The sequence below is a fragment of the Gelidibacter salicanalis genome (assembly GCF_007997285.1).
Lineage (GTDB): Bacteria > Bacteroidota > Bacteroidia > Flavobacteriales > Flavobacteriaceae > Gelidibacter > Gelidibacter salicanalis.
Genome location: NZ_VORX01000001.1, coordinates 519,044 through 576,714, shown reverse-complemented (window position 1 = coordinate 576,714; position 57,671 = coordinate 519,044). Strand labels below are relative to the sequence as shown.

The following is a 57,671-nucleotide window of genomic DNA, read 5'->3' as shown; positions in this document are numbered from 1 at the left end:
TTGCGCCAACAGTTACCGATACTGATTTAGCATCAAAACTACTTCGTAATGAGAAAATGACTGAGACCATGGCCGATCGTCATCCGCTTAAAAAGTTTCTGAAACCGGGCGAAGTTGCAGACATGGCAGAATTTTTACTGTCGGAAAAATCGGCGTCAATTTCAGGACAAATTTTTGAGCTCGATTGTGGCATCGTCACCTTTAAAATCTAATTATGCTACCAAAATCCATACAAAAAAGCAAATTGTCCACTTCGCGAAACGAACACTTAAAATCTTTACCCACCTTATATGCTGTTTCTATAAACACAATCACTCAAAAGGCGATTGATTTAAATAATTTTAAGGGGAAACATGTTTTAATTGTCAATGTAGCTTCCAAATGTGGTTTTACCCCACAGTATAAAGATTTACAGGCGTTGTATGAGCAATATAAAGAAAAATTAGTCATCATAGGAGTTCCCTGTAATCAGTTTGGTGGTCAAGAATCTGGCACTCCTGAAGACATTAATGCCTTTTGTGAATTAAATTATGGTGTCACTTTTTTAGTGACGGAAAAAATTGATGTGAAAGGTAAAAACCAGCATCCGCTTTACCAATGGTTGACCAACAAAGAAGAAAACGGGGTAAAAAGTTCGTCGGTAAAATGGAATTTTCAGAAGTATTTAATTGACCCCGAGGGACAGTTGATTGACTATTTTTATACACTCACCAAGCCATCAAGTTCCAAAATTACCAAGTACCTCAAATAAGTTTAGCATGAAATTTGTAAAGTTACTGCTCGTTTTTCTTGTAATCAATTTCAGCGCCTTAGGCTTGGGGATAGTATTAATGGGAGATGGTCCCACAAGCGATTGGTACACCTCCCTGCAACAAGCGCCCTGGACTCCTGCAAATTGGGTTTTTGGAGCAGCGTGGACGGTCGTAATGCTCTGTTTTTCCATTTATATGACGCTCCTGTATCTCAAAGAGCCCAGTAAAAAAATCATTACGTTATTTATAATTCAATTTTTATTGAATGTGGCTTGGAATTTTGTGTTTTTCAATCAACAACATTTGGCATTGGGCATGGTGGTAATTACTGCCTTAACCCTCATCATAACCGCTTTTTTAGTGACGTATTTTCAACTCATGAAATTGAAAAATATACTCCTTCTCCCCTATGTGGTTTGGATTGGTATCGCTACCTCACTTAATCTCTATATTTTAATATATAATTAAAATTCCACAGCCTTTTAGCAAGGCTTAAGTCCTGTTTTATGAAAATCTATACCCTGCGCCAAACCCAAAAGCTTCCCATTAGCATTGAAACCGCATGGAATTTTTTATCAGATCCGAAAAACTTAAAGACCATAACGCCTGATTATATGGGCTTCCATATTTTATCTGGTGCGGACAGACCGATGTTTGCCGGTCAAATGATCCAGTATATCGTCACCCCCGTTTTAGGAATTAAAACCAAATGGGTCACTGAAATCACCCACAGCGTCCATAACGCGTATTTTGTAGACGAGCAACGTTTTGGGCCTTACGCCTTGTGGCACCACAAGCATTTTATCAAAGCCATTGATGGTGGGGTAGAAATGGAAGATATTATCGATTACAAACTGCCTTTCGGTATCTTAGGACAGATGGTTCATCCATTTTTGGTGAAGCCTAAATTGGATGAGATTTTCAGCTACCGTAGCGCAAAGCTAGAAGCATTATTTGGTGTTTATCATCCAAAAAAATCACACTAAAAATGACTAAACCACTCACCATTTTTTGGTTCCGCCGCGATTTACGCTTGGATGACAATGTCGGATTTTATCACGCTTTAAAAAATGAGCATCCCGTTCTTCCTATTTTTATTTTTGATCCTGAAATTTTAGACGAACTTCCTAAAAATGATGCCAGGGTCACTTTTATTCACGACTCCTTGCAAACCATGCGTGACACCCTGCAAGATAAGCACGGGAGCAGTCTGGCCATCTATCACGGGAAGCCTCTGGAAATTTATAAACAACTCGTAAAATCTTACGACATTTCCGCAGTGTATACCAATCGGGATTACGAACCCTATGCTTCCAAACGCGATGCGAAACTTTCAGCATTTTTGTCAGAACATGATATCACCTTTAAAACTTTTAAAGACCAGGTTATTTTTGAAAAAGATGAAGTAGTTAAAAAAGATGGCGATCCGTATATGGTGTATACCCCGTATATGAACGTTTGGAAGGAAAAGTTTAAGAGTATTGATTTAGAGATTTATAATACCAATGCCTATCTCAATAATCTGGTTAAAAATACGCGCTTACCCAATTTAAGTCTGTCTGAGATAGGTTTTAAAAAGTCCACGCAGAACATTGCAGATTATGAGGTGACCCCAACCCTGATTCAGGACTACGAAAACACCAGAAATTATCCAGCCAAAGACAGCACCTCACGATTGGGGCCTCATCTGCGTTTTGGCACGGTTAGTATTCGCAAAATGATTAAAAAAGCCATTGCAGAAAACAATGAGATCTTTTGGCAAGAACTGATTTGGCGTGAATTTTTTATGCAGATTTTATGGCATTTCCCGCGTACGGTGGAAGAAAGTTTCAAACGCAAGTACGACCGGATTGAGTGGCGGAATAATGAAGTTGAATTTAAAAAATGGTGCGAAGGCACTACTGGCTACCCTCTTGTAGATGCAGGCATGCGACAATTAAATACTACTGGGTTTATGCACAACCGCGTGCGGATGTTGGTGGGCAGTTTTTTATGCAAGCATTTGCTCATCGATTGGCGTTGGGGTGAAGCCTATTTTGCTGAGAAATTGCACGATTATGAAATGTCCAGCAATATTGGCAACTGGCAATGGGTGGCTGGATCAGGGGTTGATGCCTCACCTTATTTTAGAATCTTCAATCCTACCACCCAAATTGATAAGTTTGACAAGGATTTAAAATACATCAAACGTTGGGTCCCGGAGTTTGACTCCGCATCTTATCCTGAACCTATGGTCGATCATAAAGAAGCACGGGAACGCTGCCTGGAAACTTATAAACGTGCTTTGAATTGACGCTTTATTTTCAAGTGCTACTCACTACGTAATCACGTTGTTGGTGGGAAACACTAACAACGGCGGATTTCAGTGCTCTTTTTGGTGAGTGCTACACTTACTTACTTACTTACTTACTTACTTACTTACTTACTTACTTACTTACTTACTTACTTACTTACTTACTTACTTACTTACTTACTTACTTACTTACTTACTTACTTACTTACTTACTTACTTACTTACTTACTTACTTACTTATTTGTCTTTGCATTGTTGGTGGAAAACACCAACAACGGCATAAGCGCGAAACAAACCTTGTGCTCATTTCTTGTTCTAGATTTCCTTACAAACTTCCTCTGAATTACATACGTATTCTGTCCTAGGACACCGGACGTCTCAACAGAAAACCCCTTAAAAGCTTACCGATGTGCTTACCAAAACACACTTTACTAAAAAATGCCTCAATCACTTGAAGCATTTTTTTATATAGTCGTAAATATTTCTTAGTTCACTCGAGTAATTTTCGCACCGATGGCTCTTAGTCGCTCATCAATTCGCTCATACCCCCGATCAATTTGTTCAATGTTATGAATGGTTGACGATCCTTTGGCTGACAACGCAGCAATTAACAGGGACACCCCAGCTCTAATATCTGGAGAGGTCATGGTAGTCGCTTTTAAACTCGATTTAAAATCGTGCCCGATTACGGTTGCACGGTGCGGATCGCAAAGTATGATTTTTGCCCCCATATCGATTAACTTATCCACGAAAAACAATCGGCTCTCAAACATTTTTTGGTGTACTAACACAGCACCTCTAGCCTGTGTCGCGATAACTAAGACAATACTGAGCAAGTCTGGCGTAAATCCTGGCCAAGGTGCATCAGCAACCGTTAAGATAGAGCCGTCAATATAATTCTGTATCTCGTAACCATCTTTATGTGCCGGAATATAAATATCCTCGCCTTTACGTTCGATGGTGATTCCTAATTTCCGGAAGACATCTGGAATTTGTCCCAAATCATCCCAGCTCACATTTTTAATGGTCAGTTCACTTTTGGTCATGGCCGCCAATCCTATCCAGCTTCCAATCTCAATCATGTCCGGAAGCATTTTATGCTCGGTTCCTCCTAACGTATCGACACCCTCTATAGTCAGCATGTTCGATCCGACACCGCTTATTTTCGCACCCATTCTGTTCAGCATTTTACATAACTGTTGCAAATAGGGCTCACATGCGGCATTATAAATTGTGGTCGTTCCTTCAGCTAGAACGGCCGCCATCACGATGTTAGCCGTACCAGTTACGGAGGCTTCATCCAAAAGCATATACGCGCCTTTCAATCGGTCAGCTTCTACGCCATAAAAATGGTCTTCGCGGTTGTAACGGAATTTTGCGCCTAGATTGATAAAGCCTTCAAAATGGGTATCCAAGCGTCGACGTCCAATTTTATCACCGCCAGGTTTCGGAATATAGCCTTTGCCAAAACGTGCTAAAAGTGGGCCAACAATCATGATGGAGCCTCTTAAACCTTTTCCGTCTTCTTTAAATTCGGCCGATTCAAGGTACTTCATATTTACTTCATCCGCTTTAAAGGTATAAGAGCCGGCACCAATTTTATTGATTTTGACCCCTAATTTTTCTAAAAGGGAAATAAGTTTATTGACATCAATAATGTCAGGAATATTGTGGATGGTGACGGTTTCTGGCGTTAATAAAACTGCACACAAAATTTGTAATGCTTCGTTTTTTGCACCTTGAGGTTGGATACTTCCTTTTAATTGATGACCTCCTTCAATTATAAATGTTGCCATGTATGGTTAGTAGCGTTTTCTGTTGCGGTTGGTATTGCTTTTTTTGCTGTGTACCTTTTTGTTACTGCTGGTACTGGTGTATTTTTTCTTGTTTCGCATTAAGGTAGAAGCATCAGATAAATCTTCATTTTCTACTTTTAAATTGATTTTCCCTCCGGACAATTCATACAAATGATTAAAAATAACATCGTCTTCCACAGTGTCTTTGTTCCAGTTTAAGAAACATTTTTTCATATGGTTGGCAATGGTATAAATCAAGGCTTCCTTTAAATCGCCATCTTCCCAAGTGTTGGCAACATCAATCATTGTTTTGATATTGTTACCATAAAAACGGTATTTTGGAAAATTTTGAGGGTATTCCAAAGGATCTGGGTGCGCCTGCAATTCTTCTTTAGAAGGTTGCGGATAAGGAGAATTCACATCCAAATCAAAATCGGCCATAATAAATAACTGATCCCAAAGCTTGTGTTGAAAATCTGGCACGTCTCTAAGGTGCGGTTGTAAGTTGCCCATTACAGAGATAATGGCGTGTGCAACTTCATTGCGTTCCTCAATGGTAGGACGTTCTTTGGCGTAATGGATCATTTTTTGTAGATGTCTTCCGTATTCAGGAATGATCAAATGTTCACGCTCAGTATTGTATTCTAAATTGTCTATCAAAATATAAATGGTGTAGTATTAATTGTTTTGCAGCGGAGTCTATTGTGCAAGCCTGCAAAATACGAAAAAAAATAAAGAAACTTTAATTGTGATTTAAAAGTTTCGTTAAAAGATGAAATGTGAGTGGTTGTTCATTACAATGACTATGCTCCTCTTGCATCAGAAGGATCCACTTTAAAATCGAAGTTAAACCGTTACTAATCAGAAATGAAATTTTCTAGACACAACACTTAGTATACAGCTTATAAGGTGATGACGCCGTCCACTTTAGAGGCAACTTCTTTATATTTTTCAATGACCACCTCAGGAGTTGGCAACAGGACATTGATAGATACGCTGGTGTAATTCCCGTTTTTGGAAGGATTGGTTTTGATGACGGCGCCCATGTTATTAAAAATAGATTCTATAATCCCTATTTTTTCTCCGTCCGTTTTAATGATAAATTTATAAAGATATTCTGAAGGCCAACTTGAGGTTTCATATAGTTGAGACCTTAATTTATCGTAAAATTCTTCTTGTGTTTTGTCTGTGCTCATAATGGTTTTAATTCAGTTGCAAAGATACATTTTACTTTACATTTTTTAATTCCTATTATAATTACGATTTTTGTTGCCAAAACCTTGCCAAATTGAATACGAAGAAGATTGTTATTACTGGTGGCCCAGGAACTGGAAAATCATCCATTATAGACGAATTAAAGCAACGGGGACACCTTTGTTTTGAGGAAATATCGAGACAGGTAACCCTTGAGGCTAGGAAAAGCGGGGTAGATCAGTTGTTTTTAACCCAACCTCTACTCTTCAGTCAGATGTTATTGGAAGGCCGCGCCAAACAGTTTATGGAGGCCAATACCCATACTAATAGTACGGTTTTTTTAGATAGAGGTTTGCCTGATGTTTTGGCATATATGGACTTTTTTGGCAGTGATTATCCAGAAGACTTTGTCAACGTGTGCCAAAACAACACCTACGATGCGGTTTTTATTTTGGCACCTTGGAAAGAAATTTTTAAAAGTGATAGCGTCCGCTATGAAACTTTTGAGCAGTCTGAGCTCATCCACGATCACCTTCAGAACACCTATAGCCGTTTTAATTACAATTTAATTGACATTCCTTTTGATACGGTTCAAAAACGCACTGATTTTATTATAGATTCCTTAAATTTATAGTGATGTCACACCCGATCACTATTTTAGAACGCTATTGGAATCATACGTCCTTCCGGCCATTGCAAGAAGAGATTATCGATGCCGTTTTAAATAATGAGGATACTTTTGCGCTATTGCCCACCGGTGGCGGAAAATCGATCTGTTTTCAGGTGCCGGCGTTAGTAAAAGACGGGATCTGTATTGTGGTGTCTCCCCTGATCGCCTTGATGAAAGATCAGGTAGATCAATTAAAGGCCAAGGGCATTAAGGCCATGGCGATTACCAGTGGTATTCCCTACAAAACCCTAGACACCTTATTGGACAATTGCATTTATGGCAATTATAAATTTCTCTACCTTTCTCCAGAACGCTTACAACAGACCTTGGTGCAGGACCGCATTCAGCAAATGCCGGTTAATTTAATTGCGGTAGATGAAGCCCACTGTATTAGTCAATGGGGAAACGACTTTCGCCCCGCCTATAAAAATATTGCGGTGTTACGCCAGTTGCATCCCTCCGTAAACGTGATTGCCCTTACCGCCACGGCAAAACCTAAAGTGGTGCAGGAAATCATGACCGAATTGGACTTTATGGCACCAAAAGTATTTCAAGCGTCATTTAAAAGACCAAATATTGCTTATATGGTGTTAGACACCCACGATAAGCATTATAAAATTGGGCAGATTTTGAACAAATACCCCGGTCCCTCCATCATTTATGCCAGAACCCGGCGGGCCACTTTAGAATTGCATGCGTATTTAGAATCCAAAGGTATTTCCGCCACCTACTATCATGGAGGCATCAGTAACAAAGAAAAGAATGACCATTTGGAACATTGGTCCAACAACCAAAAAACGGTGATGGTAGCCACTACGGCGTTTGGGATGGGCATTGATAAACCTGACGTCAAAACGGTCATTCACGTCAATTTACCTGAAAGTTTGGAAAGCTATTATCAGGAAGCTGGGCGCGGGGGACGAAATGGTGACAAAGCCTTTGCGGTTATTTTAAAGAATGCCACGGACGAGCAGCAGCTAAAGCATCAATATTTGAGCAGCTTGCCTTCTGTCGATTTTATCAAGAAGGTGTATCGCAAACTCTGCAATTATTTTCAAATTTCTTACGGTGAAGGTTTTTTAACCCAGCATCAGTTCAATTTTAATGTGTTTTGTAAAACTTACGATTTCCCTACAAGCACGGCATATAATGCTGTTCAAATTTTAGACCGGAACAGCATCATCAGTTTGTCCCAACAGTTTAATTATCAAACCAAACTCCAATTTTTAATCAGCAGTCAAGCCTTATTTGGATATTTGAACACCCACAAACCCTTTGAACCCATCATTAAGGCGATATTGAGAACTTACGGCGGTATTTTTGATCAGAATATGAAAATCAATCTGACTTTAGTGTCCGAAAAATCACAGGTTCCGGAGCATAAGATCATCCAAGTGTTGCAACAATTGGAAAAGGATGGGGTGGTCAATTTTCACCATTCTAACACCGATTCTGAATTAACCTTTTTACAACCTCGAGAAGATGATAAAACCATCAACAGGATTGCCAACATTATTGAACAGCAGCAGCGCCTCAAAGAAAGCCAGATTGATGCGGTAATTACATATATTACGGATGATGAGCTGTGTAAGAGCATGCAACTTTTGGATTATTTTGGAGAAAAAAGAAGTACGCCCTGTGGCATTTGTACGGTCTGCCTTTCCAAAGCAAAACAAGTAAAACGTGCCACCCCCAAAAACATCTCTTATGACATTATTTTGTTATTGGAAACCCAACCCCTTACCTCAAGAGCGCTGGTGGAACAGTTAGACTATTCAGAAAAAGAAATATTAGACACCTTACAGTTGATGCTCTCCAACGCTATTTTGGAGGTCACCAACACCAATGTCTATAAAATAAAACACACATGAAAAAGAACGCGTTACGAATTGTATTTATGGGCACCCCGGAGTTTGCGGTAGGCACCCTGAAATTATTGGTAGAACGAGAGTATACTATTGTCGGGGTCATTACGGCGCCAGATAAACCTGCGGGACGAGGTCAAAAACTGCACCAGTCAGATGTCAAAAGATATGCGCTCTCCCAAAATTTACGTCTTTTACAACCGACCAATTTAAAAGATGGGGAATTTTTAGCCGAATTAAAATCTTTAGACGCCAATGTACAGATTGTGGTAGCGTTCAGAATGCTGCCCGAAGCCGTTTGGAAGCTACCCGAATTTGGCACCTTTAACTTGCACGCCTCCCTTCTCCCCGATTACCGAGGCGCTGCCCCAATACATTGGGCGGTGATCAATGGCGAAACAAAAACCGGCGTGACCACATTTTTTATTGATGAAAAAATTGACACCGGAGCTATCATTCTTCAAAAGGAAGTAAATATCGCGACAGACGAAACCGTGGGTACGCTGCACGACACCTTACAACAGCTGGGCAGCGAACTGGTTATTGACACCCTAAAACTCCTAGAAGCTGGCACGGTCACCACCAGCATTCAGCCCAAAGTAGAACAACCTAAAACGGCCTATAAGCTCGATAAGGACAATTGTAAAATTGATTGGAATGAACCGATAGATCAGATCTACAATAAAATTAGAGGTTTAAATCCCTTTCCGGCGGCGTGGAGTGATTTAAAAACGGGTGAAGACACACTGATGGTTAAATTATTTACAGTTGAAAAGGAATTAACGGCACCTTCTGAACCGATAGGCAGCTTAGTCGCCTCCAAAAATGAGTTGAAAGTAGCGGTTAAAAATGGGTATATACATATTAAAGAAATGCAATTACCCGGAAAGAAAAAAATGGATATAAAGTCACTTCTGAACGGTTATACATTTTCTGAAGGAGCCAAAATGCTCTAAACCCTTGTGTACACTGATATTACAAATAATATGTTAATCCAAGTCAACTTTATTAACAATTGGCTGAAGTTATTAACATTATTTTGGATTTCCCTTGCTATTACTTGCGTAGATGAATAATCCGTATAAATTTGTAGAAGGATTTAACAAAATGTTTAACCTTACTATTAATAATAATTAAAATTTTAATTTTATGAACAAAACAGATTTAATCAATGGAATGGCTGAAAACGCTGGAATTACCAAAGCAGCAGCAAAAAAAGCATTGGATTCTTTATTAACTGATATTGAAGGTTCTTTAAAGAAAGGTGATAGAGTATCTTTAGTAGGATTTGGATCTTGGTCAGTTTCTAAAAGATCAGCAAGAGAAGGAAGAAACCCACAAACAGGAAAAACGATTAACATCAAAGCTAAAAACGTAGTGAAGTTTAAAGCTGGTTCTGATTTAAGTGGTGCTGTAAACTAATAAGTTACTGTATATATTTAAAAGTCTGCTCTTTTGGGCGGACTTTTTTTTTTACTTTTTTTTAACAATTTTATTGGTTTTTTGCTAAATATGTTTTAGATTTATTTTCAAATCATGATTTATGATTACGATTAAACCTAAAAAAGGCCACCTATTAATAGCCGAACCTTCCATTATCGGCGATACTTCCTTTAACCGTTCCGTTGTTTTATTAGCAGACCATACCACTGAAGGTTCCATCGGATTTATCTTGAATAAACCTCTGGAATACACCTTGAGAGACTTGGTTCCTGATACGCTAGTAACGTTTAAAGTGTACAACGGCGGCCCAGTGGAGCAAGACAACCTGTACTTTATTCATAAGGTTCCTGATTTGATACCCGAAAGTATCGAAATTTCTTTGGGAATTTATTGGGGAGGTGATTTTGACATGGTCTTAAGCCTCATCAACCAAGGTATCATTAAATCTTCAGACATTCGATTCTTCCTGGGCTATTCCGGATGGGAACCGTTTCAACTTGAGGAAGAACTCGAAACCAACTCTTGGATTGTTACTGAAAATGTGTATAAAAAGTCCATCATTGAGAAAAAAGACAGCAGTTTCTGGAAAGAGAAAATGTTAGAATTAGGCGGTGAGTACAGCATCTGGTCGAACGCCCCCGAAAATCCGAGTTACAACTAACCCAATCTTATCTTCGTATTCAATTTTTCTAATAATAAAGTCGCAACTTTATTTGAGAAGGCTTTTTTCCTGTAATTCGTTATGGGTTGAATGCCGGTTATCACGTTGGTAATAAACAATTCGTCAGCCTTTTGCAATTCGAAGGGCGAAATTGGCGCTTCCTCCAAGGTATAACCTTCCAATTTTTCTATAAGTTCCATCAGTTGCTTGCGCATAATTCCTTTAAGACAACCTTCAGATAACGGGGGTGTTTTTATCACTTGGTCCTTCACCAAAAACAAGTTACCGTTTAATGCTTCCACCACGGTTTTGTCAGTGTTTAACAGCAGACAATTATCGAACGCATTTTCTTTCGTAAAAATACTCCCTAAGACATTAATGCTTCTCGCATTGGATTTTAAGGTGGATAACAGCCCAGGCCCCACATAAAAATCCTTATACAGTTCCACCGTGTAAGACGCCTCATTTAAGCGGTAAAAATCGGACTCTAAACGCTCCGCCACCATGTTATAGGCAATATCGTTAGAGGTTGGCCCGTACTTGCCGCCTTCCAAACGGTGCACATTAATGCGCACCCTGGCCGTGGCTTTGGTCCATTGATTGGCTTCCACAGTCTTTAAAATCTCAGATTCCAAAAACTCCATGGTAAAGTTCATCGGGATTTCCATACGCATGATGCGCATAGAAGCCATCAAGCGGAAATAATGATCCTCCCAAAATAAAATCTTGGCATGCACCACTTTTAGGGTTTCAAAAAGGGCATCGCCATAAGCGTAGCCTCTGTTTTCTAATGACAATAAATTGGATGATGTGTCGTGAAGGGTACCGTTAAAATTAACCATAAAAAAAGTCTCGAAGTTTTAGAAAAATCGAGACAAATATACCATTTAAAAAAGAGTCTTCCTAGGCAGATCCTAAAACCTGTTTCAAATCTGAAATTTGATTTTCCCAAAGCATTTTCGCTTCTTCCACTTCGTCCTTATCAATAAAATCCGTTACAATAATAGACACATCTTTGGTAATCTCATCTACCTGAATTCTGATTTCAAAGTAATAGGATTGCCCATCTTCGTCATCATTAAGCCATCTGAACTTAACGCGTTCGCCACTTTTTTTACTAAGTAATTTGGCCTTTTCTTCACTGTCATTCCAAATAAAGGTAAACAGCTCGCCACGAGAGTTTACATTGTCCGCAAACCACTCTGATAAGCCTGACGGTGTCGAGATATATTGGTATAAAAGCTGGGGAGATGAATGGATCGGAAATTCCAATTCAAATTTAATTTTTTCTTCCATAGATATTTTTGTTAACCTGCTCAATATATAATTAATTGTTTAGTATAAAAACAAATTGATAGAAAATAATTAAATCTGGTTTTTAATGGTCGTAATGTTTGCGCACATTAATTTTGTTTTTATCTTTGCAGCCTCAAATAATGGCGAGGTAGCCCGCCTGAACGAATTTATTCGGGCAGGCTTAGTGGGTTACCTGCTTGCACCGAAACCAGCCCGACAAAACGCTCTGGCGGAAGGCACGTTCGGGCGGGGAGCGTCGGATTCAGTTCTGACATCCCTGACAGTTTATTTTATGGCGAGGTAGCTCAGTTGGTTAGAGCGTCGGATTCATAACCCGGAGGTCAGGGGATCGTGCCCCCTTCTCGCTACTTGATTACAAGGCAGTTACAAAGATTTGTAACTGCCTTTTTTAATTAGAGGTCCAACATAGGTAAGTACGAACCAATGTATCCAAGGCGTTCCAAATTTTTTAATTCAAATTAACTTGTATTGTAAATTTGGTCCAGGACCAGCTATAAATATATTATTTGCATGAAAGTTATTATAAAAACCTCTACCCACTCTAATATCCTATAGAATATTTTTAGTTTTAGTAAGCGCATTTATAAAATCATAAAATACATTGATAGGCAATTCTATTTAAGAACTTCTTTCTTTAAGATATAATTCTTGTACCAAAACAATCAGAATTACCATTATCGGCGTGGCTAAAACCAATCCCCACCCTCCTGTCAAAACCCCCATTAATAATTGGGCAATTATAATAAGAGCTGGAGGCATGTTAATTAATTTTTTTTGAATAAATGTTGTTATGAAGTTGCTTTCGATCACTTGAATTAGAATATAAAGTCCAACCACTAAAGCAGCCATCGTAGGACTTTGCAGGAGTGCTACCAACACGGCAGGTATCAGTGCAATGATAGGCCCGAAATTCGGAATAAAACTAACTAAACCTGCTAACAGTGCCAATACAAGCCAGAGCGGCATTCCTAAAATGGCAAGACCTATTGCGGTCATAATAAACACAACAAACATAGAAAATAACTTTCCTTTTAACCAGTTACGCAGTTGTTCACCTAACTTCCTTATGACGTGATTTGCTTTTTGTTGTCCTTTTTCTGGTATGAGCTGAATCATGCCTTTCGTATATATTTGAGGGGAAACGGTAAAAAATAAACCAATAAACAATACCACGTAAATATCGCCGAATACCCCGAAAGTTGATTGAAAAAACTTTCCAGCAAATATTTGGACTTTATCCATGGAACTTTTTGATGTTAATTTATCAATAGCGTTTTCACCTATTGTAGTTTTATTTAATCTCTCCTTTACATTCTCAATTGTTCTAGGCAAAGTCTCTGTTAGCTCAGCCATTTGTGCACTGACCTTTGCTCCAATCAGCCAAAATATCCCAGCCATTACTATTAAGGTACCAATAACGGAGATAGCCACGCAAATGCCCTCTTTCCAATTTGTTTTTCGCTGAATAAACCCACTCAAACCCCTAAAAAACACAGCTATGAGCGTACCTGCGAGTACCAACAAAAAAATGCGAAATGTTGCTTCTAAAAGCAATAATAAAATAATGGTAAAAGCAACAACTTTAGTAATAAAAAATACCTTTTTTTTGAAGACACGATCGATTTCCGAATTTGTTTCAGATTCTTTTTTTTGGTTCATGAGAAGATATTTTTGAGTTTTATATTCTGTGTTTTAAGTTTTTGCAAGAATTAACTAGAATTATGTCGTCAATAGCAATTATAAATATATTCAATTTATTGAAACTATAAAATAATGCAAAAATGGATTTTACTACTTTAAAAATTCGTTCAAAATTAGCCGACACATCGGCATTGGTATATTTTTTTGCGTCTATAAGTCGTCTCCTTTCGATCCGTTGTAACTTAAATTGAATCTTCTTGTCCTTAACATCCGCATAGGTCACAAACTCTCCTTGCTTCAATTTTAAGAAAACATCTGCCCTTATTTTTAAAATTTCTTTTCCCTTCGTAAACCGAGTATCAAAATCATGTCTTCCCTGTAAATTCCGCGTATCCCTGAATAATATGATAAAGGCTTCACTAATCTAGGTAAAGAGCGGCCAGTGATCTTATTGACGCATGTAGGTTTCCATTGGTTGAATATTTCACAACCAAAGTAAGTTTTATCCATTGCTTGGTTATAATTTTCCTCATGAATTGAAATGGAATGTGCCTCCTGAGATACGATAGGGGATTGATATTTTCTAGCCTGTGTTAAGCGAACGTGACTTCAAATTCGTAGCTATAAATATCGTTTGGCCGCTTCCCGACTTTTTTTGAGAATGAGCGGGCAAGTGGAATGGAAATCGGAAATTTTGGAGTTTTGGAGTTTGGTCCAAGACCTTTAACTCCTTTTTTTTATCAAGATGTATGCAGTCGAAATAAATCTCATAAGCAACAGTATACAAAAACAAAGATTTCAAATCAATCCTTCTTTACTATGGTTTTGTCAAAATTGTTTCGTTCATTGAAGACAAACTTGCTTGAAATTACAATGCCTAAATAGACTGATAATACTGTGCCCGAAAAAATGGCTAACATAATCATGATCTGATATTTTATTGCGATAAAAGGAGAACTTCCACTTAATATCTGCCCAGTCATCATGCCCGGTAAAGACACCAGCCCAATTGTAGCCATGGAAGCCAAAGTGGGATTTGCAGATTTTTTTAATGCGTTGCGAAAAAATGGGAACAAGGCTTCTTCTTGTGTTGAACCATTCGCAATAAAAAATCGATAGCGTTCCTGATGCTGGTCTATACTATAATAAAATGTATTAATGCCGATTACATTACTCTGTAAACAATTACCCAACACCATTCCTGTAATTGGAATGGCATATTGAGCGGTCATTATATTTGGTAGTTGAATCACAAATTTTAAAAAGAACACATCGATCACCAAAACACCTAAAAAGGTTGCTATAAAAATACTGAAAATTAGATACCTATTGCGTTTCAGTTCACTACGGTCTATGGTTGCAAAATCTGCAACGATGACCATAACCAATATCCAGCCTAAGTTGAGCCACGTATTATCATATCTGAAGAGATACTCAAGATAATAGCCTACGAATAGCAATTGGATGGTCATCCTCACCACTGCAATACCCATCTTTGTGAGCAATCCAGTTTTGAACTTCCATAATATAAGTGCTGGAATAATCAAGATTACAAATGCTATGGACAGTTGCCCCCAAGTAAAATTCATGATATCCATAAGTTACAACTATTTTAGCTCGATTATTTTTGAACAGCGGTCTAACCACCAAGGGTCATGAGAAGTTGATAGGATGATGCGTTTACCATCAAAAAGAAGGTTTCTAATCTTTTCTTTTGAGGCTTCATCTAATGCGGAAGTAGGTTCATCTAAAAGCATGATATTTTTGTCCATTAAATAAGCAATGGCAAGACCAACGCGTTGGCGTTGTCCCGTAGAAAGATTAGTGAACTCTTCTTGCCAAACACTTTTAGGCAATCCAAGGGCCTCGAATGTAGATAATACTTTCATCTCATCTGGACTTTTAGATCTATTGGCAGCAAATGTAAATGGAAAGTAAAATACCTCGCTTAATTTGCCTTCTCCCAAATCAAGATCCTGTGGAACCCAAGTCGTTTCTTTTCGCAAAAGCTGTAATTGAAAGGGTTCCAACGGTTTATCGTTAAATAAAATCGTTCCACTATCCGGAATTTCAAAACCCAATAGTAATCGGAACAAAGTAGTTTTTCCTGCCCCAGAAGGCCCTTTAATCCCAATGAGGTCACCATCTTTTACCTTTAATGAAAATTTTTTAAGTAAAGGTTTCGCGGCCTTATCATACGCAAAGTCAACATTGGAAAATGTTATTTCCATTTATGGAGAGAATTAAAATTATGAATCTGTAGTTTAGCTAGCCAAGTTAAGGTAATAAATAGTATCTAACAACTCTAAATGAGGTACCTCACCATAGCAAATGAAGGGCATATATCAACCAAATCCGATATAATTACTAATTAATAAGGTATTCTTAGCTGACACTCCTAATGGATATTTATTTCAGAAATATGGCCTGTGATAATCTGAGTGATAACCGGAAATTGAACGTATGTTTAAGTGTGCTAGACCTGAGGTTTCTGCCAACTCAGCTATTCTGCACTATTCCACAATTCAAAAATCCCAGATTATCTAAATATAACATTTTTCCATTTTAAAATAAGTCGGGTAAAAAATCAAGACCGCTTTACTGTTAGAACCAAGAAATGAGATTTCAACCGTTAAGCCCTGAAAATATAAACATTAAGATTTTTAATTATCAGGAAATATAATCTTTGTTCACATTCTCATAGAAATTGAGGACATTAACAAAACGGACATGGAAAATCCTTTATCAGCCTATCATGTTAGAAGGTGGATGCTATTTGAATCGGACAACAATTTTTTAAACATATTCCATTCGTTATAATTTCGTCGCATTTAAATTAGTATCTATTAATTTCATCCATCGCCTGATAAAAATGACTTTTTTAATAAAAAAGTTTTTACATTCCTATTTAATCCGTAATTTGTAGTCTAATCATAAAATTTATCTGTTATGTTTAAATTGTTCATCGGCTGTGTTATAATTGCAATTATTGCAGCGATTTTTGGTTTTGGAGGTGTGTCTGAAGCCTTTGCAGGCATTGCAAAAGTGATATTTTTTATATTTATCGTAGGTGCTATTATCGCATTTTTATTGTTTAAGAAGATTTTCTAATCTGATTTGCGATATTGCAGTGCACCTCTAAAGTATAATCAGATTGTGTTTGCCTGTGCCATTAAAAACTTTTTTAAGACACTGATGGACATGGTAGTCGTCATACTCTAAACTTCCTAAATCAGGTATCCAAATATCACTTTACAGAAAAATCGTGAGTCCTTAACGTTGTATATGGGTTTTGCGCAAATACTTTGGATACAGCAATTGATGGCTTCTAGGAACCAAATGCGTTTATAATCTAATCCGTAAATGAATATAAGGGCTATTTTGACGAGGTCAAAACAAAATTTGCAGTAGTAGATTCAAAATCACATGACAATCTCAGAACTTTAAATTGCTAACTTTATAAAGATTGACCTACGCCGTTCTGGTAATCAATGGAGGTGAATTTAATTAGACCGAGATCATCGATATTCAATATAAATTTGACATCGACCCAATTCCATATGTTGTCTTTACGATCAAACTTTGTGCAGCACCTTATTCCAGCGCTCATACTTTCACTCATTTTTATAATCAAGAATCTCATTATACTTTTATTGTGAGAAAGTTAAGAAGCTGTATTTACGCAGAAGTTCTTGTACGTAGTCAAATTGAAAATAACTCTCAGTTTTCTTTATTGAATGCTTTTCGGAAAAAGGCGGTCGCTAGTGGTAGTCAATTCGGTTTTAGAAACTTAATTGTAGTGGTTTTACAGAAACAAATCTGAAGCCATTTATAAAGTAATGGTGCCCTCTAAATAATAGAAAGCATTATTGCTTTTTTTTTTGACCGGAAGCACCGTAAACTGTTCGATCAGGTTGTGTAGGCAGTCCAAATCTGGTAGACTTTTGAGCCGTTGGTACAAGTTATGCTCAGGAACTCGTTCACCCAGCAGAGACTGAGAGAATAAGTTTTCTTGATATGTCTTTATGCCTTCTATTTAAACAAATTAAGATTTTATTTGCCCGATATTTCATTATTTTATTAACTTTTTTCAACAGAATTGTGCAACTGGCACAATATGTAAAAATAATTTTTAGTTCTCCCCTACTTGGAGATTCCTGCGGAATTACCACAAGCTCGGTCAATTTTAATTGTTTTAGGTATTAGTCCCACGCAACTGGTCTTAATGCACCAGTAAATAGTCAAGGCATTATACTGGTTGCATGCTCTAATTGAGATGAGGTTAGGCCCATCAGGGTCGTAGTATAGGCGATGGCTGTAAACCGCCTAAAAGTGCCGTTATAAATAGCAATGGTGCTGTACGTTTAGTAGAATCCAATTTATCAGGTTGGAAGTTAGGGATATAGGACTTGAACGACAGTGAATCACAGATGAGGTGTCGAGAAGCTGCTCTTCCCAGTCAAAAGCTGCGAAGTAGGATCCGAAGTGAAACGTAATTTTAGTCATAGCATTAATTTAAGAGAGAGCTTATTTTTTTTATGTAAGGCTGGCGTCATTCAGGTGGCAAGAACTTTATTCGAGTTGAGTTACGGAACTTGGAAACCTGTTTATAATTGCAAAAGGAAATACCCCATAGGCACCACCTAGAGATAGTAAACTAATGTTGCATTTAGAGGCGGACCCATTTATAGTACTATTGAAGAATTTAAATTGGCACTGGAGCAAAGGGATGAGCTAATTTTATTTACGATTTGCCTACTTGCAAAAGGATGAGATTATATTTGTGAATAAAGTTAGAAGAGCCATGTGAGATGAGACTTTCCTGTACGGTTCTGTAGAGGCTTGGAGTGAAACTCCTCTTGTCTACTCCACCATCACATGTTAGCAACACTATGACAAAAAACACCAATACTCATAATATTAACACAAAATCCGATATGATTTTGTCCAAATCCATATCTTTAATAAAAATAAAAATAAAAAAATGTCACAAAATAATAAAAAGCAATTTGGTATTTGGATGGATTCGCACAACGCGACAATAGTTGGAAAAAAACAAGTTGATCATGGCGAATTCATAGTCATTGGACACGCTAAAAACCCAGGTCCCGATAATAACTCTAACGAAAACGCAGCCAACAACCAAGAAATCACTTTAACGCATAAATTTTTCAAGGACATAGCCAGCACAATGCCCAATGTTGACGAAATCCATATTACTGGAACTGGACAAATACAAGAACAATTCATGAAATTTCTAGCAGATACACCACAATATAAAAATGCTAAAACAAGTGAATGTACTTCAAATGCAATGAGCGATGACAATTTTGTTGCATTTGTAGAGAAGCATTTTAATTAAACTAAAATTTTATTCATAAAAAACCGTTTCGAAATTCGAGACGGTTTTTTTGTTTTGGTAAAAAAGTATAAATTTTAGTTTTTTTTTAAGCTCTGAAGTTTTAAACTTAAATAATCGGAATCGAAAAAATCATAAAAAGAGGACTTTATCAACGATACAAGAGCCCACTTAAAATAATTATATATCTCAAAAAACACATATCTTATTTTAGTTACTGTGTTCGATTTCTGAAATCTTTATCTTCAAATTCATAATAGGGCTGTGTAGCTACGGAAAACTACCCCATGTCATTTGTTTTTTTTGATTTCTACCATAATCATTCAGCTTTTGTGAAATAATAGTTTCGTTAAAATTAGAGTATGACGACACAATTCATTTGTTTAAAAACATCCAAATAGTGCCCTAAAGTTTCCAAACTATTTTTACTGATAGTGTTTCGCCCCATATATTCTAGTATTCACAAATTTAATAAACTTGATAAAAAATTACACTTTTAAAAGCGTTAATGAAGCATTACCAAATGAAAATGATGTTTATCCGGACATCATTAAAACCTTTAATCCTAACACTTATGAAACGGAGGCCAAATGGGAAAAAGGGAAAGGTTTTGAAGTATTTAATGAGAAATTTGACACCAATAGATATGTGGTATCATGATAGATAGAGGACAACAAAAGATAGTCAGTAAAACCATCATCGCTATTTTTTACTGAACTTAAACATTTAATTTCTTTTTTAATAGCATCAATTTATATCTGATTACGGCACTATTTTTCTTATCGAAATCCATAATTTTTATTATTCAAAATAAAATCAACAAAATTTAAGATTATGGCAGAAATTAAAATTAAGAAAAAACAACCGATTTGGCCTTGGATTTTACTGATTGTGGCTATCCTGGCACTACTTTATTTTCTCTTTCTTCGGAATGATGATGATGATACGATAGATGATGCCGCAATCGAAATGACAACATCTCATGAGGTCGATACTGGTGACGATTCAGTGACACTATCCGCTGCAGCAGAATCAGAGATGGCATCCTATATATCTTATATCAATGATGATGCAAAAATGGGAATAGACCATGTTTACACCAATAATGCATTAAATAAACTTATTGATGCAACTCAAGCCTTGGCAAAAACCTTGGATGTGGATGTAAATGTAGATTTAACTACTGCAAAAGAAAATACGGCATCCATTACGGAAGACCCTTATGAAGTTGACCACGCTGATAAAATTCAGAATGCCGGAACACTTATAGTTAAAGCATTGAAAACTATTCAGTCGCAAAAATTTCCTGATTTGAACGAAAATTCAAATGACTTGGAAAACGCATTAATTGCAATCAAGCCCTCCACGAAAACTTTAGAACAGAAGGATGCTGTCAAAAATTTCTTTGAGCAGGCAGGTGAATTGTTAACCAAAATGAAAAATAGATAACATTATGAACACAGAAAAAAACAAAAATTTATATTATTTAGATGACCTTTCCAATTATGAAGTTGCTAATGAGGATAAAGATGTTCGCGGATGGAACGTGAAAGATAATGACGGACGAATTATTGGTAAAGTTGATAATTTACTTGTAAACAAAGCTACTGAACGCGTAGTCTATCTTGATGTCGAAGTAGATAAATCCATCATTGACGCTAATCACAAACCTTACTCGCAAAGTGCCAAAGATGGTATACACGAAATTTTAAATGAGGATGGTGATAACCATTTGATTATTCCCATCGGTCTTGCACAATTAAATCTGGATAGCGAATTGGTTTTTATCAATGAAATTAATCATCAAACTTTTGCAGAAACTAAACGTGTCAAAAAAGGCTCTCCAATTTACCGAGACTACGAGATTATTATTTTGGACAGTTACAACCGAGATAAGCAAGCACAAGAATATGAAAAGGATAACGCTTTTTACGATAGAAAAGAGTTTAAAAGAAAGACCTAAACTTATGAACATTCAAGCATATTTAGCCTTTCTTAATCAAGAAACACTTAATTTTTATGCTGAACTTTTTGACGAAAATTTATAATCGTCAAACTTACGAAGACCAAAAAATTGATATTTCATCATCTTAACGTGAGAAACTGCAACACGTAGAACTAAAATTAAAGGTGCCCATTTTGAGACTTACAGCGCATCGCCTGATAGCCTTTCAACTATGGCAGTCAAGTCTATATGAGTATCGAGATCAATGACCAAAACAAGGCGTCCCACCTGTTTGATAAACTCTCCAAAAGGGACAGGTCCACCAAAATTTCTGGGAACGCTTATAGGGATATTTTGGTAAGGTGTACCGACAAATTAGGAATAAATTAGAGGCTAAACGGCATTAATTAACGGAAAAACCTTTATGAGTTTTTTTAATTTTAAAAAATATATGATACCAACAATTGTTTTAAGTACAGCTTCGATCTTAGTGCGAAGCAAAAAAATCAAAGTTATACTTGCAGGTTTGCAATTTGGATATTTAGCATATTGTATGCTTAATTCTAAAAATAAAAATAAATCGAAGGTATAAATAGTTACCATTTAGTCATAAAAATAAATCACGTGTTTTTTAAGACACATGATATTTATCTTTTCAATTATACTTACATTCAAATTGAAAATAATCACAAGGGGAACACTAATGGATGGCACTAAAGAAGAGCAAGAAAAGGCTAGTCTTAATTAGAATAAATTGTCTTTTGTTTATGACTTTCTCTCGAATTGGTATTATCGGAAATCGAGGAATTATGCAATTAAAGCACTTAAAATAAAAAAGGACAGACAATCTTATATTTAACGTGCGGAACAGGCGTGATTTTAAATATGTTCAACAAGAATTTCAAAATATAGGATTGTTTACCGTCATAGCGATCGGGTAAAACATTCGCCGATTCGGCTTGTTCTTTAAAACCGTTTGAATTGATGCCATAAAATAAATATCAGTCATTGAAGGTACTAAATTTTAGCTAAAACAAATGGCCATGTTCTTAGATATCAGTTCATGTTATTTCATATGAAAATTCATGTAACTAACTGTATTTTTGAGCTTTGAATTTGATATAGTTTACGATTTTGAATTTTCAAAACCTAGCGATCAAGGGATCGTGTCCCTTCTTACTACTTGATGTAAAATGTATCCAAAATTAACGGTTTTAGTTCACTCTAAACCGTTTTTCTTATGCAAACCATTAATGAATTGGTCATCATGAACTTTTAAAATGATGATTTGGAACACGATTTTAAACACCATCCATTTTTTAAACTATAAATTTATAATGGTGCTGACGACCTAAAAAAACGTGGTAAGGTCTACTTTTTCTATGATACCTCCGAGGCAATAACATCGTAGTGCTTGTAGAGTTGTTATGGCAAAATGCACGGTATCATTTGGCTAAAAATTTACCAACTAGATATGTCCGGGTCTTGCCATATTATGATCTAGATCCTGAGATGATTGTTTATTTTCATCAAGAAGCAATACTTAGTTACATACGGTTCCTGCTTGGTTTATCCTGAGCTTGTCGAAGGGTCAGTACCGAGTTTTGTAGTTTCGCTTTCTTCAGATGCAACCTCGCGGTTACCACCCCTTGCGACTTACTAATGCTTCAAGACGTTACTCCAGCGCATAAGGGACTTGCACCCTCTAAATTAATATCTTACTTTGCAGTAAGGTAAAGATGCCCCTACTGGGCACACACACCGTGTATAAGTTATGGCTAGGTCTGTGCCTATTTGGAAAATCCTGCGGATTTTCCAATGAAAAGCACCTGTTTGCAATTGTCCGTGACGAACCACGCCACTGCTCATACACGAAACGTTAGGCAACATTTGAAAAAAGAATTCTGCAAACATTAAAAAATATACTTACCTTTGACGTTAGTAACGTAAAATGATATGATATTATCCTTTGGTTCAAAAGAAACCGAACAAATTTGGAACGGAATCCGAGTTAAGAAAATGCCGATTAAAATTCAAAATTTAGGACGTCGGAAATTAAGAATGTTGAACAACTCACTAGATATTTCCGATTTGCGAATTCCACCATCAAACCGACTTGAAAAACTGACCGGAAAATTAAGCGAATTTTACAGTATTCGGATTAACAAACAATGGAGGATTATATTCATTTGGAATAAAGGAAACGCACGTGAAGTGGAAATAATTGATTATCACTAAAAAATAAAAAAATGGAGAAGTTAGCAAATGTTCATCCTGGAGAAATATTGAATTATGAATTTCTTGAGCCATTGGAAATTACGGCCTATCGACTTTCCAAGGACTTGAAAATACCTCAAACCAGAATTTCGGAAATTATTAAAGGAAACCGTAGAATTACGGCTGACACAGCTTTACGATTAAGCAAATATTTTGGAAATTCTGCCAAATTCTGGCTTGGTCTTCAAAATGATTTTGATATCGAAGAAGAAAAAGAAAATAAGGAAAAAGAACTGAGCAAAATAAAGCAACACGTGGATAAAAACGTTGCCTAATCGAGTGGATGGCTCCCCCATCAAATGACTGAGTGCACCCCTCACACCACCGCACCCTTCGACAAGCTCAGGATAAACCAAGCGGGTCTCGTACCCGCCTGCCGGCGGGCAGGTACGGCGGTTCGCAAACCATCTTCCCAATCGCTCTTTACACCGATTGAAACTATTTTTTACTTTATGAAAAGGCTACAGATATTTCCGTTCCTTATCTAATTTCCAAAAGGATTGCGTTCAGTCTTTCTCCAAATGTGAGACCTATGCAATTTTCTGCACCTCGTTGCTTTTAGGTACTATGACCTCCCCGCCTGAATGACGCAGTCGGTCAGGTGCTGACTTCTCTATTATACCAACTCGTAGTTATAGAGACCTCCCCAGGTAAGAACATCTTCTCCGCCTGAACGGACGGGCAGGTTTCACTCAATCCCTGCCGTATCTACATATTTACCTTTTTGATAATCGTTGGGCGTGACAATGATGTGCTTGCTTACCCGAGTAAATATGCCTCTATATACGGTTCCTGCTTGGTTTATCCTGAGCTTGTCGAAGGGTCAGTACCGAGTTTTGTAGTTTCGCTTACTTCAGATATAACCTCACGGTTACCACCCTTGCGACTTACTAATGCTTCCAGACGTTACTCCAGCGCATAAGGGACTTGCTCCCTCTAGATTAAATATTTACCTTTCCGTAAATAAAGGATGCCCATGCTGGGCACACACACCGTATCCTATGAATTAATGGCTGGTTCTCGCCTACTTGGAAAATCCTGCGGATTTTCCAATGGCAAGTATCGGTTTGCAATTGTCCGTACCGTACTACGCCACTGCTCATACACTAAACGTTGCAAGTAATTGCACCCCAGAATAAACAGATTAAAATTATTTAATATTAAATATTTTACTTAATTTAATATCTTAAAAATCAAGACGATGAAAACTACAAAAAAAATTCACTACAAAAAAAACATGATTTCGCTTGCCTTTGTTTTTTTAACAATCGGCTTGAATGCACAGAGCAATGACCTTTCTGACGCAGAAACTTCTTTTGCTACATCCATTGATAATAAAGATTTAAAATGGTTACCTGCTCCAGATTTCTTTCCTGGTTGCTCCTTTACTATACTTCACGGCGATATATCTAAACCCAATTTGGATTTTTTCTTTAAAATAGAAGCTAATACCGAAGTTGTGAATCATACACATAATTCACCTGAACGAATGATTTTAATGTCGGGAGATTTGGAGGTTGAATACGAAAATGAAAAACCCGTGGTATTAAAAGCAGGCTCTTATGCTTATGGCCCTGCAGGAAAGCCACATAAAGCAAAATGCCTAAATAATGGACCTTGTGTTTTATTTGTCGCTATGGTAGACCCTTTTGATGCAGTGCCAGTTATAAAAAAAGATTAAGGTCGTTTGTAAAATCCGTACAATAAAAAAGCAACTACTTGCAATCGAGAAGACGGGTGACGACTTAAAAATCGCCACTACGCCTCTCACACCACCGTACCCTTTGACAAGCTCAGGATAAACCAAGCGGGTCTCGTACCCGCCTGCCGGCGGGCAGGTACGGCGCTTCGCAAACCATCTTCCCAATCGCTCTTTACACCAATTGAAACTATTTCGTACTTTATGAAAAGGCTACAGATATTTCCGTTCCTTATCTAATTTCCATAAAGATTGCGTTCAGTCCTTCCCCAAATGTGAGACCTATGCAATTTTCTGCACCTCGTTGCTTTTGGGTACTATGACCTCCCCGCCTGAATGACGCAGTCGTGCAGGTGCTGACTTCTCTATTATACCAACTCGTAGTTATAGAGACCTCCCCAGGTAATAGCATCTTCCCCGCCTGAACGGACGGGCAGGTTTCACTCAATCCCTGCGGTATCTACACACTTACTTTTTTGACAATCGTTGGGCGTTACAATGATGTACTTGCTTACCCAAGTAAATATGCATCTATATACGGTTCCTGCTTGGTTTATCCTGAGCTTGTCGAAGGGTCAGTACCGAGTTTTGTAGTCTCGCTTTCTTCAGATATGACCTCACGGTCAACACCCTTGCGACTTACTAATGCTTCCAGACGTTACTCCAGCGCATAAGGGACTTGCACCCTCTAAATTAATATCTTACTTTGCAGTAAGATAAAGATGCCCATACTGGGCACACACAATGTGTATAAGCAATGGCTTGTCCTTACCTACTTGGAAAATCCTTCGGATTTTCCAATGGCAAGTACCTGTTTACAATTGTCCGTGACGAACCACGCCACTGCTCATACACGTAACGTTGGCATTCATTTGACCAAACCAACCAAAACCCGAACTAACCACATATGAAAAACTACTATTTGATTTTAATCGAGAATTTTATCGGCATTGGATATCTGATTTTATTCGTGTTAGGATTTTTTACCGACAATCTGAATTTTTATCACATTGGTGGAATTGGAATGCTGATTTTTATGTTTATTATGATAAAAGGACAACCGAAAAACTTGTTCTCATTTCTGTTTATGTGCGGAATTGGATGTGTAGTTGCATATTTTATTTCTAAATGGTGGTTGGGACTTTTTTGGGTTAGTGCTTTTTATACTGTTGGACAGTTATTTGGAATCAGAGCATTGTTAAAAAACAAAGAGCAGATTAAGAATATGAACCTTGCAAATTTTGCAACGTCTGGAATGAAATCCGGCCATGATAAAATAGGATTAATTGAAATTCTGTTTTTTATTGGACTTCTAATCGGACCATATTTGTTCGCTGACAATTTAATGGAAAATACTGTTGACACAAAAAGTAATTCTCTTGAAAAGGAAATTAAAGAGCAAGTAATGCATATGGAGAAATCCAAAGAATACAGTAATCAAGGAATTCAAATAATGAACTTGAGTGATTCACAAGTAGTAAGTCAAAACAAAATAGATTCATATAAAGAGTTCTTAAAAAAATCAATTGAGGAAGCTAAAAAAGTTGATACAACTGTTCTTAACAAGATTAAGGATGGATATGGAACCATATATTATGAAAAGTATTTAAGAGCTAAAGAATTAGAATTCCAAGGTTACGAAACGGGAAATGCTTCTTCATTAACAAAAGGACAAATATTATATGATGAATTTGTAGATTGGATGAATGAAAATATGACCAATCCAAAATAAAAAAACGAAATGCCAACAAAGTACTGTATTAAAATACTGATAAAAACTCATTAACTTTCACTTAAGGATATCTGTGAGCGACATGATACATTAGTTCTGTTCTCATAATTGCAAAAGTCAATTTCAAAATCTCATTCCCATCAATTATTCCTAGGATCCGGAAGTATCGCCGCCTTACGACTCCATACCACACTCATACTATAAAAATCAAACCGATCTGTTATTCTGCCATAACAGGCATACACACCCAATCCGTTTACGGGATATTTCTCGACCACATCCGTAAAATGGACCGCATCAAAATAATTGCCTTGATGGTCTATAAATGTACTCAGCCGCATTAATTTTCCTTGAGAGGTGTAGTTGAACCTGGTGGTGACCAAACTACCATAAATCAATACTTCTTTGTTGATATGATCTTTCATCTGACTGGCCAAAATGCCATTAGCCATGTCACCATTCACCAAATTAAAATAATTACACAACGGAAAACCCAACAGCTCCATTTCATCATAGGCATTTTCAATCCAATTCGAATTTAGCTTGGGCAACGTGAATTCCTTATGCTGAATTTTAAACAATTTTGATTGCTGACTCTTAGCACCATCAGCGTTCAATTTAAAAATGGCCTGCCACAGCAATTCGGTTTTTGATTGTTGCGTGAACCGAAAGGCGTCAATCCGTATTAAAATAGTCAGCTGTTCAATACTTATGGTGACGCGATCAATAAAATCATCCAAAGAACTATAGGTGCCATTCAGCTGTCGTTCTGTAAGCATTCTTTGCACGGTAAAGGTTTCTAAATTTTTAAGATACCCAAAACCGAGATAGATGGACGTCCCGATTAAACGGTTGGGGTGATCGCTATTATTAATACAGGGTGCACAAATGGTAGCGCCCTGTTTTTGAGCTTCGTGCAAATAATGTTCGACGCTATAAAATCCTCCGCCATTATTTAAAACAGCGGTCATAAACTCTAAAGGATAGTAACATTTTAAATACAAACTCTGATAACTCTCCACGGCGTAAGAAGCGGAGTGTCCTTTGGCAAAGGCGTAGCCCGCAAAACTTTTGATCTGATTCCAGACTTCAAAAATCAAGTCGTCTTGATAGCCTTTTTTTCTACAATTCGCGATAAACTTTTCTTCTACGGCCGTAAATTCTTTGCGCGATCGGAATTTACCACTCATCCCCCGTCTTAAAATATCGGCTTCACCCAGTGATAAATCGGCAAACTGGTTAGCCACTTTTAAGACATCTTCTTGGTAAACCATCACGCCATAGGTTTCAGGCATGATTTCCAACAATACAGGATGGGCGTTTTTCCGGAGTTCAGGATAGCGGTGCCGTTTGATAAACTCTTCTTTCATGCCTGATCCAGAAACGCCAGGTCTGATAATTGAACTGGCCGCCACCAATCCGATATAATCTTGGGTCTGCAATTGCTGCATTAAGCCGCGCATGGCTGGCGATTCCACATAATAAGCACCAATAGCCCCACCCGATTTTAAAAGATTATTGATGTTCTTATCATTTTTAAAGGCTTCCACATTGGTGATGTCAATGGGTGGAACCTCTGGTCTATTTTCTGCGATGATGTCTAAGGCATCTTTAATTTTTGCCAATCCACGTTGTCCTAAAATATCAAACTTAAAGACCCCAACATCTTCTGCGATGATCATATCAAATTGCACCGTTGGGAAGCCTTTTGGCGGCATATCCGTGGCCGAGTAATAATGCACAGATTGGTCTAAAATAAGAACACCAGCGGAGTGGACACTCAAATGATTGGGAAAGCCTTCAATCAATTTGCCATAGCGTAAAACGAGCTGCGCAATCTCATCCAATTGAGACACCACATAATTCCCCTTACTCAGTTTATCAATCTCTTCTTTGGGCAAGCCAAACACTTTTCCCAATTCTCGGACTACAGCTCTATACTTAAACGTATTGTAGGTGGCCATTAATGCTGTATGCGGAAAACGTCTGAAAATATACGCCGTCACATCATCTCTATCCTTCCAGGAAAAATCAATATCAAAATCGGGCGGGGACGCTCTAAACGGATTGATAAAACGCTCAAAATACAAATCCAACTCTATCGGATCAACATCGGTAATTCCGATAATATACGCGACAATACTATTGGCACCACTCCCCCGCCCCACGTGGAAATAGCCTTTACTGTTGGCATAGGACACGATGTCATAATTGATCAGAAAAAAAGCCACAAAATCTAAAGATTTGATGGTATCCAATTCGGTTTTTAATCGGGCTAAAACCTTCTCGTCAGGATTGGAATACCGTTTATATAAGTTATCCTGACACAGTTTTTCTAAAAGTTGATAATCGTTTTCAGCGGAATCCGTATATAATTTTAAGTTTTGTGAGATGCGCTGCTCTCCAAACCCAAATTCAATATGACAGCTGCTCAAAATCCGATTGGTATTCTCAATGATATGCGGAAAATCAGCAAAGGCTTCATTGATTTCCTTTAAGGAACACATCTTATCCGTAAGCTTGCACTCTTCCGATTTCTCAAGTTTGCTCAACAAGGTATTTTTGTCAATAGCTCTCAATAAGCGGTGGGCGTTAAAATCCTTTTTGTCTCTAATGGTTACCGTTTGTAGCACCACTAATTTATCTTCAAGATTTTTAAGCTTTGAAAACCTCAGTTTACGTAACTCTTCAATGGACACCCCTATAAACTCGTGGTCATAAAAATGCGATTTCTCCAATTGCAATACCCGCTCAAAAGGATAAATGATCACGCAATGATCAAAATGAGGAGCACGCCCTGGCAATTCGATTTTGTTCTCGGAATGCTGGGATAGAAATTGGTTGAGCTCTTTAAATCCCTCATTGTTATTGGCAAGCCCAACATATAGTTGTTGGGCACCAGTTCTAAAGTCAATACCTATTACTGGTTTGATATTGAAATCCTTGGCTTTTCTGATAAAATTTAAACAGGCCGAGGTATTATTAATATCCGTCAGTGCTAAAGTCTGGACATCATTTTTTTTGGCAAGTTCTAAAAGTTCAATTTCAGAAAACGTGCCGTAGCGTAGGGAATAATAAGAGTGACAATTGAGATACATTACTGTGTTCTATGGGCTAATACTGTTGGGGGTTCACCATTAAAAGGGTTTCGGAATCGGCCAATGGTTTTCGCACCCATGGAGGAGGCTCGCATAATACTCATCTCGCCGTAGCGCCCTCTAATATGATCCATAGCATTATAAAGGCTGAGCATTTCTTCAGTATCATCAAACAAATTAATCTGATAATGCCCGCTTACAATATCGTTGATTTTCACGCCCACCAAACGCACCAACAGCCGGCGTTGGTACAACTGATCAAACAGTTCCATCACTTTCGGAATGATGATATGGTCTGCGCTCGAATAGGGAATTTTGACTTGCTTGCTATAGGTATTAAAATCAGAGTAGCGAATTTTGACACTGATCACCCCCGCTATTTTATCGCCTCTACGTAATTGAAAGGCCAAGTTTTCCGCCATTGCAAAAATGGTGGTTCGCAACTTCTGTACATCAATAGTGTCTTTATTAAAGGTACGCTCAGTGGAGATGGATTTGCGTTCGTGAAACGGTATTAATGGCGGGTTGTCTATCCCGTGTGCCCTTTTCCAAATGGTGGCGCCATTGGCACCTAAAGCACTGGTCATCATTTCTATGGGCATCTGTTGCACCACACCCACTTTATCAACCCCTAGATTCCGCAGAATCTGATAGGTTTTTTCGCCCACTGACGGTATTTTTCGGATGGACAACGGCGCCAAAAATGATTTTTCAAAACCCGAATCAATCTTGAGCTGATTATTAGGTTTCGCTTCACCAGTGGCCACCTTGGAAACAATTTTATTGACGGACAAGCCGAATGAAATCGGCAAGCCGCTATTCTTAATCACGTTTTGCCTCAGCTCAGACGCATATTTATAACAGCCGTGAAATTTATCCATCCCGGTCAAATCGGCATAGAATTCATCAACACTCGCTTTTTCAAAAACAGGCACTTTTTCCTTAATAATCTCAGTAACCAGATGTGAATATTTGGTATAAATGGAAGCATCCCCACGTATCACCACCGCTTCAGGACATAAATTCCGCGCTACCTTCATGGACATTCCAGAATGCACCCCAAATAAACGCGTTTCATAACTACATGCTGCTACAACACCTCTATCTCCTGTGCCACCAACCAATAAGGGCCGATTCACCAGTCGGCTATCAATTAAGCGTTCACACGACACGAAGAAGGTATCCAAATCGAGATGCAAAATGTTTTTTTCCATACTACAAAATTACTCATATATGTAGCTAAACCTTGCTATTATTTGTAGTATGTGGATAACTTGTTAGTCTGTTTGGTGTCAGGCGGATAGAATCTGGTTGAAAATTTTTGCAGTAAAACTGCGTAGAAATTACTGAAATATGGAGGAAATTCACAGCGCCACGACATCTCGGAAAGTCAAAAAAAAGGGTCCTGCCGATATAAAACCCAGCCGTTTTCCTCAATCAATTTTTCTAATCTATTTTCAAAAAAAGAGAGTTAACATATAAACAACGTCTATCCTAAGTGTGGGTTTTAATTTATGTCGTAATGAGACAGTACCGATACATGCGCAGTCGTATTCCCGCAACCTGACCATAACCGTCAGCGTTTCTATACTTATTTTCAAATCCTAAGGTCATTACGGATTCCCATAAGGTTAATTGCTACAATCGCTTTTAATTTGACCTCCTCATAAGGGATCTAAATACACCATCTTCATCATTCGCTAATTCAGATACAATAGTCCTTGGGCAAAAATTACAAATTGAAAACGCATTCTTATATAATGTTTGAGTTTAGAAGCATAAAATGTAGATGAGCTATAATTTTGAACAAGAGGGATAGTACGTTCTCTTTTTAACGTCCCCCAAACGTTATATAGAAATAGTGCTATCCTGTTCAAAATAATTTCGTATTTCTTCTTTAATGAAAAATTAATTATGAGATCAGGGACTGTGGTAATTTCTTACCTACACATGTATTTTTTAATCATATATGGCGTCATTGGCTTTAGGGTCTTGCCTATTTCTGGATGAAGCCCGATATCCGTAAAACAATCCAAGTTGCCATCATTATTTTTTCCGTACCAAACCCTAACACTACCATCCTCATTAAAAAAATCATAGGTACAGTCGGGATTCTTTAGTTTCTTAAAACGTTCAATCCTTTCCTCTTTGTAAACTTTTAAGGCACCAATTCTTAATTGTTCCTCATCAAATTCAACTTCTTCATAATGATCGCCTTTCCAAACCATCCATCGTTGGCTGTTTATGGAAATAGTCGCGACAATTCCAAACATCAATAAAACACCTAATACACTCCATATTAAAAAACTTCGCTTCGATTTACGCGGATTAGGTTTTAGATGTATGCCTTCATAAAAATTCAATTGTACAAGCCTGTTGAGGTAATGCTGACGACATCACACCGCCACCTAGCACAGGGCGTTAGAAAGAGTTTATTTAGAAAGTCAAAATTAATAGTATTTTAGAGGAATGAAAATTATAAAATCTTCATTCCTCTATGTCTATTTGGTGCTCATCAGCGTCCTATTTCTGAGTGTACCCGCCTGTTTTTCACAACAATCCCAAGATAGTTTAATTTATTATGACCGGTTGGTCAGTCATCCTCATGATGTTGATGACCTTGTCAAATCTCACGATTTTTTCAGTATCGCCAAGGCAGATGCCTTAAAAGCGAAGGATAGCGTTAAGATTATTTATCACATATTCCAATTGGCGCGCATTGAACATAAAGGCGGTTTCTATAGTAAAAGTGAAGCGTCCTCAGTGCAAGCCCTTCAAATTTTAGATAAACTTAAAGACACACCCTACAACATCCACCTAAGAACCTCCATCTACACGCACTTGGGAATTCTGTATCGGGAACAAAAAAACAAACCAAAAGCACTGGAATTATATGAAAAAGCACTTGAAATAGCAAAATCTCCAGAGGACAGTGTAAAGCTCTACAACAACAAATCCAACATTTATAAAGATGTCAACGATTACCCCTCTGCAAAAACAGAATTACTGCTAGCCCACCAACTAATTCCCAGAATCAAGGATACCTTAACAACGGCTTTGGTGTTAGACAATCTAGGGTATGTTAATTACAAATTGAAAGCACCGGATGCATTGCCACTGATGTTACAGGCTTTAGACTTAAGAGTCAACTCCAAAAACGATACAAAGGCGTACCCGAGTTATAAAAATTTAGCCCATTATTATTACGATACAGAGCCAATAAAAGCGAAAGCTTATGCACTTAAAGCCTATGAGATTGCCACACGGCTTAACAGCGCCTCTTACAAAATGGATGCGTTGTCCTTACTGATGGAATTCAGTACTGATGACTATGCCAAAGCTTATAAACACATCAGTGATAGTGTCACTACCACCAGACAATTACAAGAAAACAAATTCGCTTTAATGAAATACGATTTGTCTGAAAAAGTACGGGAAGCGCAAGAAAGCGAACTGATTTCACAAAGGGCAAAAATCGTTAAACAACGGTATCAGTTTATGGCCTTATCATTAATTCTGATCTCCATCGGGCTGTACTGGGTTTTAAAATCTAAACACAAAAAAGATAGCCTTCAAAAGGTGTATGAAACGGAATCGAGCATATCAAAAAAGATTCATGATGACGTGGCAAATAATGTGTTTCAGGTCATGACCAAACTACAACACCAAAACACCAATGAAGATATTTTGGATGCCCTAGAGCTGATTTACGCAAAAACCAGAGATATCTCAAAAGAACACAGTGTGCTTGACTTAGACGATAGCTTTGACGCTATTTTAAGTGATTTGATCATCAGCTATAAAAGTAAATTTATTAATATTATAGTCAAGGATATTTCAAAAATCAAGTGGGATGCCATGTCAACTATTAAAAAGGAAACGATTTATAAAGTACTACAAGAGCTTTTAATTAATATGACCAAACACAGCCAAGCTAGCTTAGCGGTAATTTCATTCCAAGACACGCCACATCAAACGGTCATCACCTATACTGATAATGGCGTTGGTTGCACCCTTATTACAAATACAGGTCTCCAAAATGTGGAAAACCGTATAAAAGCAATCGATGGAACCGTTATTTTTGAACCTGTTATTAACAAAGGCTTTAAAGCCACACTAAACGTGTAATGATGTTCAAAAAGGTTTTAATTGTTGACGATCATGATGATATCAACAGCGGTGTCAGGACTGTTTTAAATAACATGGGCATTTTAAAAATAGATAAAGCACAATATTGTGATGATGCGTATTTAAAGATCAAAAAGGCTCATTTGGAGGATGATCACTATGATCTAATCATTACTGATTTATCGTTCAAAAAAGATTATCGTGACTGCAGCATTCAATCAGGAGAGCAATTAATTGCTGCGGTAAAAACAGAACAGCCTCAACTTCCCGTCATTGTCTATTCCATGGATAATCGTTTGCAAAAAGTACGTGGCCTCATCAGCAAGCATCACATCAATGCCTATGTCTGTAAGGACAGAAAAGGATCTGCTGAATTAGCCCAAGCGATCACAGCGGTATACAACAACACCATTTACCTTTCACCCCAAGTGTCCAACGCCTTGAGTGACAAAGCCGATTTAGAAATTGAGGATTATGATATTGAGCTCATCAAACAACTTGCTAACGGGCGCTCACAAGAGGAAATTAGCGACTACTTTAAACAAAACAATAAGACGCCCAACAGTTTAAGTTCTATTGAAAAAAAACTCAACAAGCTGCGTATCCAATTTAAAGCCAATAACGCCATTCACCTTGTGGCCATTGTAAAAGATCTGGGCCTTATATAAAATCACACATTGCGGAAAACCGTAATGAGCTTTAATGGTTAGGGCTTAATTTTATCAGATTATCTATTAGTTTATATATATTATTAGGGAAAAGTGAGAGGCATGTGTAATAGCATGCCTTTTGCTGTCTGAATATGGTTTTCCGTAAGATTTTATAGGTATCCATATTTAAGTTTGAACTATAAATCTTAAAAGTTAAAATTATGGCAAAAGAACCAATTGGAACCACAGCAAGCACAGCTGAAAACTGTCCAGAATCTGGGGTGTGGAAAGTAGAAGGATTATCTTTTACAGCGGCTCCAATCTCTAAAGGTAACAGAATGCCTCCCTATCAAGGAAAGTCGGTTACTTGGAAATTACTTCAATATGTCTAATCTCTATCTTCTTTTGTTGAATTTAAAACCATACGGAAACCCGTAAGGTTTGGACTTTTAATGAGCCTATGTTCGAAGTGTACAATTTTAATATGAACGTTAGTGGGCCAGATCGAAATGTGGCACAAATCGAACCGCTATAGACTTTTACCATATAGGCAAAAGTGGCACAGTTTGAACCGAAATGCCTGGCACTATGAAACCGAAATCACTGGCACAAATCGAACCGAAGTAACCAATAGCATGCCTTTTGTTGTTAGTAGTATAAAATATCTGTGCCGTTAGGGTGTTATAGGTAGAAAACACACCCCGCGTTTCATAACTACACGCCGCCACCACTCCCCGATCTCCAGTGGCACCAACCAATATGGGGCTATTCATCAGTTGGCTATCAATTAATCGTTTACACCACACGAAGTGGTATCGAGATTGAGATGCGAGATGTTTTTTTCCATACCAAAAAATCATTCACTTACATGTAGCTGAACCTTGCTATTAGTTGCAGTAGGAGGATATGTGTTGTTGGTTTGTTTGGTGTGAGGCCAATAATAAATTGGACACCATTCTCATATAGAATATCAAGAGCTTCCATCCATTAATCTTCCGTCCACTTCTCATAAATACTTAGATAATCAGTATTTAAAAGTATGATTTCAATTACAACTATATCTAGAAGAAATCTTCTGTAAGTTAAAGTGTACATAATTTAATTAAATAATTATATTTGAATCTTCCGCTCTAAAACACTTGTGTTTTTAATAGCAAATCCAGAAACATCAACTAAACATTAAATGTCATTCGACTTTTTAGCAATAGCTCGGAGAATAAATTTATATCATAGTATGCAGTTAATAAATACAGAACACACATTTTCCTTCTACAAAAATCTACACTCTGCACAAGAACCTGACAACGAATTTGATATTAATCAACTGATAGAAGTTATTAGGTATGGCTATATTAAAAACGACATCAAAACTTTGAGAGCTCTAGAATGTAAGAAACAGCGTGGAAAATTTAAACAATCCAAATTACCCTGCGTCACCCTGTCTGGTACATTTGAAAAACGTAATAACGCCCATCTGTTGGAGCATTCAGGTTTAATTCAAATCGATATCGATGGTTTAGAAAAGAAGGATTATGATTTGCAATTTAAAAAATTAGTTTCAGACATTTATACTTTTGTAGCTTTTAGAAGCCCTAGTGGCAATGGCATTAAATTAGTCGTAAAAATAAACCCATCAATTGACACCCATTTAGAGCAATTTTTAGCCCTTCAAAAATATTACCAGGAGGAATATAAAATTGACATAGATGTTGCCTGTAAAGACATTGCGAGATGTATGTTATTATCCCATGACCCAAACATCTATTGTAATCCGTTCTCTGAGGTATACGATGAATTATATATGTCCGAAATTATAGTGATACCTGAAGAAACTCCGAGTGTCAAATATAAGGTTAATGTCAATTCGTCTAATGATCAAGATATCATTGAAAATTTAACGGTAGAAATAGAACGCAATGGCACTGATATTACGGACGGCTATGAAAACTGGATCAGAATTGGTTTTTCATTAGCAAGTGCCTTAGACGAAAGTGGTCGCGATTATTTCCATAGATTATCAAAATTCAATCAAGGGTATAGACCACATGATTGTGATAGACAATTTACACACTTACTAACCAGAAATAATGGTTCTATTACCTTAGGTACACTCATTTATATTGCACGACTTCATGGTATTGAAGTCATATATCCTTCTCAAAAGAATGAGAAATTTAATCCTTTAAATGCTAAGACCATAGAGGCTAGCAGATCTACCTTATATGAAGTATTAAAGCGCAAACGTTTAGAATTAGTCAATACAACAGGAAAACCTGCGTATACAGTGTTCACCAACAAAACCTTAGAAGAATTAGTAGAGAAAAGACCGACATCTGAGGTAGAATTTCTCAAAATCTTCGGCATAAGTCAGAAGAAATGTAACCTCTATGCTAAAGAATTTTTACCCTTAATCATCAATGCTAATGAAGTCATTCTAACCGATGAAAAACCTTCAGTACAAAAATATATTATTCCTAAATTAAAGAATCAGGATGAATCCTTATACCAAGAACTTAGAGGGTTTAGACTCGATTATGCTTTAGAAAACGGACTGAAAGCTTTTCATGTCTTTGGGAACTCAACACTTAATGAGATCATCGAATCCAAACCAAAATCCAAATCAGAATTGCTAAAAGTAAAAGGTATTGGCGAGCGAAAATTAGAACAAATTGGGGATCAGGTATTGGAGATTATTTTGAAATATGCGTCTTGAATACATTCACTTAAGTGAGATTATATATAACGCTACTTGAAATAATTATCAATTTAATAACTCTAATTTCTAATAGTAATAAAAGTAATGACCAATAAGCTTAATTTCAGTTTAGGATTTTCAAAAAATCCATTTTCCAAATTTTCAGCAGAAGAAGAAAGAGAGTTTCATAACGAAATATTTTATGAACCAACTTTTTACGAAACTCTATTAGATGATTTAAAGTCTGGCACTAGCAGATTTATTCTAGGACAAAGAGGACATGGCAAATCTTCAATTATTCATAAATTAAAAAGCGATCTTGGAAAGGCACAGGTCCTAACAGTGATTATTGATAGATTTGATGATGTTTCATTAACGGATAATAAGATTGAATTGTTAAATTTAATACTTCAAGAGTTTGTTACGAAATATGTACTTTTCCTAGAAAAGAATAAAATTTATTTAAAAAAATTAAACAAAGAGGATAAAGAAGCTCTTTGTTTATTAATTAAGCTGTTTTTCCAACCTTTAACTAAAACTGAATATTATTCGAGATATGACAATATCAAAAAAGTAAAAACTCGGAACTTACTTATAGATATATACAATTACATGGTTAGACCTTCAAACTCACTGATAGGCACAAGTATTCTCATAACTTCGAAATTAATTTCCGATTCACTTAATCTTACAAGTTTTGAAAACAAAAGTTCTTATACCGAATTTCTATCAGAAATAGATAATGTACAAACATCAGCCACAAAAGATGAACAAAAATTAAAGAAGAATAAAAGACATCTAAAAGAATTACTAAATAGATTAAATACTATATCTAAAAAAACGTATTATAAATCATCTGTTGTGCTATTTGATAAAGTCGATGAGTTTCAGGAATTAAATCAAAATATACAAAAGATTGCTGATTTCACAGAAGATATACTTACCGACACTGAACTTCTTTTACAAAACGATATCGCTATAGCATTTAGTTTATGGTCTGAAGTAAAACCAATTCTATCCAAAACAGTTCGTTTTGATAAATTCAAAGAAATAGATATTAGTTGGAAAAAAACTAACATGGAGCCTTTGATTAATAAACGAATTTTATATTTCTCAGGAAATACAAGGAGTTTTTCGAGCTTGTTTGAAAATTCAACAGATTTGAATGTTGTTATCGAAATTTCGAACAAATCTCCTAGGGACTTAATATCTTGTTTGTCTGATATTTATGATTTCCAAACATCCAATCCTAATTCCACTGTTTTTGAGAGTAGTTCGGTATCTAAAGGTCTGATAAAGTTTGCAGAAAGATATGACTACCTTTCAATGTATCCTTCAAGAACAGGAAAAAACAAGGATGTAATCAGCATGATTAATCTAATATTAAAAACTAGAAAAATAGATATTACAATATTAGACCTTAATTCCACCTTTAAGCAAAAAACAAGGTGGAGTCAAGCAAGATTAGAGGATATGGTCAAATATAAGTTATTGAGAGAAGATTCCATACTAGGCGCTAATGGTGAAAAAGTTTACAACGTATTAGATCCTAAAATAATGCATCTTATAAAAAGAGGAGTTACAAATTTAGAGAATAACTAGCATTTTGAAAATTAACAATTTCAGAAAATTTAATATACTTTTCAACTAATCAATTTACCTCTAATTTACAATTAAACTAATCAAACTTACGACCCCAATTCATCCAGTCATCCCATTCACAAATACCTGCACAAACTCCCGCATCTTATCCAAGATACGTTCTCCTATTTCTCGTGCTTTTAAAATACTTGGGCGACTATCTAAACATTTAAAAACTTCATCCCTTAGTGGCTCACGGCCTGATGTCGAATAACTCTCTATAAGGGCATTGAATTGTTGTTTGTCAAGCTGTTCATCTTCGCAAAGTCTGGCAAGCGCAAGAATTTTTTCTTCGTGCCAATAGTTTTGAAATTCGTCTTCGACCGCCTCTGGATTGTCAATTTTTGGTAAATTTTCCTCAATAAACTTTTGTATCAGCTCCCGTTTACTTCGCAACTGAATATCCCCTGAAAGCATATCCATAATTGCTTTCTTTTGTTTCGCTTCTTGCGCAGGTGTTGATTCTTTTAGTTTTGCCAATAACTGAAGGATGTACGCCACATTTATTTGGTCGCGGTGTATCAACTCCAATTCAAAATCAATATCATCGAGAATGGATGTTTTCTGTTTGGCGCGGTCTTGTTTTACTTTCTCGTACAGATCGAGATATTTGCTTTTATAATTTTCAAAATCTTGTGCTGACATGTCTAAATCGTCCCAATCAAAATCCGTATAGGATTCCAAGACATTTTTGGCACGCATCAATTGTCTAAAGGCTTGAATAAATGCTAATTCATCTTCTTCGCTCAACAAGTCATCCACACTTTGATAGTTTGGTGTGATTTGTAATAAATTCTCTAAAGCTTCATCAAATTTCTTGGCAACAAGTTCGTAAGGTGGCAAGATGATATCTTCAATCGCATCCTTATTAGAAAACAAGGTAATTGCTTCGTCAGTCGACTTTTTAAGGTTTCTAAAGCATAAGATGTTCCCTTGCGACTTCCGCTCTCCTAAAATCCTGTTGGTTCTGGAAAAGGCCTGAATCAATCCGTGAAACTTTAAATTCTTATCGACATATAACGTGTTCACTTTTTTTGCATCAAAACCTGTTAACATCATATTCACCACAAATACGATATCCAGTCGATCTTTTTCGTCATTGAATGAAATTCTCTCTCGGTCCTTGAGTCGTTTGCTGATGTCTTTAAAATAGTTTTCAAACTGTTGACTGTCCTTGGTGGAGAAACTCGTATTGTACATGGCATTGTAATCCTTAATGTAGGATTCCAATTTATCTCTGGTGTGTGTGGAGCCGTATGTTGGGTCGGGTTCTCCACTGCCATAATAGTCATCATCTGGCATATAATCTTTGGCATGCTCATCATCTTCATTGGTGCCATAAGTAAAAATCGCAGCTATGCGCAAGTCGTGTTCGCCAGCTTCTCTCTTCCGTTTGAAGATGTCGTAATAATTGATAAGTGTATCAATACTATTGACTGCAAAGAGTGCCGAATATTCTTTATTAAACGTCTTTTGATTGTGATAGGCAATCATATAATCTGCTATCTTTTCCAAACGTCTTGGGTCGGCAAACACTTCAGCTTTATCAATATCTTCAACTTCAATATCAATGAAGGTGTTGCTCTTTTGTTTGTATTTCCCAACATATTCAATCCCAAATCGCAAGACATTTTGGTCTCTGATGGCATCAGTAATCACATATTTGTGTAAGCACTTTCCAAAAAGATCCTTAGTGGTGCGTTTGCCCAATTCGTTTTTTGCGGCATTATCTGCAAATATCGGTGTGCCTGTAAAACCAAAGAGTTGTGCATTATTAAAATATTCTGTGATCTTTTTATGAGTATCACCAAACTGCGACCTGTGGCACTCATCAAACACAAACACCACCTTTTTATCTTGAAGGTGTTTCAGCTTCTGCTCATAATGATTCTTGGAGATCGCATTGTTAAGTTTCTGAATGGTGGTCAGTACTAACTTGGTATCGTCCGCCAATTGCTTTACCAATTCATTGGTATTGCCTGTAACGTCCACACTTCCTTTTTTGAAACTGTTGAACTCATTCATGGTTTGATAGTCCAAATCTTTACGGTCAACCACAAATACTACTTTATGAACGTTGGGCAAATCCATAATAATCTGGCTTGCCTTAAACGAGGTGAGCGTTTTACCAGAACCCGTAGTATGCCATATATAGGCATTATCATTGGTGGTTTCCACTTGCAGTACCAACTGTTCCACAGCAAAGTATTGGTACGGTCGCAAAACCATCATAATTTTGTGGGTTTCGCTACGCACAATATAATGCGATAGCATTTTACCAAATTGATTAGTGTTTAAAAATGCATCCGTAAACGCGGTAAGGTCCGTCACGTTTTTATTGTGAACATCAGCCCAAAAGAAGGTCTGCTTCACCGATTGCATTTTATTGTTTGCCAAATATTTGGTATTTACTCCATTGCTAATCACAAATAACTGCACATACTGAAATAATCCATAATTACTCCAAAAGGATTGGTGTTGATAGCGATTAATTTGATTAAACGCTTCCTTAATTTCAAGACCACGGCGTTTTAATTCTATTTGCAACACAGGAATCCCGTTTGCCAAAATCGTGATGTCATAACGATTTTTATAAGTGCCCTCTTGTGCAATTTGATTGGTTACCTGATAATGATTATTGTTCCAGTGTTCCTTATCAAAAAACCGCACATAAAAGATATCGCCATCATCCTTAACTAGTAAAAAGCGGTCGCGTAGCATCTCTGCCTTTTCAAATACGGTTCCCTTTGCCAAATGATTAAGGATGGTATCAAACTCTTTGTCACTAAAGCTGATTTTATTAAAACGCTCTAATTGACTTTTAAGATTACTTAATAGCTGATCACCATCAAGTATGATTGCGCGCTCATAACCTAACCCAACGAGTTGTTGGATGAGGTTGTGCTCTAATAGGGCTTCGGATTGTGTGGACATTACTTTATGATTGAAATGTAAGTACTTATCATTATAGATTACTACAAAATGTTTTCAATTGTTTTTAATTGTTTTTAATTGTTTTTAATTGTTTTTAATTGAAAATAATTATCATTATATTTGTATTCATTAACAACTACAACAACAATTTATAAAATTATTATAAAAAAGGATTGGGGTGTCCCCGGTCGAGCGAAAGCCAAGCAGCAATGTTTGGCTTTTTCTTTTATGGAAATATTTTAAGACCATATCTTTTACCACCTTTTTTATAAAATTTTGGTTCAATTAAATCAAATGCAGGATTGGCCCTGTCCTTATCAATGACATAGCGTGCAATTGGATATGCCAATAAGTCTGCCATTTGCAATCCGTTGATGTTTTCTTTCTTATCCTTAAAAGCGATTTTCATATTAAGCGCTGCCAATCGTTCTGCACTTACATAACCCGTACCACGCGCCATTAAACGTTGAAAATGCTCTTCCAGTTTTTTATCTTCTTTTTTTCCACGCTTTTCAATGACAATGTGTAATTCTTTTTTCGCACTCACAAGACTATCCAAATAAAATACAGTGCGCTCAATGATAAAACTCAATGCCAACTCATAGACATCGTTGGACAATTTACCATAAGTTTTAATGTATCTGTCTTTTCTTATGGCTGATGCGAACACCGTATAATCTTCACTCATGATAAGACTGTTCAATTGGAGATAGAAGTCGGTTTTAAGGTTTATATCGAATAAAATCTGGAATTCTTTCTCACATTTCCTGATATCGCGCGAATGGAAAATAACTGTTTTATTATTCCAAAACCTTCGCTTGATGGCATTAATGTTGTCACGAATGGACTTATAATTAGGTTCTGAAATAAGCATACCACATAACAAAAACACAGGGAAATTGGCATCTAAATTCACCAATCCGTGGTCACCACTTTCGTCTATGTATAAATGGTAGATCATTTAATTTATTATTTTTTTCTCATAACCTTCGTAAAGGCGCTTCTAAACTTTATCGAGTGGGACGCTAGCCATTCAATTGCTTCATCCCTTTTCTCAATGTCATTGTTTAGTTTGTTGATTCTATACATAATTTGATTTCGTGTTTTAAATACTGAAATGGCTTCGTCTAATTTATCATAACATTTTAATTTTCATGATTTGTGCTTGATATGTCTTTATTCGTTATATGCGATGTCTTCTATTGACGAAATGACAAATTGGGTCGAAATGACAAAATCAGGTTTTTAAACAAACATCCCCTGCAGCAACCCCTTTTTAAACGCTTGCGTTTTCTCTATTTGATGCGTGATGGTTTCTATTTTGCTATCTAGCGCTGATAGGTAATTGGCTATTTTTTGTTGTTCTTCTAATTCCGGTATCATTAATTTTATTCTTCCAAGTCTTGAGGTCGATAAACTCAAAACCTTTGTACCTTGGGCTATAGTCATCACTTGCTTTCTTACTTTCCAAGTTTGAATCAAATAACCTGAAAAGCCTAAATGCATTTTGTTTTTTTTAGGTCTTGCTAAAAAAGTATGCAATCCAGCTAAAACTTTTTCATTGTTTAAATTGACAAGTTCAATTGTCTTTCCTATATCATTATAATCCTCTGAAGCGTCTGCAATTATTAAATCGCCTTCCTGACAATAATTCTCTATTTTTATTTTTGAAAGGTCAACCTCTGGATTTATGAAAGGCACTAATTCTTCTTTAATATTGAAGAGCATCGAAAACTTTGTATGAATATCACCATAATGAAGATTTTTCACTTTACCGCATTCATAATTTAATTTGTCTCTTGATAAGGAATTAGTTGAATAAAAAGAAAATATTTGACCATATTGTTTTTCTTTCCAATCCCCATAATCCTTCCCATCATCATCCCCCTCGGCTCCGCTCGGGGCAGGCTTAAACCTCAACTTTTGAGAAAACAACTGTTGCATCACGCCCTTTTTGTACTGCTCTAATAGGGTTTTCTTGGTGTTGAGTTGTTGGAGTTTGCTGTCTATGGCGGTTAGGAAGCTGGCTATTTTTTGTTGTTCTGGGAGTTGGGGAAAATAGTATTTTAGGCTTGCAAAATCCGTTTTGTTTATTTGCGGTACAGCTTGTACACCTGCTAATCTTTTAATTCTACTTCCATTTTTCTCTAAAAGCGAATAAATAAAGTTATTACTGTAGTTTTTTGTCGCTTGCAAAGCATTTATTTGCTGATTGGTCAAGCTGTCCACAGTAATTTGTGCAACCTTTCCAATGGTTGAACCTATACAAACAAATAATACGCTTCCTTTATTTACCTTTCTACCTTTTTTAAAACCTAATTCAGTAATTGTTGTTTTGGTCTCATAAATATATCTACTATCTGCAATATCGGAAGGGGACACAAACATTAATTGGCCACCATAATATTCTCGATTTGCTGTTGGTGGTGTACTGCCTGTAATTACCTTGGCAACTTCTCCTAATTTTTTCTTTTCCCAGTTATCTTCAAATTCCTTAAAGCGTAGTTTAGGAATTAAGGAAACAGATTGCTTGAGTTTGCTTCGTCCTTCGTCCTCGCAATGACTGGCTCGCAGTGACGGTTCGTTGGTAATGACGGTGTTAGTGTTGTTTTGTGCTGCCATTAAAACGGTGTATCAATTCCTAATTGTTTGCAAAAATCGGTAATGGTCGCATCGGTCGCTTTCATGTCGTGTTCTAAAGCTTGTAATTCTTGTGAAACGACTTGCAAGTCCACAGGTTCTTCTTCTTCAAACGTATCTACATAGCGTGGAATGTTGAGGTTATAATCGTTTTCTCGTACTTCATCCAAAGTTGCTACATAGCTGTATTTGTCTTTGGTCTCACGAGTTTTGTAGGTATCTATGATGTGTTCGATATGTGCTTCCAACAAAACGTTTTGGGTCTTTACCTTTTCAAAGTGTTGGCTGGCATCTATGAATAGAATGTTGTCTTTGTGTTGGCGTTGTTTTTTCAGCACCAAAATACAGGTGGGGATGCTGGTACCATAAAACACATTGGATGGTAAGCCAATCACCGCATCAAGATAGTTGCGGTCTTCAATGAGGTATTGACGAATGTGCCCTTCAGCAGCACCACGAAACAATACACCATGTGGCAACACGCAAGCCATAGTGCCATTGTCTGCCAATTGATGCACCATGTGTTGTACAAATGCAAAATCGGCTTTGCTTTTGGGCGCCATCTTTCCGTATGAAGAAAAGCGGTCGTCGTTGATAATGTTATCAGGCTTCCAAGTAGCCGAAAACGGCGGGTTTGCCACAATCGCCTCAAAGCGCATGTCCAAATGTTTTGGGCTTGGATTTACAAGGGTGTCTTCGTTATAGATATCAAAACGCTTGTAGTGTACCTCATGCATAATCATGTTCATCCGGCATAAGTTATAGGTGGTTGGGTTGCTCTCTTGCCCAAAGAATTCGCCCACTTCCTTTACTTCCTTTGCCACACGCAACAACAATGACCCAGAACCACAGGTCGGGTCGTACACATTTTTGAGTTTGGTTTTGTCAACCGTCACCAATTTCGCCAAGATTTTAGACACTTGTTGTGGGGTATAAAACTCGCCTGCCTTTTTACCAGCACCAGAGGCAAACTGCCCAATCAAATATTCGTAGGCGTCACCAAGCACATCGCTATCGGAATTTTCCAATTCAAAGTTAATGCCGTCTAAATGAGAAAGAACTTTGACAATGAGTTCGTTTTTGGCATTTTCGTTTTTACCGAGCTTGCTACTGGTCAAATCCAAATCTTCAAAGAGGTTACCAAAGTCTTCTTCGCTCTCGCTTCCCATCGTACTTTGTTCAATATTGGTCAACACTTTAGAAAGGTCGTCCAAAATAAACTTGCTCTTCCCTCCAGCATTCCCACGTCGTGCGAGTTCGCTAAAAAGTTCGCCAGGTCTTAAAAAGTAGCCTAACTTTTCTAATGAAAAGTCTTTGATGTTATTGAGCAATAGGTCTTCTTGTGCGTGACCTTCCACTTGGTGATAAGTCATTCCATCGGGTTCGAGAATTTCATTGGCATAGAGTTCCATCTTGCGGCTTAAGTACTTATAAAAGATGAAGCCTAATATATAATCTCTAAAATCATCGGCATCCATATTGCCTCGTAGATCGTTGGCAATATTCCATAAGGTTTGTTTGAGCAGTTGTTGTTTTTGGTCTTCGGACATTTAAGTTTGAAAAAATTTTATTGGTGTGTTAGAATTGAATACACAATCAATTAGTCATGAATTTAATGGTTGCGGTATCATCAACTTTTAAAGATAGAAAGTTTTTTAAAATGAACTAGTAACTTAACTGCAAAAACAATTGTCATTCGTTTTATGGCTTCGAATTTTTATCAAAAATTCATTTTAAAATACTGCTATTCCACTACAATTTCCATACATGTATTCAGATGTTTTATAAACAAAGAATAACCCAAAACTAAACACGGTTTGGAGCACCATTAACAAATTACATAATCTTGGCAACCTTTAATAAACACTGAGTTTAACGAATTTCAATGTGACTTCATAATCCGCCGATTAAGATGTCGCTCCGGTTTCTCCTTAACCATTGTTAACTGCATATTTTAAATGAAGAAATCTTGACTTTTTTTTCTAAAAAACGCCATACTTTAAAACTCTTTGGTATATTTTACAGTACGGACTGCTAGAAAATTAAAGCTCCCAGAGCATCATTTCCTTCGCATCGAATTTCAAGCCCAACACCCACGACCGATAAAATTTTAGGCAAATAAAATTGAAAATCATCTGAAGTTTTTAGGGGAATGCATTGTACCAATCCTTATAAACATTAGGTCTTTGCAGCCATTCAAAATCGCGTCTTTTAGTCCATCCTACAGCTGATTTTTTATTTCATTTTCGTGCTTTCCGTACCCATGATTCGGTCCCAAAAGGTAAAGTATAACCCATAATTGGTGTTGAATTCTTTATGATGGTAGTGATGGTGCGTGGCATCAATCCATAGTTTACCAAAAGCACTCTTTCTGAAAAAGTCGGGATAAATTTCAATATCCAGATGGTTGATCACACCGCTGAAGGTCATAAACATCAAATAGACAAAAAGCACATAAATGTTCACCGGCAGGATCAAGAGGATTAGGGGAAGGATGAGCGCTTCCAAAATACTTTCCCAAGGATGGAATGAGAATGCCGTCCACGGGGTGGTACTGAGACTCTGATGATGGACTTTGTGCACAGTTTTATAAAATCTTTTCATATGCATGGCTCTATGTACCCAATAATAATACGTTTCATGCACTGCGAGAACTAAGAATAAGCTTATGGGCAGATACCAAATCCCGTAGGTTAAAGGATCTAAATAAATGGCGGTAAGATTGTGCAACCACAGCCAATACACCAGTGCGCCAAACACGGCAAAAATGGCAGAAGACAGGACGCTCCAATACATTTCCTTCCGGATCTGATCTTTTTTTAACGGCCGTTGGCTCAATATGTCCTCGGAATTAGGACTCTCTTTTATTTTAAGATAATAGAGGTAGAAAAGGCCTGCCGTTGAGAAGTACCGAATCAGTAGAATTAAAAATAAAATTAGAATATAGCTTATAATATTACCCATAATTGATTGACCTCACCTAAAAACAGAGCCTTAAAGTTATGAAAAAATATGCTGCGTTGGCGGTCCATTATTTTTAAATCGCTCCTCCAATTACCAGATTTAGGTTGCCTCAGGTGACATCTTGTAATTTCAAAATTAATCCAATTTCAAATGCGATACTGAAGACAACCCCGCTTAATTTGAACCGCAAGGTGCACGCTGTCTAAAACACTTATCACTTGTAGGCCATGCATTTTGTAGGCTATAAATTTATGGCATGCGCTATAGTTTTTAGGGTCTCTTTTTTCTCTTTTATTTCAACATGTGGAGCCAAATGAGGGTTCCTGTTACTGTCATACTGGTTGCAATTAAACGGTTCAAAAGACCAGCATCACCCTAAAATGGCCCTTACCAGCAAAAAAATGCAAGCGTAAATACCCAAAATATTATGTAAATCATGATAAACGCGCTTCTAATTGGCCTTGGTTTTAATCTAGTCCTCTTGTTTTAAGGTGTTCCATTTGACTCTTTTGGAAAACCACAGTACAATTCCGGAAACGGGCGAGACTATAAAAATGATCGTGGCCACACCCAACATCCGGTCTTCCTATAGTCGTATCCAACAACAGCCACCTGTGCCGTTTAAACATGTGTAACATAAAGTCATCTGCCTTAATCTTTCCTTTTTTGAATAATTTTATTGTATGGATTTACCAAAATTGTACTCCAGTGTTGCTCATTGCCATCTTTTTTAACCAAAATCCGTTCGGCAAGATTATACAGAATAAAAAGTCTTTATAGGACATGACACTAATTTCATCTTCCCATTTTTAGAGTCGTTTCAGAGTCGCTTTCTTTCTGAAAAACCTTGGTAAAGCTTGTCAATGGATTCCTTAAAATGATTGTAACTGGTCTATATAAATGTGACCCCTCTAAAACCTCTGGCGAAAAATGAAAATTATCGATACAACGACACACGATTAGGATTATCTTTAAACTTCAGATCCTTGAGCTAAGCTGAGATAAATGAAAGCAGAACATCAGTATAAACTTAATGCCCAATTTTTAAGTGGAGACCGTCCATAGAAACCTTTTAAATGCATGACAAAAGACGAATTAATCACCCTATTTGAAAGAGATTTAAACAAAGTAATCACTGAGTTAAAGCTTTACAAAAATGAATCTCATATCTGGCGAGTAGAGAAAAACATATCCAATTCGGCCGGTAACTTAACGCTACATATCATTGGTAACTTACACACCTTTATTGGTAAGGAAATTGGAAAAACAAATTATATTAGAAATCGAGAACTCGAATTCACTCAACAAAATGTCTCAAGACAAAATTTGATCAGGAGCATTATTGAAACTATAGAAATGATTAAAGCCTCTCTTTTTCCGATGTCAGACGAAGCATTGAAAAAGGAGTATCCTATTTTAAAGTTTTCAAAAATAGTGTCCACGGAATTCCTTTTGGTTCATTTGGCGACGCATTTGGCGTATCATCTTGGCCAAATAAACTATCACAGACGGCGTATTGAAAACTCCAACGAGAACTCCATATAATACCTACAGAAGAAAATGAAAAAACTTAATTTAGCCTTAATCCTATTGGTAGTATTTTTCCAAAGTTGCAATTCTGATGACTGCGGCGATTGCTTTACGCCCCCAGAAAATTTTAGATTTGAACTTGTGGACAAGAGTAGTAGAGAAAATGTATTCAGCAACGGCACTTTCAACCAAAATCAGATTAAAATCACCAATATGTTAAATAACAGCCCGGCAGAATTTAAATTTATTTCTGAAAATGAAATAAATCTCATCCAGATCAATGGCATCGGATTTCAAACAGAAACTATTCGCTTGCAGATTGATTTGGGAAATACTCCTGTCTTCAACTTTTATGTCGATGCCGAAAGGAAAAAAGAAGACTGTTGTAGTTTTACAGAATTTAAAGACATTAACATCACCAATTCAGATTTTGAATTGGACCCACAAACGGGTGTGTATAGAATACTCGTGGAATAAGATGTTAGACGCTCATTTTTTATTCCTTTTCAACCTCTCCTACACAATTAATATCTACAACAACAAAAGTCCAGCACTTTATTACGTTATAAATTAGGAATCGACTGGCCCTTGTTTATCGGTATTCCGGGTTCTCAAAATTCCACCGGGTACCCTCATCCCAGTCGTCTATAGAATTTCCATACTTTGGATACCCATCCTGCGCCTTCAGTGTGGCGGCCAGATGCAGCAGATTATAAGTCATAAAAGTGGTATTCCGATTCGTGAAATCTGAATCCGTGCCAAGAGGTGGCGAAATCGTTTGGCCCTGCCATTGGGTATCTCCATAACTTGGTCCCGGACCCACTGCGCCAATCCACCCCGCGTCTGCCTGAGGGGGAATTGAATACCCAATATGTTGTAGCGCGTATAAAATACCCATTGCACAATGTTTGATGCCGTCTTCATTCCCGGTGATGAGCGTTCCGCCAACTTTTCCGTAAAAAAGATACTGCCCTTTAGCGTTGGTCTTTCCGCTCATGGCATACAGACGTTCAATAAATTTCTGGGCGATAGACGATTTTTCGCCGAGCCAAATGGGAGTGCCTATGATTAAAATATCGGCAGCAAAAATCATTTTAAAAAGTTCCGGCCAATCATCTGTTTCCCAACCGTGTGCTGTCATATCCGGCTGAATACCCGTAGCGACTTCATGATCTATAAACCGAATGTTTTTTACGCTGACCTCTTCTTTTTCCATAATGGCTTTGGAGACTTGAAAAAGCGTATCCGTATGACTTTTTTCTGGAGATTTCTTTAAGGTACAGTTGACAAATACCGCCGTTAAATTTTTAAAGTTGTGATGGTTCATGGTAATTAGTTTTAAAGAGTTCATCTGTAAGTCTTGATAAGGTTTCAGATGTATGTGTTGCTATTTTCAGATGGGACACTGCGCTCTGTTGCTCAACCGCCATTCAATTTAAGGTAATTTAATTGGACCACAAGCGGTTTTACTGAATTTAGACACCGCAATTGCGATAAGTATCCTTTCCTATAACATACTCTTCAGACGCCAACCAAACGGAACGATCTTGGTTAACAAGCCTATATACGTGAGAGCACCACAATCCGAGACCTCCGAAACTAATCCAGCAAAATGACTGTTAGCCTACCCGAACGTCCCTTGTTCTATTTTAAAATGCCCGCACTTACCAGTGCTAATTATTGGTAGTCAGCACTCTTAAAAAAATTTAGTTCTAGAAGTCTCTAGTCCTTTTTGAATTTTAAATGGTTCCACACTAATATATTTTATCTAGATTAGCATCTTCTGATCTCAAACTAGTCCTAAATTAAAAATGTCCAAATCCCGTTGTGCTATGGTTTTCTTTTGATAATATTCAAATGCATTTTAAACGCTAATCATACCCAGTACATCTGCCAACCCAATGGATACGATCTCCATATTTAATTTCCCTATATGAATAACGACTTGATCACAAACAAAAATTGGTGGCAGCGGCATAAGCGCTGGTTTGTGCCCACGCTCGGGATTGTATGTCTAGTGATTGGGCTGCTGATCTCTTCTGGACTTGGGGCCATTGGTTCTGATGTGACCAGAGCCTATACAGATCCGGCACTTTATGAGGATGCCTTAACCCAAGTCAAATTACATCCTGAGGTTACCAAGCTGCTAGGCACTATCGCTCCCATTGATAAATTTGCGATTTTAGAAGGTCAAATACAATACACTAATGATGATCAAACGGTGAATTCCACCGTTCGGATTAACGGGTCTAAAGGAAAAGCGAAATTAGACATCAGCGCGGATAGAGTGCAAAACGAATGGAATTATAAAACGATCAGGGTTCGTATCGTGAGTCCAACAGAACACAATCAAACCATTGAAGTACTGCAAAAAAAATAAATTGAACAGTTTAATTATTTAGACGGAAAACAATGTAAGGCTGATGGAATATTTATTTACCGCATAAACCCCATGGACTTTAGTAACATGCGTAAGTAACTCATGTGCATTCTAAAAATTGAAATCGGCAAAACACTAACAGTCCATTACTATTACATATGAAAAGAACAGAACTCTATTGGTTTATCGGAACACTCTCGGTTGTAATACTGCTATATCTTGTCTTATTTGGTACTGAAGGATTTCAATCGGACGCCACGACCACCATTGCCATTTACGACACCTATATTATAGTAGCCACGATCTACGTTATTCTAATACTCTTAGTGATAGCACTTTTCTGTGTGTATCTCTTCCGCTCCTTGCGGTATAAATTCAAAAATGTTACAGCAAATGTCATCCTGGCGATAACCACCGTTTTGCTAGCCTATATACTAATGAAGCTGATGCCATTGGCAGATATTATAAATTCATAAACTGAGTATCAGTGGCGACGTCTAAATGATTTAGTAATCAGGCTCACGCAACGATCTATAATACATCATTAGGCAGCCTACGGCATGGAAGTGATTCCTCACAACTCAGCAGAATTCTAAAAAACAGTATCAGTTGTCCGCTTTAAGTATTATCAAGATTGATGTGTGATATACATTAGCGTTATAAGAACTTGTCATATCGTACAAACTTGTAGAAATTTTTTTTAAAGCTTATCCAATAGTTCGATCAGGTTTTGTATTTTTATTTCCTAAAAAGGAGGCTATGTATTGACCAATAGGTATTCTTTTTCAACAAAACAAAGTGTACCAAATCCTCAATGAATGAAGCAGTCAAATGAAATTGCCAGAATCGCAAATTTGCATCAGTATGAAATTCTAGATACGCCTCCTGATGGAAGTTATGATGATATGACGTCTTTAGCATCTAAAATTTTTGATGTGCCCATAGCGATTATCACTCTTGTAGACACCGATCGTATTTGGTTTAAATCGTCTTTCGGAATTGACGTTGAAGAGATCCCGCGGAGTCCCGGATTATGCAGTTCGGCAATTATGTCAGATGATGTGTATATCGTTGAAAACGCAAGAGTTGATCCAAGAACATTAGCAAACCCATTGGTGGCTGGGGTATTAGGTTTGCAATTTTATGCCGCTGCACCCTTAAAATCCTCATCAGGATGTAACCTCGGAACCTTTTGTATTATCGATCAGAAACCACGAATTATAACCGCTAAAGAAACGTCAATGCTAAGGCTGCTTTCGAAAATTGCCATGGAACATTTTGAAGTCAAACTGAAGTCAAGGTTGATGGTTCAAGACATACAAAAAAATCTCCTTAATAAATAGCGGTACTCAAAGAGCAATTCCCTCATTCTTTAAAATTAGGGCCGATTTATCTGTAGGTAGCCTGGCCTCTGACCTACATTTTAACTATCGCAAAAAGTTTGATAAAATGTGGTATTTTGCAGGACATCGCATAAGTTAGGAATCAACTTTAAATTTGGAATGACATTCTTAGGCGATCTACAAACGGCGTGATGTGGTTCAATAAGTACTGCTAAACGCTTAGAAATTATTTGGTGTGTTACAACATCCGACAACTTTTTAACAACGCATATGCCTAACCCTTTTAGAGAACGTTTACTAAAGTTTGGCATTCCGGGTCTTGCCGTCATCCTGATTGCTATTCAATTTTATAATGCACATACTCAAAATCTCAGTAAATGGAAAGGTGGTGGCTATGGCATGTATACTGAACTACATTATATTTACAATCAGGTCCACATTGTCAACGTATCGGTTGATTCTCTACAGAAACACAATCCAAGTATAAAAAAAGCTATACATAAGGTAAAGCTGATGCCTAACCGAACCAATCTTCAGGAAGCCGGCGAACACATTTTAAAAATTACGAATAAGGACAGCATCCACATTCAACTTTGGAAACCTCAAGTGCGTTTCAAACAGCAGAGTTATACGAGAGTCTTGATGGATGAACTTTTCCTAAAAGCCACTGACTTTTGAAAAATTGGATCTTTATAAAGAATAAATTGACCCATCCTATGGCCTTGGCCTCCCTATTGCTGCTTGTGATGTTAACCATTTACAGTGTCCTAAAAGCGGTTGACAATTGGCAATGGAAAGTCGCGGTCATTTGTATCGGCATATTGAGTTGGTTTTTATACAAGGATCGCTATAAACATCCCGTCATATGGCTGGTATTATTTACAGTATTGCTCATCGACCTTTATTTCGATTATTTTACCGTTGCCAATCATCATTTTATGTTCGTGCTGATGGTAGGCGCTGTCATAAGTTACAACTATCACCAACGCAAAGACATCCTTTTTATAAACATCCAGTGGCTCTTAGTCCTGGTTATAGCCGCATCGGTGCTGCAAAAACTAATGTCTCCACAATTTATGTCTGGCGATTTTTATTATTTTATGATGAATCGGGGGTTTCTATTTCAAAGTTTTATGAATGTTGTTCCCGGAAGCGTTGAGATCATAAATTCTAATGATGATCTATTTGCCTCTCTAAAAAAATCGGATCCCAACCTAGGGCTGACCATCACCTTCAGGGATGTTGTTCCGAATCTTGGCGTCATATGTCAAGTATTTGCGTGGACGACCATTGCCATGGAACTGTTAGTGGCCTCTGCCCTACTTTTAAAACCAAAAAAAACGTGGACGCACTTGTTATTAATCCTGATGATTATCGGCATTCTCTGCACTAGAATTGAAACGGGATTTATGGCACTGCTGGCCATCTGTGGTCTTATGTTGAGTGAAAAAGGATTTCTGAAAGGGATATATGTCATTATTATTACAGGATGTATTCTGCTAATTGCGACAAGAATTGGCATGCATTAAAGCTATGATTTGAGTTTATAAAATCTACCGGTCTATCCATTGTCGTCTATAAACTGTATCTCACTATACCACATCTACAAAAACTAATGACATCCAAGTTGGCCATTCCCTGGTAGCCTCTAAACTTAAAATCCTTTTTAAATAAAGCGGATAGAAACGGATTCGTGGTATGTTTTTTGAGCGATAGGCCACCATAATAAACTAAAGGAAGCAATGACGCAAAAAGAAGGTTACGTGGCTATACGCGGCGCAAGACAACATAATTTAAAGGATGTATCCTTAGATATTCCCCGGGATGCCTTAGTGGTGTTTACTGGTGTTTCTGGCTCTGGCAAATCGTCACTTGCCTTTGGGACGCTTTATGCTGAAGCCCAGCGCCGCTATTTAGAATCTGTATCGCCCTATGCCCGTCGCCTTTTTCATCAGATGCCTATTCCGGAAGTAGACCAGATTGATGGTCTGCCGCCCGCAGTAGCCTTGCAGCAGCAACGAGGCTCAGGTACGACACGATCTTCGGTGGGGTCAGTCACCACATTGTCTAATTTGTTACGCATGCTCTATTCTCGCGCTGGCGATTATCCTAAAGGCCAATCGATTTTGTATGCTGAAGCATTCTCCACCAATACGCCTGAAGGTGCATGCCCAGAATGTCACGGTCTTGGAAAAGTTTACGACGTCACTGAAAAAAGCATGGTTCCTGATGATACCTTAACCATAAGAGAAAGAGCCATAGCCGCATGGCCGACCGCATGGCAAGGACAAAACCTCCGTGACATTTTGACCACTATGGGGTATGATGTGGATGTCCCATGGAAAGAGCTCTCTAAAAAAGATCGCGACTGGATCTTATTTACTAAAGAACAACCTCAAGTCCCCGTATATCCTGGCTATGATCGTGAGGAGGTACAACGTGCCATAAAACAAAAGATAGAACCCAGTTATATGGGCACGTTTACCGGAGCCCAAAGATATGTGTTGCACACTTTTGCAAATACCCAAAGCACATTAATGAAAAAACGGGTGTCTCAATACATGCTGAGTAGTGATTGTCCGTCCTGTCATGGCAAACGGTTACGTCGTGAATCACTTTCGGTGACTTTTGCGGGTTTTGATATTGCCGATATGTCTAGGTTACCCTTAAAGCAATTGCTAACAATTTTTAAACCTTACAGTGACGGTTCTGCACCGGGCTTAGCAAAACAAGCTACAAACCATCAAGAAAAAGTGCTGGTGGCGCAACGGATTGCTGAAGATTTGGTAGCGCGTGTTACGGTGTTACTCGAATTAGGATTGGGCTATTTATCTTTGGAACGCAGCACCCCTACATTATCTCCTGGCGAGCACCAACGCTTGCGATTGGCCGCCCAGGTACGCAGTAATTTATTTGGGGTGGTGTATGTGTTGGACGAACCTTCAGCAGGTTTGCATCCCGCAGATACCGAAGCCCTTTTAAAAGCGCTAGACGGACTGAAAGCTTGTGGGAATTCGCTTTTTGTGGTAGAACACGAGTTGGATGTCATCCGTCATGCGGAATGGATTGTTGATGTTGGTCCTGATGCCGGTGAAGGCGGTGGTGAAATTTTATATAGCGGACCGCCAGAAGGCTTAAAAAACATTGAACGTTCTAAAACTCGAGCACATCTTTTTAACGATCAGCCTTTTATAAAACCGACACCGCGTCAACCTTTTGGTTGGCTAACCTTAAAAGATGTTAGCAGAAATAATTTAACACATCTTGACGTGTCATTTCCTTTGGGCGTGTTGACCAGTGTTACGGGCGTTTCAGGTTCGGGAAAAAGTAGTTTGGTAAGTCAAGTGTTGGTTGAATTAATGTCCGATTTCCTTGGCAACACCACGCCTTCTGAAGATCAGTTTGAAGATGCCTTACAACAAGATACCGTAGCCACTTTAACCGGCGGCATCACTGACGGCGCAGAACATATTAAACGGATGGTGGTCGTCAATCAGAAACCGATCGGTAGGACGCCACGTTCCAACCTAGCAACCTACACCGGATTGTTTGATGTGGTGCGGAAACTATTTGCAGCGACAGAACTTTCCAAATCACGTCGTTATACAGCCGGGCGGTTTTCTTTTAATGTTGGTAAAGGCAGATGTCCTAATTGTGAAGGCGAAGGTTTTGTAATGGTCGAACTGTTGTTTTTACCAAGTGTTTATGCCCCTTGTCCAGTTTGTAGTGGCACACGCTACAACGCTCAAACTTTAGAGGTGACTTATCATGATAAAAACATTGCGCAAGTTCTAAAAATGACCGTCAATGAAGCGGCTGATTTTTTTGAAAAAGAAGACCGCGTGTTGCGATCTCTCAACGTTTTACAAGAAGTCGGTTTGGGCTATTTGCGTTTAGGCCAACCCGCCACTGAACTCTCCGGTGGGGAAGCGCAACGTATTAAACTTGCTACGGAGCTGCAACGTATGAGTCGTGGCAAGACGCTCTATATTTTAGACGAGCCCACTACAGGATTACATCCTACGGATGTGGAAAAATTACAATTGCAGTTAGCGAAATTAGTAGACGCTGGCAATACGGTAATCGTTGTAGAACATGATATGCAGGTGGTTGCAGGAAGTGATTGGGTTATCGATATCGGACCTGGTGCCGGGGACGAAGGTGGAAAAATAGTGACTGAAGGCATTCCAGAAGCAGTCGCTAAAAATAAAGAAAGTAAAACAGCTGTCTATTTAAGGCGCACTTTTAACGGCCATCAGTAGGTTAACTTGCGCTTATAAACTATTGAATAAGAAGTGGCAACTCGTAATGGATTGAAGTTTCACTGGGGTAACCTAAACACCTATTACGCTAAGCCTTATTATTTGCACTAAAACTTAAGGGTATTGGGTTAAAGGCTCCCCTGATTAGTCACTACTTTAGAAGAAACTTAAAATTATGAATGTACAAGCATATCTTGCCTTTAACGGCAATTGTCAAGAAGCGTTATCATTTTATTCAGAACTTTTCGACGCTAAAGTTCAGAACCGTCAGACTTATGAAGATAAAAAAATAGACGTGCCCGGCTCATACCGCAACAAATTACAGCATGCCGAACTTAAAGGGAAAGGCGTCAATTTTATGGCTTATGATGCCTCACCAGATACCCCAATAAATCACGGCAACCAAATCCACATGAGTGTTGATGTTGATAAAGTAGATGAAGCGAAACAACTCTTTGAAAAACTATCTCAAGGTGGTCAAGTTCACCACAATTTTAGAGAACGCGAATGGGGCCACTTTGGGAGATGTACCGATAAATTTGGCATCAATTGGATGGTAAATTGTGATCATTAAGCACAATATCTCATAATGTAATACTCATAAAAAGTGTCCTTTTTAAACACAATTGTTTTAAAGGGACACTTTTCTTTGTTAGCATATTAAGGAAGCAGTTTATACTTGCAATATGAAGATAGTGGTCCAACGACGACTATTTTTAGGACTATAATAATTTTCATTAGTGTCCGGTAAAAATATACAGT

50 protein-coding genes, 1 tRNA gene and 1 pseudogene (1 of these 52 cut by a window edge) are annotated in these 57,671 nt (G+C 37.5%); 34 read left to right on the top strand and 18 right to left on the bottom strand.

Annotated elements, in window-relative coordinates:
- The 5 genes in view from ES711_RS02495 to ES711_RS02475 are tightly spaced (at most 38 nt apart) and all read left to right on the top strand, a layout consistent with a single transcriptional unit that may run on beyond the window.
- Positions 1-212: the 3' portion of an SDR family NAD(P)-dependent oxidoreductase gene (locus ES711_RS02495; protein WP_146889453.1), read on the top strand. The gene continues 472 nt to the left of window position 1, outside the view; the window shows 212 of its 684 coding nt (coding positions 473-684); its start codon lies off the left edge, out of view; the stop codon is at positions 210-212.
- 2 nt (positions 213-214) lie between these two features.
- Positions 215-751 carry a glutathione peroxidase gene (locus tag ES711_RS02490; RefSeq protein ID WP_146889450.1) on the top strand — a complete coding sequence of 179 codons (537 nt, stop codon included), beginning with the start codon at positions 215-217 and terminating at the stop codon, positions 749-751.
- A gap of 7 nt (positions 752-758) precedes the next feature.
- Entirely contained in the window at positions 759-1,220 is a 462-nt protein-coding gene (locus ES711_RS02485; RefSeq protein ID WP_146889447.1) for a TspO/MBR family protein, read from the top strand.
- Positions 1,221-1,258: 38 nt separating this feature from the next.
- Positions 1,259-1,738 (top strand): SRPBCC family protein, encoded by a 480-nt coding sequence (locus ES711_RS02480; protein WP_146889445.1) that lies wholly within the window; start codon positions 1,259-1,261, stop codon positions 1,736-1,738.
- A 2-nt stretch (positions 1,739-1,740) separates the two neighbouring features.
- Positions 1,741-3,045: a cryptochrome/photolyase family protein gene (locus tag ES711_RS02475; protein WP_146889442.1), complete on the top strand. Its 1,305-nt coding sequence runs from the start codon at positions 1,741-1,743 to the stop codon at positions 3,043-3,045.
- A 485-nt stretch (positions 3,046-3,530) separates the two neighbouring features.
- On the opposite strand, the gene murA is transcribed toward ES711_RS02475, so the two are convergent.
- The 3 genes from murA to ES711_RS02455 all read right to left on the bottom strand — a co-directional run bounded on the left by murA (position 3,531) and on the right by ES711_RS02455 (position 6,037).
- On the bottom strand, positions 3,531-4,841 hold the full coding sequence (gene murA, locus ES711_RS02465) for a UDP-N-acetylglucosamine 1-carboxyvinyltransferase (protein ID WP_146889436.1): 1,311 nt from the start codon (positions 4,839-4,841) through the stop codon (positions 3,531-3,533).
- Between the two features lie 6 nt (positions 4,842-4,847).
- Positions 4,848-5,501, bottom strand: coding sequence for a DUF4290 domain-containing protein (locus ES711_RS02460; protein WP_146889433.1), 654 nt, complete (start codon positions 5,499-5,501; stop codon positions 4,848-4,850).
- A 242-nt stretch (positions 5,502-5,743) separates the two neighbouring features.
- Positions 5,744-6,037 (bottom strand): DUF493 family protein, encoded by a 294-nt coding sequence (locus tag ES711_RS02455; RefSeq protein ID WP_146889430.1) that lies wholly within the window; start codon positions 6,035-6,037, stop codon positions 5,744-5,746.
- A gap of 92 nt (positions 6,038-6,129) precedes the next feature.
- Between ES711_RS02455 and ES711_RS02450 the strand changes: the two genes are divergently transcribed.
- The 5 genes from ES711_RS02450 to ES711_RS02430 all read left to right on the top strand — a co-directional run bounded on the left by ES711_RS02450 (position 6,130) and on the right by ES711_RS02430 (position 10,674).
- Positions 6,130-6,669 carry an AAA family ATPase gene (locus ES711_RS02450; RefSeq protein ID WP_146889427.1) on the top strand — a complete coding sequence of 180 codons (540 nt, stop codon included), beginning with the start codon at positions 6,130-6,132 and terminating at the stop codon, positions 6,667-6,669.
- A gap of 2 nt (positions 6,670-6,671) precedes the next feature.
- The gene (locus tag ES711_RS02445) at positions 6,672-8,576 is read left to right on the top strand and encodes a RecQ family ATP-dependent DNA helicase (protein WP_146889424.1); all 1,905 of its coding nucleotides are present in this window, start codon (positions 6,672-6,674) and stop codon (positions 8,574-8,576) included.
- Positions 8,573-9,526, top strand: coding sequence for a methionyl-tRNA formyltransferase (gene fmt / locus ES711_RS02440; protein ID WP_146889421.1), 954 nt, complete (start codon positions 8,573-8,575; stop codon positions 9,524-9,526). Before ES711_RS02445 ends, fmt begins: the two co-directional genes overlap by 4 nt.
- A gap of 193 nt (positions 9,527-9,719) precedes the next feature.
- Positions 9,720-9,992, top strand: a complete 273-nt coding sequence (locus ES711_RS02435; RefSeq protein WP_133757877.1) for an HU family DNA-binding protein — start codon at positions 9,720-9,722, stop codon at positions 9,990-9,992.
- Between the two features lie 121 nt (positions 9,993-10,113).
- Entirely contained in the window at positions 10,114-10,674 is a 561-nt protein-coding gene (locus tag ES711_RS02430) for a YqgE/AlgH family protein (RefSeq protein WP_146889418.1), read from the top strand.
- On the opposite strand, the gene ES711_RS02425 is transcribed toward ES711_RS02430, so the two are convergent.
- Together ES711_RS02425 and ES711_RS02420 are read right to left on the bottom strand one after the other, a co-directional pair.
- Positions 10,671-11,516 (bottom strand): aminotransferase class IV, encoded by an 846-nt coding sequence (locus ES711_RS02425; protein ID WP_146889416.1) that lies wholly within the window; start codon positions 11,514-11,516, stop codon positions 10,671-10,673. The two genes, ES711_RS02430 and ES711_RS02425, sit on opposite strands and share 4 nt — an antisense overlap.
- 61 nt (positions 11,517-11,577) lie before the next feature.
- A complete protein-coding gene (locus tag ES711_RS02420) occupies positions 11,578-11,970 on the bottom strand; it encodes an START-like domain-containing protein (protein WP_146889413.1) in 393 nt (130 codons plus the stop codon).
- Between the two features lie 294 nt (positions 11,971-12,264).
- Here ES711_RS02420 and ES711_RS02415 point away from each other — a divergent pair.
- A tRNA-Met gene (locus tag ES711_RS02415) sits at positions 12,265-12,338 on the top strand.
- A 271-nt stretch (positions 12,339-12,609) separates the two neighbouring features.
- Here ES711_RS02415 and ES711_RS02410 read toward each other — a convergent pair.
- The 3 genes from ES711_RS02410 to ES711_RS02400 form a co-directional block, all read right to left on the bottom strand.
- On the bottom strand, positions 12,610-13,650 hold the full coding sequence (locus ES711_RS02410) for an AI-2E family transporter (RefSeq protein ID WP_146889411.1): 1,041 nt from the start codon (positions 13,648-13,650) through the stop codon (positions 12,610-12,612).
- A 785-nt stretch (positions 13,651-14,435) separates the two neighbouring features.
- Positions 14,436-15,230, bottom strand: a complete 795-nt coding sequence (locus ES711_RS02405) for an ABC transporter permease (RefSeq protein WP_146889408.1) — start codon at positions 15,228-15,230, stop codon at positions 14,436-14,438.
- Between the two features lie 9 nt (positions 15,231-15,239).
- On the bottom strand, positions 15,240-15,863 hold the full coding sequence (locus ES711_RS02400; protein WP_146889405.1) for an ABC transporter ATP-binding protein: 624 nt from the start codon (positions 15,861-15,863) through the stop codon (positions 15,240-15,242).
- A 718-nt stretch (positions 15,864-16,581) separates the two neighbouring features.
- Here ES711_RS02400 and ES711_RS02395 point away from each other — a divergent pair.
- The 9 genes from ES711_RS02395 (at position 16,582) to ES711_RS02350 (ending at position 26,644) form a co-directional block, all read left to right on the top strand.
- Positions 16,582-16,743 carry a DUF1328 family protein gene (locus ES711_RS02395; RefSeq protein WP_146889402.1) on the top strand — a complete coding sequence of 54 codons (162 nt, stop codon included), beginning with the start codon at positions 16,582-16,584 and terminating at the stop codon, positions 16,741-16,743.
- A gap of 1,873 nt (positions 16,744-18,616) precedes the next feature.
- Positions 18,617-18,994, top strand: coding sequence for a hypothetical protein (locus tag ES711_RS02390; RefSeq protein ID WP_146889399.1), 378 nt, complete (start codon positions 18,617-18,619; stop codon positions 18,992-18,994).
- A 474-nt stretch (positions 18,995-19,468) separates the two neighbouring features.
- Complete coding sequence (locus ES711_RS02385) at positions 19,469-19,651, top strand: hypothetical protein (RefSeq protein ID WP_146889396.1); 183 nt, start codon at positions 19,469-19,471, stop codon at positions 19,649-19,651.
- Between the two features lie 174 nt (positions 19,652-19,825).
- Positions 19,826-20,440 (top strand): hypothetical protein, encoded by a 615-nt coding sequence (locus ES711_RS02380; RefSeq protein ID WP_146889394.1) that lies wholly within the window; start codon positions 19,826-19,828, stop codon positions 20,438-20,440.
- A gap of 4 nt (positions 20,441-20,444) precedes the next feature.
- Positions 20,445-20,954: a PRC-barrel domain-containing protein gene (locus tag ES711_RS02375; protein WP_146889391.1), complete on the top strand. Its 510-nt coding sequence runs from the start codon at positions 20,445-20,447 to the stop codon at positions 20,952-20,954.
- A 1,938-nt stretch (positions 20,955-22,892) separates the two neighbouring features.
- Positions 22,893-23,174: a type II toxin-antitoxin system RelE/ParE family toxin gene (locus tag ES711_RS02370; RefSeq protein ID WP_146889389.1), complete on the top strand. Its 282-nt coding sequence runs from the start codon at positions 22,893-22,895 to the stop codon at positions 23,172-23,174.
- 11 nt (positions 23,175-23,185) lie between these two features.
- Positions 23,186-23,488: a HigA family addiction module antitoxin gene (locus ES711_RS02365; protein WP_146889387.1), complete on the top strand. Its 303-nt coding sequence runs from the start codon at positions 23,186-23,188 to the stop codon at positions 23,486-23,488.
- Positions 23,489-24,414: 926 nt separating this feature from the next.
- Positions 24,415-24,894: a cupin domain-containing protein gene (locus tag ES711_RS02360; RefSeq protein ID WP_146889384.1), complete on the top strand. Its 480-nt coding sequence runs from the start codon at positions 24,415-24,417 to the stop codon at positions 24,892-24,894.
- A 925-nt stretch (positions 24,895-25,819) separates the two neighbouring features.
- Positions 25,820-26,644, top strand: coding sequence for a hypothetical protein (locus ES711_RS02350; protein WP_146889379.1), 825 nt, complete (start codon positions 25,820-25,822; stop codon positions 26,642-26,644).
- 140 nt (positions 26,645-26,784) lie between these two features.
- Here ES711_RS02350 and ES711_RS02345 read toward each other — a convergent pair whose 3' ends face one another.
- The 3 genes from ES711_RS02345 to ES711_RS02335 form a co-directional block, all read right to left on the bottom strand.
- Positions 26,785-29,742 carry a DNA polymerase III subunit alpha gene (locus ES711_RS02345; RefSeq protein ID WP_146889376.1) on the bottom strand — a complete coding sequence of 986 codons (2,958 nt, stop codon included), beginning with the start codon at positions 29,740-29,742 and terminating at the stop codon, positions 26,785-26,787.
- The gene (locus ES711_RS02340) at positions 29,742-30,956 is read right to left on the bottom strand and encodes a DNA polymerase Y family protein (protein WP_146889374.1); all 1,215 of its coding nucleotides are present in this window, start codon (positions 30,954-30,956) and stop codon (positions 29,742-29,744) included. The genes ES711_RS02345 and ES711_RS02340 overlap by 1 nt, the downstream gene beginning before the upstream one ends.
- A gap of 726 nt (positions 30,957-31,682) precedes the next feature.
- Positions 31,683-32,015 carry a hypothetical protein gene (locus ES711_RS02335; RefSeq protein WP_146889371.1) on the bottom strand — a complete coding sequence of 111 codons (333 nt, stop codon included), beginning with the start codon at positions 32,013-32,015 and terminating at the stop codon, positions 31,683-31,685.
- Positions 32,016-32,211: 196 nt separating this feature from the next.
- On the opposite strand from ES711_RS02335, the gene ES711_RS02330 reads away from it, so the two are divergent.
- The 3 genes from ES711_RS02330 to ES711_RS16235 all read left to right on the top strand — a co-directional run bounded on the left by ES711_RS02330 (position 32,212) and on the right by ES711_RS16235 (position 34,912).
- Positions 32,212-33,870: a tetratricopeptide repeat-containing sensor histidine kinase gene (locus ES711_RS02330; RefSeq protein WP_146889368.1), complete on the top strand. Its 1,659-nt coding sequence runs from the start codon at positions 32,212-32,214 to the stop codon at positions 33,868-33,870.
- Positions 33,870-34,538 carry a response regulator gene (locus ES711_RS02325; RefSeq protein ID WP_317129847.1) on the top strand — a complete coding sequence of 223 codons (669 nt, stop codon included), beginning with the start codon at positions 33,870-33,872 and terminating at the stop codon, positions 34,536-34,538. The genes ES711_RS02330 and ES711_RS02325 overlap by 1 nt, the downstream gene beginning before the upstream one ends.
- Before the next feature lie 203 nt (positions 34,539-34,741).
- The gene (locus ES711_RS16235; RefSeq protein ID WP_170245225.1) at positions 34,742-34,912 is read left to right on the top strand and encodes a hypothetical protein; all 171 of its coding nucleotides are present in this window, start codon (positions 34,742-34,744) and stop codon (positions 34,910-34,912) included.
- Between the two features lie 309 nt (positions 34,913-35,221).
- On the opposite strand, the pseudogene ES711_RS16600 reads toward ES711_RS16235, so the two are convergent.
- Positions 35,222-35,367 (bottom strand): annotated as a pseudogene (locus ES711_RS16600) (DNA polymerase IV); the annotation flags it as partial.
- Between the two features lie 387 nt (positions 35,368-35,754).
- Between ES711_RS16600 and ES711_RS02315 the strand changes: the two are divergent.
- Positions 35,755-37,233: an HRDC domain-containing protein gene (locus tag ES711_RS02315; protein ID WP_170245224.1), complete on the top strand. Its 1,479-nt coding sequence runs from the start codon at positions 35,755-35,757 to the stop codon at positions 37,231-37,233.
- Between the two features lie 87 nt (positions 37,234-37,320).
- The gene (locus tag ES711_RS02310) at positions 37,321-38,817 is read left to right on the top strand and encodes a P-loop ATPase, Sll1717 family (protein WP_146889364.1); all 1,497 of its coding nucleotides are present in this window, start codon (positions 37,321-37,323) and stop codon (positions 38,815-38,817) included.
- 99 nt (positions 38,818-38,916) lie between these two features.
- Here ES711_RS02310 and ES711_RS02305 read toward each other — a convergent pair whose 3' ends face one another.
- The 5 genes from ES711_RS02305 to ES711_RS02285 all read right to left on the bottom strand — a co-directional run bounded on the left by ES711_RS02305 (position 38,917) and on the right by ES711_RS02285 (position 47,394).
- A complete protein-coding gene (locus tag ES711_RS02305) occupies positions 38,917-41,790 on the bottom strand; it encodes a type I restriction endonuclease subunit R (RefSeq protein ID WP_146889361.1) in 2,874 nt (957 codons plus the stop codon).
- A gap of 226 nt (positions 41,791-42,016) precedes the next feature.
- The gene (locus ES711_RS02300; protein WP_146889358.1) at positions 42,017-42,751 is read right to left on the bottom strand and encodes a DUF3800 domain-containing protein; all 735 of its coding nucleotides are present in this window, start codon (positions 42,749-42,751) and stop codon (positions 42,017-42,019) included.
- A gap of 284 nt (positions 42,752-43,035) precedes the next feature.
- Positions 43,036-44,412 carry a restriction endonuclease subunit S gene (locus ES711_RS02295; protein ID WP_146889355.1) on the bottom strand — a complete coding sequence of 459 codons (1,377 nt, stop codon included), beginning with the start codon at positions 44,410-44,412 and terminating at the stop codon, positions 43,036-43,038.
- On the bottom strand, positions 44,412-45,980 hold the full coding sequence (locus ES711_RS02290; RefSeq protein WP_146889352.1) for a type I restriction-modification system subunit M: 1,569 nt from the start codon (positions 45,978-45,980) through the stop codon (positions 44,412-44,414). Before ES711_RS02290 ends, ES711_RS02295 begins: the two co-directional genes overlap by 1 nt.
- A 685-nt stretch (positions 45,981-46,665) precedes the next feature.
- Positions 46,666-47,394, bottom strand: a complete 729-nt coding sequence (locus ES711_RS02285; RefSeq protein ID WP_146889349.1) for a sterol desaturase family protein — start codon at positions 47,392-47,394, stop codon at positions 46,666-46,668.
- A gap of 1,080 nt (positions 47,395-48,474) precedes the next feature.
- Between ES711_RS02285 and ES711_RS02280 the strand changes: the two genes are divergently transcribed.
- Positions 48,475-48,939, top strand: coding sequence for a DUF1572 family protein (locus ES711_RS02280; protein ID WP_146889346.1), 465 nt, complete (start codon positions 48,475-48,477; stop codon positions 48,937-48,939).
- A gap of 15 nt (positions 48,940-48,954) precedes the next feature.
- The gene (locus ES711_RS02275; RefSeq protein WP_146889343.1) at positions 48,955-49,401 is read left to right on the top strand and encodes a hypothetical protein; all 447 of its coding nucleotides are present in this window, start codon (positions 48,955-48,957) and stop codon (positions 49,399-49,401) included.
- Between the two features lie 115 nt (positions 49,402-49,516).
- Here the strand turns inward: ES711_RS02275 and ES711_RS02270 are convergent, their stop codons facing one another.
- Positions 49,517-50,251, bottom strand: a complete 735-nt coding sequence (locus ES711_RS02270; RefSeq protein ID WP_146889340.1) for a flavodoxin family protein — start codon at positions 50,249-50,251, stop codon at positions 49,517-49,519.
- Between the two features lie 606 nt (positions 50,252-50,857).
- On the opposite strand from ES711_RS02270, the gene ES711_RS02265 reads away from it, so the two are divergent.
- From ES711_RS02265 to ES711_RS02235, 7 genes are all read left to right on the top strand, one after another.
- Positions 50,858-51,304, top strand: a complete 447-nt coding sequence (locus ES711_RS02265; protein WP_146889338.1) for a cytochrome c oxidase assembly factor Coa1 family protein — start codon at positions 50,858-50,860, stop codon at positions 51,302-51,304.
- 158 nt (positions 51,305-51,462) lie between these two features.
- Entirely contained in the window at positions 51,463-51,780 is a 318-nt protein-coding gene (locus ES711_RS02260) for a hypothetical protein (protein WP_146889335.1), read from the top strand.
- A gap of 342 nt (positions 51,781-52,122) precedes the next feature.
- Entirely contained in the window at positions 52,123-52,647 is a 525-nt protein-coding gene (locus ES711_RS02255; protein ID WP_146889332.1) for a GAF domain-containing protein, read from the top strand.
- A gap of 270 nt (positions 52,648-52,917) precedes the next feature.
- Entirely contained in the window at positions 52,918-53,325 is a 408-nt protein-coding gene (locus ES711_RS02250; RefSeq protein WP_146889330.1) for a hypothetical protein, read from the top strand.
- Complete coding sequence (locus ES711_RS02245; protein WP_146889327.1) at positions 53,322-54,176, top strand: hypothetical protein; 855 nt, start codon at positions 53,322-53,324, stop codon at positions 54,174-54,176. The genes ES711_RS02250 and ES711_RS02245 overlap by 4 nt, the downstream gene beginning before the upstream one ends.
- A gap of 213 nt (positions 54,177-54,389) precedes the next feature.
- Positions 54,390-56,909 (top strand): excinuclease ABC subunit UvrA, encoded by a 2,520-nt coding sequence (gene uvrA, locus ES711_RS02240; RefSeq protein ID WP_146889324.1) that lies wholly within the window; start codon positions 54,390-54,392, stop codon positions 56,907-56,909.
- Between the two features lie 175 nt (positions 56,910-57,084).
- Positions 57,085-57,483 carry a VOC family protein gene (locus ES711_RS02235; RefSeq protein WP_146889321.1) on the top strand — a complete coding sequence of 133 codons (399 nt, stop codon included), beginning with the start codon at positions 57,085-57,087 and terminating at the stop codon, positions 57,481-57,483.
- The last annotated feature ends 188 nt before the right edge of the window (positions 57,484-57,671 follow it).

Excerpts from the sequence above, each read along its gene's own strand:
- ES711_RS02285 (WP_146889349.1), bottom strand. The coding sequence starts at position 47,394 with ATGGGTAATATTATAAGCTATATTCTAATTTTATTTTTAATTCTACTG.
- uvrA (WP_146889324.1), top strand. The coding sequence starts at position 54,390 with ATGACGCAAAAAGAAGGTTACGTGGCTATACGCGGCGCAAGACAACAT.
- ES711_RS02235 (WP_146889321.1), top strand. The coding sequence starts at position 57,085 with ATGAATGTACAAGCATATCTTGCCTTTAACGGCAATTGTCAAGAAGCG.
- murA (WP_146889436.1), bottom strand. The coding sequence starts at position 4,841 with ATGGCAACATTTATAATTGAAGGAGGTCATCAATTAAAAGGAAGTATC.
- ES711_RS02360 (WP_146889384.1), top strand. The coding sequence starts at position 24,415 with ATGAAAACTACAAAAAAAATTCACTACAAAAAAAACATGATTTCGCTT.
- ES711_RS02275 (WP_146889343.1), top strand. The coding sequence starts at position 48,955 with ATGAAAAAACTTAATTTAGCCTTAATCCTATTGGTAGTATTTTTCCAA.
- ES711_RS02380 (WP_146889394.1), top strand. The coding sequence starts at position 19,826 with ATGGCAGAAATTAAAATTAAGAAAAAACAACCGATTTGGCCTTGGATT.
- ES711_RS02330 (WP_146889368.1), top strand. The coding sequence starts at position 32,212 with ATGAAAATTATAAAATCTTCATTCCTCTATGTCTATTTGGTGCTCATC.
- ES711_RS02490 (WP_146889450.1), top strand. The coding sequence starts at position 215 with ATGCTACCAAAATCCATACAAAAAAGCAAATTGTCCACTTCGCGAAAC.
- ES711_RS02485 (WP_146889447.1), top strand. The coding sequence starts at position 759 with ATGAAATTTGTAAAGTTACTGCTCGTTTTTCTTGTAATCAATTTCAGC.
- ES711_RS02340 (WP_146889374.1), bottom strand. The coding sequence starts at position 30,956 with ATGGAAAAAAACATTTTGCATCTCGATTTGGATACCTTCTTCGTGTCG.
- ES711_RS02475 (WP_146889442.1), top strand. The coding sequence starts at position 1,741 with ATGACTAAACCACTCACCATTTTTTGGTTCCGCCGCGATTTACGCTTG.
- ES711_RS02270 (WP_146889340.1), bottom strand. The coding sequence starts at position 50,251 with ATGAACCATCACAACTTTAAAAATTTAACGGCGGTATTTGTCAACTGT.
- ES711_RS02425 (WP_146889416.1), bottom strand. The coding sequence starts at position 11,516 with ATGGTTAATTTTAACGGTACCCTTCACGACACATCATCCAATTTATTG.
- ES711_RS02375 (WP_146889391.1), top strand. The coding sequence starts at position 20,445 with ATGAACACAGAAAAAAACAAAAATTTATATTATTTAGATGACCTTTCC.
- ES711_RS02430 (WP_146889418.1), top strand. The coding sequence starts at position 10,114 with ATGATTACGATTAAACCTAAAAAAGGCCACCTATTAATAGCCGAACCT.
- ES711_RS02335 (WP_146889371.1), bottom strand. The coding sequence starts at position 32,015 with ATGTTTGGAATTGTCGCGACTATTTCCATAAACAGCCAACGATGGATG.
- ES711_RS02325 (WP_317129847.1), top strand. The coding sequence starts at position 33,870 with ATGATGTTCAAAAAGGTTTTAATTGTTGACGATCATGATGATATCAAC.
- ES711_RS02365 (WP_146889387.1), top strand. The coding sequence starts at position 23,186 with ATGGAGAAGTTAGCAAATGTTCATCCTGGAGAAATATTGAATTATGAA.
- ES711_RS02350 (WP_146889379.1), top strand. The coding sequence starts at position 25,820 with ATGAAAAACTACTATTTGATTTTAATCGAGAATTTTATCGGCATTGGA.
- ES711_RS02345 (WP_146889376.1), bottom strand. The coding sequence starts at position 29,742 with ATGTATCTCAATTGTCACTCTTATTATTCCCTACGCTACGGCACGTTT.
- fmt (WP_146889421.1), top strand. The coding sequence starts at position 8,573 with ATGAAAAAGAACGCGTTACGAATTGTATTTATGGGCACCCCGGAGTTT.
- ES711_RS02480 (WP_146889445.1), top strand. The coding sequence starts at position 1,259 with ATGAAAATCTATACCCTGCGCCAAACCCAAAAGCTTCCCATTAGCATT.
- ES711_RS02255 (WP_146889332.1), top strand. The coding sequence starts at position 52,123 with ATGAAGCAGTCAAATGAAATTGCCAGAATCGCAAATTTGCATCAGTAT.
- ES711_RS02400 (WP_146889405.1), bottom strand. The coding sequence starts at position 15,863 with ATGGAAATAACATTTTCCAATGTTGACTTTGCGTATGATAAGGCCGCG.
- ES711_RS02315 (WP_170245224.1), top strand. The coding sequence starts at position 35,755 with ATGCAGTTAATAAATACAGAACACACATTTTCCTTCTACAAAAATCTA.
- ES711_RS02445 (WP_146889424.1), top strand. The coding sequence starts at position 6,672 with ATGTCACACCCGATCACTATTTTAGAACGCTATTGGAATCATACGTCC.
- ES711_RS02290 (WP_146889352.1), bottom strand. The coding sequence starts at position 45,980 with ATGTCCGAAGACCAAAAACAACAACTGCTCAAACAAACCTTATGGAAT.
- ES711_RS02455 (WP_146889430.1), bottom strand. The coding sequence starts at position 6,037 with ATGAGCACAGACAAAACACAAGAAGAATTTTACGATAAATTAAGGTCT.
- ES711_RS02405 (WP_146889408.1), bottom strand. The coding sequence starts at position 15,230 with ATGGATATCATGAATTTTACTTGGGGGCAACTGTCCATAGCATTTGTA.
- ES711_RS02265 (WP_146889338.1), top strand. The coding sequence starts at position 50,858 with ATGAATAACGACTTGATCACAAACAAAAATTGGTGGCAGCGGCATAAG.
- ES711_RS02250 (WP_146889330.1), top strand. The coding sequence starts at position 52,918 with ATGCCTAACCCTTTTAGAGAACGTTTACTAAAGTTTGGCATTCCGGGT.
- ES711_RS02305 (WP_146889361.1), bottom strand. The coding sequence starts at position 41,790 with ATGTCCACACAATCCGAAGCCCTATTAGAGCACAACCTCATCCAACAA.
- ES711_RS02310 (WP_146889364.1), top strand. The coding sequence starts at position 37,321 with ATGACCAATAAGCTTAATTTCAGTTTAGGATTTTCAAAAAATCCATTT.
- ES711_RS02280 (WP_146889346.1), top strand. The coding sequence starts at position 48,475 with ATGACAAAAGACGAATTAATCACCCTATTTGAAAGAGATTTAAACAAA.
- ES711_RS02410 (WP_146889411.1), bottom strand. The coding sequence starts at position 13,650 with ATGAACCAAAAAAAAGAATCTGAAACAAATTCGGAAATCGATCGTGTC.
- ES711_RS02370 (WP_146889389.1), top strand. The coding sequence starts at position 22,893 with ATGATATTATCCTTTGGTTCAAAAGAAACCGAACAAATTTGGAACGGA.
- ES711_RS02260 (WP_146889335.1), top strand. The coding sequence starts at position 51,463 with ATGAAAAGAACAGAACTCTATTGGTTTATCGGAACACTCTCGGTTGTA.
- ES711_RS02420 (WP_146889413.1), bottom strand. The coding sequence starts at position 11,970 with ATGGAAGAAAAAATTAAATTTGAATTGGAATTTCCGATCCATTCATCT.
- ES711_RS02435 (WP_133757877.1), top strand. The coding sequence starts at position 9,720 with ATGAACAAAACAGATTTAATCAATGGAATGGCTGAAAACGCTGGAATT.
- ES711_RS02300 (WP_146889358.1), bottom strand. The coding sequence starts at position 42,751 with ATGATCTACCATTTATACATAGACGAAAGTGGTGACCACGGATTGGTG.
- ES711_RS16235 (WP_170245225.1), top strand. The coding sequence starts at position 34,742 with ATGGCAAAAGAACCAATTGGAACCACAGCAAGCACAGCTGAAAACTGT.
- ES711_RS02295 (WP_146889355.1), bottom strand. The coding sequence starts at position 44,412 with ATGGCAGCACAAAACAACACTAACACCGTCATTACCAACGAACCGTCA.
- ES711_RS02395 (WP_146889402.1), top strand. The coding sequence starts at position 16,582 with ATGTTTAAATTGTTCATCGGCTGTGTTATAATTGCAATTATTGCAGCG.
- ES711_RS02390 (WP_146889399.1), top strand. The coding sequence starts at position 18,617 with ATGTCACAAAATAATAAAAAGCAATTTGGTATTTGGATGGATTCGCAC.